Annotated in this window: 55 protein-coding genes, 1 tRNA gene and 2 pseudogenes (1 of these 58 running past the window's edge); 28 read left to right on the top strand and 30 right to left on the bottom strand. The window is 70.7% G+C overall.

Going from position 1 to position 55245, the window contains the following annotated elements; all coding sequences use genetic code 11:
- The 5 genes from ACFC1J_RS07620 to ACFC1J_RS07600 form a co-directional block, all read left to right on the top strand.
- Nucleotides 1-90, top strand: the 3' portion of a protein-coding gene (locus ACFC1J_RS07620; protein WP_375904006.1) for a MurR/RpiR family transcriptional regulator. It extends 843 nt beyond the left edge of the window; 90 of the gene's 933 nt are visible here — the last part of the coding sequence; its start codon lies off the left edge, out of view; it ends in the stop codon at nt 88-90.
- Nucleotides 87-839 (top strand): sugar isomerase domain-containing protein, encoded by a 753-nt coding sequence (locus ACFC1J_RS07615; protein ID WP_375904004.1) that lies wholly within the window; start codon nt 87-89, stop codon nt 837-839. The genes ACFC1J_RS07620 and ACFC1J_RS07615 overlap by 4 nt, the downstream gene beginning before the upstream one ends.
- 56 nt (nt 840-895) lie before the next feature.
- On the top strand, nt 896-2308 hold the full coding sequence (gene ngcE / locus ACFC1J_RS07610) for an N-acetylglucosamine/diacetylchitobiose ABC transporter substrate-binding protein (protein WP_375904002.1): 1413 nt from the start codon (nt 896-898) through the stop codon (nt 2306-2308).
- A gap of 98 nt (nt 2309-2406) precedes the next feature.
- Nucleotides 2407-3327, top strand: coding sequence for a carbohydrate ABC transporter permease (locus ACFC1J_RS07605; protein ID WP_375904000.1), 921 nt, complete (start codon nt 2407-2409; stop codon nt 3325-3327).
- Nucleotides 3324-4226: a carbohydrate ABC transporter permease gene (locus ACFC1J_RS07600; RefSeq protein WP_375903998.1), complete on the top strand. Its 903-nt coding sequence runs from the start codon at nt 3324-3326 to the stop codon at nt 4224-4226. The genes ACFC1J_RS07605 and ACFC1J_RS07600 overlap by 4 nt, the downstream gene beginning before the upstream one ends.
- Nucleotides 4227-4421: 195 nt before the next feature.
- On the opposite strand, the gene ACFC1J_RS07595 is transcribed toward ACFC1J_RS07600, so the two are convergent.
- A tRNA-Arg gene (locus ACFC1J_RS07595) sits at nt 4422-4494 on the bottom strand.
- A gap of 94 nt (nt 4495-4588) precedes the next feature.
- Here ACFC1J_RS07595 and ACFC1J_RS07590 point away from each other — a divergent pair.
- Entirely contained in the window at nt 4589-5182 is a 594-nt protein-coding gene (locus ACFC1J_RS07590) for a hypothetical protein (protein ID WP_375903996.1), read from the top strand.
- Nucleotides 5183-5203: 21 nt separating this feature from the next.
- On the opposite strand, the gene ACFC1J_RS07585 is transcribed toward ACFC1J_RS07590, so the two are convergent.
- Nucleotides 5204-5590: a DUF1304 domain-containing protein gene (locus ACFC1J_RS07585; protein WP_375903994.1), complete on the bottom strand. Its 387-nt coding sequence runs from the start codon at nt 5588-5590 to the stop codon at nt 5204-5206.
- Nucleotides 5591-5649: 59 nt separating this feature from the next.
- Nucleotides 5650-6102, bottom strand: coding sequence for an Lrp/AsnC family transcriptional regulator (locus ACFC1J_RS07580; RefSeq protein ID WP_375903992.1), 453 nt, complete (start codon nt 6100-6102; stop codon nt 5650-5652).
- A gap of 125 nt (nt 6103-6227) precedes the next feature.
- Here ACFC1J_RS07580 and ACFC1J_RS07575 point away from each other — a divergent pair, with 125 nt between their 5' ends.
- A complete protein-coding gene (locus ACFC1J_RS07575) occupies nt 6228-6773 on the top strand; it encodes an RBBP9/YdeN family alpha/beta hydrolase (protein WP_375903990.1) in 546 nt (181 codons plus the stop codon).
- A 108-nt stretch (nt 6774-6881) separates the two neighbouring features.
- Here the strand turns inward: ACFC1J_RS07575 and ACFC1J_RS07570 are convergent.
- The 3 genes and pseudogenes from ACFC1J_RS07570 to ACFC1J_RS07560 all read right to left on the bottom strand — a co-directional run.
- Nucleotides 6882-7017: pseudogene (locus ACFC1J_RS07570) on the bottom strand (IS481 family transposase); the annotation flags it as partial.
- Nucleotides 7018-7063: 46 nt separating this feature from the next.
- A pseudogene (locus ACFC1J_RS07565) lies at nt 7064-7180 on the bottom strand (cupin domain-containing protein); the annotation flags it as partial.
- A 149-nt stretch (nt 7181-7329) separates the two neighbouring features.
- Entirely contained in the window at nt 7330-8028 is a 699-nt protein-coding gene (locus ACFC1J_RS07560) for a helix-turn-helix transcriptional regulator (RefSeq protein ID WP_375903988.1), read from the bottom strand.
- A 73-nt stretch (nt 8029-8101) separates the two neighbouring features.
- Between ACFC1J_RS07560 and ACFC1J_RS07555 the strand changes: the two genes are divergently transcribed.
- Complete coding sequence (locus ACFC1J_RS07555; RefSeq protein ID WP_375903986.1) at nt 8102-8845, top strand: alpha/beta fold hydrolase; 744 nt, start codon at nt 8102-8104, stop codon at nt 8843-8845.
- Here ACFC1J_RS07555 and ACFC1J_RS07550 read toward each other — a convergent pair.
- The 3 genes from ACFC1J_RS07550 to ACFC1J_RS07540 all read right to left on the bottom strand — a co-directional run bounded on the left by ACFC1J_RS07550 (nt 8811) and on the right by ACFC1J_RS07540 (nt 11388).
- Entirely contained in the window at nt 8811-9704 is an 894-nt protein-coding gene (locus tag ACFC1J_RS07550) for a DUF4436 family protein (protein WP_375903984.1), read from the bottom strand. The genes ACFC1J_RS07555 and ACFC1J_RS07550 overlap by 35 nt on opposite strands.
- 38 nt (nt 9705-9742) lie before the next feature.
- Nucleotides 9743-10468, bottom strand: coding sequence for a tRNA (guanosine(46)-N7)-methyltransferase TrmB (gene trmB / locus ACFC1J_RS07545; protein WP_375903982.1), 726 nt, complete (start codon nt 10466-10468; stop codon nt 9743-9745).
- A 65-nt stretch (nt 10469-10533) separates the two neighbouring features.
- On the bottom strand, nt 10534-11388 hold the full coding sequence (locus ACFC1J_RS07540) for a DUF3097 domain-containing protein (protein WP_375903980.1): 855 nt from the start codon (nt 11386-11388) through the stop codon (nt 10534-10536).
- Between the two features lie 123 nt (nt 11389-11511).
- Between ACFC1J_RS07540 and ACFC1J_RS07535 the strand changes: the two genes are divergently transcribed.
- The 4 genes from ACFC1J_RS07535 to ACFC1J_RS07520 all read left to right on the top strand — a co-directional run bounded on the left by ACFC1J_RS07535 (nt 11512) and on the right by ACFC1J_RS07520 (nt 15631).
- Nucleotides 11512-13557, top strand: a complete 2046-nt coding sequence (locus ACFC1J_RS07535; protein WP_375903978.1) for a TPM domain-containing protein — start codon at nt 11512-11514, stop codon at nt 13555-13557.
- Nucleotides 13558-13624: 67 nt separating this feature from the next.
- The gene (locus tag ACFC1J_RS07530) at nt 13625-14365 is read left to right on the top strand and encodes a PspA/IM30 family protein (RefSeq protein ID WP_375903976.1); all 741 of its coding nucleotides are present in this window, start codon (nt 13625-13627) and stop codon (nt 14363-14365) included.
- A gap of 1 nt (nt 14366) precedes the next feature.
- Nucleotides 14367-15179 (top strand): arginase family protein, encoded by an 813-nt coding sequence (locus ACFC1J_RS07525; protein ID WP_375903974.1) that lies wholly within the window; start codon nt 14367-14369, stop codon nt 15177-15179.
- Between the two features lie 50 nt (nt 15180-15229).
- Nucleotides 15230-15631, top strand: a complete 402-nt coding sequence (locus ACFC1J_RS07520) for a Fe-S oxidoreductase (RefSeq protein WP_375904489.1) — start codon at nt 15230-15232, stop codon at nt 15629-15631.
- Between the two features lie 57 nt (nt 15632-15688).
- Here ACFC1J_RS07520 and ACFC1J_RS07515 read toward each other — a convergent pair whose 3' ends face one another.
- Together ACFC1J_RS07515 and ACFC1J_RS07510 are read right to left on the bottom strand one after the other, a co-directional pair.
- Nucleotides 15689-16153 (bottom strand): SIP domain-containing protein, encoded by a 465-nt coding sequence (locus ACFC1J_RS07515; protein WP_375903972.1) that lies wholly within the window; start codon nt 16151-16153, stop codon nt 15689-15691.
- A 72-nt stretch (nt 16154-16225) separates the two neighbouring features.
- Nucleotides 16226-16930 carry a tyrosine-protein phosphatase gene (locus ACFC1J_RS07510; protein WP_375903970.1) on the bottom strand — a complete coding sequence of 235 codons (705 nt, stop codon included), beginning with the start codon at nt 16928-16930 and terminating at the stop codon, nt 16226-16228.
- Between the two features lie 307 nt (nt 16931-17237).
- On the opposite strand from ACFC1J_RS07510, the gene ACFC1J_RS07505 reads away from it, so the two are divergent.
- From ACFC1J_RS07505 to ACFC1J_RS07475, 7 genes are all read left to right on the top strand, one after another.
- Complete coding sequence (locus ACFC1J_RS07505) at nt 17238-18428, top strand: acyl-CoA dehydrogenase family protein (RefSeq protein WP_375903968.1); 1191 nt, start codon at nt 17238-17240, stop codon at nt 18426-18428.
- Between the two features lie 163 nt (nt 18429-18591).
- Nucleotides 18592-19530 (top strand): alpha/beta fold hydrolase, encoded by a 939-nt coding sequence (locus tag ACFC1J_RS07500; RefSeq protein WP_375903966.1) that lies wholly within the window; start codon nt 18592-18594, stop codon nt 19528-19530.
- Nucleotides 19531-19677: 147 nt separating this feature from the next.
- Nucleotides 19678-21198, top strand: coding sequence for an ABC transporter substrate-binding protein (locus ACFC1J_RS07495; protein WP_375903964.1), 1521 nt, complete (start codon nt 19678-19680; stop codon nt 21196-21198).
- A 10-nt stretch (nt 21199-21208) separates the two neighbouring features.
- Nucleotides 21209-22162: an ABC transporter permease gene (locus ACFC1J_RS07490; protein ID WP_375903962.1), complete on the top strand. Its 954-nt coding sequence runs from the start codon at nt 21209-21211 to the stop codon at nt 22160-22162.
- Nucleotides 22159-23085 (top strand): ABC transporter permease, encoded by a 927-nt coding sequence (locus ACFC1J_RS07485; protein ID WP_375903960.1) that lies wholly within the window; start codon nt 22159-22161, stop codon nt 23083-23085. Before ACFC1J_RS07490 ends, ACFC1J_RS07485 begins: the two co-directional genes overlap by 4 nt.
- Nucleotides 23082-23870, top strand: coding sequence for an ABC transporter ATP-binding protein (locus ACFC1J_RS07480; RefSeq protein WP_375903958.1), 789 nt, complete (start codon nt 23082-23084; stop codon nt 23868-23870). The genes ACFC1J_RS07485 and ACFC1J_RS07480 overlap by 4 nt, the downstream gene beginning before the upstream one ends.
- The gene (locus ACFC1J_RS07475) at nt 23867-24661 is read left to right on the top strand and encodes an ABC transporter ATP-binding protein (protein WP_375903956.1); all 795 of its coding nucleotides are present in this window, start codon (nt 23867-23869) and stop codon (nt 24659-24661) included. Before ACFC1J_RS07480 ends, ACFC1J_RS07475 begins: the two co-directional genes overlap by 4 nt.
- 3 nt (nt 24662-24664) lie before the next feature.
- Here the strand turns inward: ACFC1J_RS07475 and ACFC1J_RS07470 are convergent, their stop codons facing one another.
- Genes ACFC1J_RS07470 through ACFC1J_RS07455 form a run of 4 tightly spaced genes read right to left on the bottom strand, consistent with a single transcriptional unit; the run spans nt 24665 to nt 27445 of the window.
- Nucleotides 24665-25225, bottom strand: a complete 561-nt coding sequence (locus ACFC1J_RS07470; RefSeq protein ID WP_375903954.1) for a GNAT family N-acetyltransferase — start codon at nt 25223-25225, stop codon at nt 24665-24667.
- Entirely contained in the window at nt 25222-25911 is a 690-nt protein-coding gene (locus ACFC1J_RS07465) for a uracil-DNA glycosylase (protein ID WP_375903952.1), read from the bottom strand. Before ACFC1J_RS07465 ends, ACFC1J_RS07470 begins: the two co-directional genes overlap by 4 nt.
- On the bottom strand, nt 25911-26630 hold the full coding sequence (locus tag ACFC1J_RS07460; RefSeq protein ID WP_375903950.1) for a Type 1 glutamine amidotransferase-like domain-containing protein: 720 nt from the start codon (nt 26628-26630) through the stop codon (nt 25911-25913). The genes ACFC1J_RS07465 and ACFC1J_RS07460 overlap by 1 nt, the downstream gene beginning before the upstream one ends.
- Nucleotides 26631-26632: 2 nt before the next feature.
- The gene (locus ACFC1J_RS07455) at nt 26633-27445 is read right to left on the bottom strand and encodes an SDR family oxidoreductase (protein ID WP_375903949.1); all 813 of its coding nucleotides are present in this window, start codon (nt 27443-27445) and stop codon (nt 26633-26635) included.
- 238 nt (nt 27446-27683) lie between these two features.
- On the opposite strand from ACFC1J_RS07455, the gene ACFC1J_RS07450 reads away from it, so the two are divergent.
- The 3 genes from ACFC1J_RS07450 (at nt 27684) to ACFC1J_RS07440 (ending at nt 31665) form a co-directional block, all read left to right on the top strand.
- On the top strand, nt 27684-29006 hold the full coding sequence (locus ACFC1J_RS07450) for a bifunctional o-acetylhomoserine/o-acetylserine sulfhydrylase (RefSeq protein ID WP_375903947.1): 1323 nt from the start codon (nt 27684-27686) through the stop codon (nt 29004-29006).
- Nucleotides 29007-29283: 277 nt separating this feature from the next.
- Nucleotides 29284-30267 (top strand): hypothetical protein, encoded by a 984-nt coding sequence (locus tag ACFC1J_RS07445; RefSeq protein ID WP_375903945.1) that lies wholly within the window; start codon nt 29284-29286, stop codon nt 30265-30267.
- A gap of 189 nt (nt 30268-30456) precedes the next feature.
- Nucleotides 30457-31665, top strand: coding sequence for a homoserine O-acetyltransferase (locus ACFC1J_RS07440; protein WP_375903943.1), 1209 nt, complete (start codon nt 30457-30459; stop codon nt 31663-31665).
- Between the two features lie 27 nt (nt 31666-31692).
- Here ACFC1J_RS07440 and ACFC1J_RS07435 read toward each other — a convergent pair whose 3' ends face one another.
- The 5 genes from ACFC1J_RS07435 to ACFC1J_RS07415 are packed head-to-tail and all read right to left on the bottom strand — an operon-like array spanning nt 31693 to nt 36300.
- Nucleotides 31693-32346, bottom strand: coding sequence for an NUDIX domain-containing protein (locus ACFC1J_RS07435; protein WP_375903941.1), 654 nt, complete (start codon nt 32344-32346; stop codon nt 31693-31695).
- A gap of 59 nt (nt 32347-32405) precedes the next feature.
- Nucleotides 32406-33647 (bottom strand): MFS transporter, encoded by a 1242-nt coding sequence (locus ACFC1J_RS07430; protein ID WP_375903939.1) that lies wholly within the window; start codon nt 33645-33647, stop codon nt 32406-32408.
- 9 nt (nt 33648-33656) lie between these two features.
- On the bottom strand, nt 33657-33989 hold the full coding sequence (locus ACFC1J_RS07425; protein ID WP_375903937.1) for an MTH1187 family thiamine-binding protein: 333 nt from the start codon (nt 33987-33989) through the stop codon (nt 33657-33659).
- On the bottom strand, nt 33989-35347 hold the full coding sequence (locus ACFC1J_RS07420) for a hypothetical protein (RefSeq protein ID WP_375903935.1): 1359 nt from the start codon (nt 35345-35347) through the stop codon (nt 33989-33991). The genes ACFC1J_RS07425 and ACFC1J_RS07420 overlap by 1 nt, the downstream gene beginning before the upstream one ends.
- The gene (locus ACFC1J_RS07415; RefSeq protein ID WP_375903933.1) at nt 35344-36300 is read right to left on the bottom strand and encodes an NAD(P)H-hydrate dehydratase; all 957 of its coding nucleotides are present in this window, start codon (nt 36298-36300) and stop codon (nt 35344-35346) included. Before ACFC1J_RS07415 ends, ACFC1J_RS07420 begins: the two co-directional genes overlap by 4 nt.
- Nucleotides 36301-36408: 108 nt before the next feature.
- Between ACFC1J_RS07415 and ACFC1J_RS07410 the strand changes: the two genes are divergently transcribed.
- On the top strand, nt 36409-37476 hold the full coding sequence (locus ACFC1J_RS07410) for an NADH:flavin oxidoreductase/NADH oxidase (RefSeq protein WP_375903931.1): 1068 nt from the start codon (nt 36409-36411) through the stop codon (nt 37474-37476).
- 121 nt (nt 37477-37597) lie between these two features.
- Here the strand turns inward: ACFC1J_RS07410 and ACFC1J_RS07405 are convergent, their stop codons facing one another.
- The 3 genes from ACFC1J_RS07405 to ACFC1J_RS07395 form a co-directional block, all read right to left on the bottom strand.
- Nucleotides 37598-38659: a hemolysin family protein gene (locus tag ACFC1J_RS07405; RefSeq protein WP_375903929.1), complete on the bottom strand. Its 1062-nt coding sequence runs from the start codon at nt 38657-38659 to the stop codon at nt 37598-37600.
- Complete coding sequence (locus tag ACFC1J_RS07400; RefSeq protein WP_375904487.1) at nt 38656-39969, bottom strand: hemolysin family protein; 1314 nt, start codon at nt 39967-39969, stop codon at nt 38656-38658. Before ACFC1J_RS07400 ends, ACFC1J_RS07405 begins: the two co-directional genes overlap by 4 nt.
- Before the next feature lie 136 nt (nt 39970-40105).
- Nucleotides 40106-41569 carry a GuaB1 family IMP dehydrogenase-related protein gene (locus ACFC1J_RS07395; protein WP_375903927.1) on the bottom strand — a complete coding sequence of 488 codons (1464 nt, stop codon included), beginning with the start codon at nt 41567-41569 and terminating at the stop codon, nt 40106-40108.
- Nucleotides 41570-41796: 227 nt separating this feature from the next.
- Here ACFC1J_RS07395 and ACFC1J_RS07390 point away from each other — a divergent pair, with 227 nt between their 5' ends.
- A complete protein-coding gene (locus ACFC1J_RS07390) occupies nt 41797-45498 on the top strand; it encodes a multifunctional oxoglutarate decarboxylase/oxoglutarate dehydrogenase thiamine pyrophosphate-binding subunit/dihydrolipoyllysine-residue succinyltransferase subunit (RefSeq protein WP_375903925.1) in 3702 nt (1233 codons plus the stop codon).
- A 9-nt stretch (nt 45499-45507) separates the two neighbouring features.
- Here the strand turns inward: ACFC1J_RS07390 and ACFC1J_RS07385 are convergent, their stop codons facing one another.
- The 4 genes from ACFC1J_RS07385 to ACFC1J_RS07370 are packed head-to-tail and all read right to left on the bottom strand — an operon-like array spanning nt 45508 to nt 49105.
- Nucleotides 45508-46848, bottom strand: coding sequence for an APC family permease (locus ACFC1J_RS07385; protein WP_375903923.1), 1341 nt, complete (start codon nt 46846-46848; stop codon nt 45508-45510).
- Nucleotides 46849-46878: 30 nt separating this feature from the next.
- On the bottom strand, nt 46879-48186 hold the full coding sequence (locus tag ACFC1J_RS07380; RefSeq protein ID WP_375903921.1) for a GNAT family N-acetyltransferase: 1308 nt from the start codon (nt 48184-48186) through the stop codon (nt 46879-46881).
- A 59-nt stretch (nt 48187-48245) separates the two neighbouring features.
- Nucleotides 48246-48491 carry a mycothiol system anti-sigma-R factor gene (gene rsrA / locus ACFC1J_RS07375; protein ID WP_045273924.1) on the bottom strand — a complete coding sequence of 82 codons (246 nt, stop codon included), beginning with the start codon at nt 48489-48491 and terminating at the stop codon, nt 48246-48248.
- Nucleotides 48488-49105, bottom strand: coding sequence for a sigma-70 family RNA polymerase sigma factor (locus ACFC1J_RS07370; RefSeq protein WP_375904485.1), 618 nt, complete (start codon nt 49103-49105; stop codon nt 48488-48490). Before ACFC1J_RS07370 ends, rsrA begins: the two co-directional genes overlap by 4 nt.
- A 118-nt stretch (nt 49106-49223) precedes the next feature.
- Here ACFC1J_RS07370 and aroA point away from each other — a divergent pair, with 118 nt between their 5' ends.
- Genes aroA through bcp form a run of 3 tightly spaced genes read left to right on the top strand, consistent with a single transcriptional unit; the run spans nt 49224 to nt 52163 of the window.
- On the top strand, nt 49224-50561 hold the full coding sequence (gene aroA, locus ACFC1J_RS07365; protein ID WP_375903919.1) for a 3-phosphoshikimate 1-carboxyvinyltransferase: 1338 nt from the start codon (nt 49224-49226) through the stop codon (nt 50559-50561).
- On the top strand, nt 50558-51649 hold the full coding sequence (locus ACFC1J_RS07360; protein ID WP_375903917.1) for a ribosome small subunit-dependent GTPase A: 1092 nt from the start codon (nt 50558-50560) through the stop codon (nt 51647-51649). The genes aroA and ACFC1J_RS07360 overlap by 4 nt, the downstream gene beginning before the upstream one ends.
- Before the next feature lie 37 nt (nt 51650-51686).
- The gene (gene bcp / locus ACFC1J_RS07355) at nt 51687-52163 is read left to right on the top strand and encodes a thioredoxin-dependent thiol peroxidase (RefSeq protein WP_375903915.1); all 477 of its coding nucleotides are present in this window, start codon (nt 51687-51689) and stop codon (nt 52161-52163) included.
- 6 nt (nt 52164-52169) lie between these two features.
- Here bcp and ACFC1J_RS07350 read toward each other — a convergent pair whose 3' ends face one another.
- Complete coding sequence (locus tag ACFC1J_RS07350; RefSeq protein ID WP_375903913.1) at nt 52170-52580, bottom strand: hypothetical protein; 411 nt, start codon at nt 52578-52580, stop codon at nt 52170-52172.
- 253 nt (nt 52581-52833) lie between these two features.
- Here ACFC1J_RS07350 and ACFC1J_RS07345 point away from each other — a divergent pair, with 253 nt between their 5' ends.
- Entirely contained in the window at nt 52834-53082 is a 249-nt protein-coding gene (locus ACFC1J_RS07345; protein WP_045249333.1) for a WhiB family transcriptional regulator, read from the top strand.
- A 127-nt stretch (nt 53083-53209) separates the two neighbouring features.
- Here the strand turns inward: ACFC1J_RS07345 and ACFC1J_RS07340 are convergent, their stop codons facing one another.
- Nucleotides 53210-54700 (bottom strand): sensor histidine kinase, encoded by a 1491-nt coding sequence (locus tag ACFC1J_RS07340; protein ID WP_375903911.1) that lies wholly within the window; start codon nt 54698-54700, stop codon nt 53210-53212.
- Between the two features lie 107 nt (nt 54701-54807).
- Nucleotides 54808-55191 carry an Rv3235 family protein gene (locus ACFC1J_RS07335; RefSeq protein ID WP_375904484.1) on the bottom strand — a complete coding sequence of 128 codons (384 nt, stop codon included), beginning with the start codon at nt 55189-55191 and terminating at the stop codon, nt 54808-54810.
- Between the last annotated feature and the right edge of the window lie 54 nt (nt 55192-55245).

Below are 55245 nucleotides of genomic sequence, written 5' to 3'. Positions count from 1 at the left end.
GCGAGCGCGATGGCCGTCTCGGCGCACCGCCGTTCGTCATCCCCCGTCGAAGAGCCCCGCCCCCACCGAAAGAAGGAGTCCCACCGATGAGCGCCTCCCCCCAGGATCTGCTCCGCGAAGCCGAGTCGCGCCTCGAGCGTCTCACCGCCGACGCGCAGGACGGCGCGCTGGATCCCGCGATCGACCTGCTCGTCACCGCACTGCGCGACGGCGGAGTCATCCAGGCCTTCGGCACGGGGCACTCCGAGGCGTTCGCGATGGAGATCGCGGGGCGCGCGGGCGGGCTCATCCCGACCAACCGCATCGCGCTGCGCGACATCGTGCTGCACGGCGAGCGTCAGGCCGACGTGCTGACCGGATCCCTCGAGCGTGAGCCCTGGGTGGTCGACGAGCTCATGGCCGTCTCCCCCGTGACCGAGAACGACGTGTTCGTGATCGCCTCGAACTCCGGCGTGAACGGCTCCATCGTCGGCGTCGCCCTGTGGGCGAAGGAGCACGGCCACAAGGTCATCGCGGTGACCAGCCTCGAGCACACCGCCCGCGTCGAGCCCAAGCACCCGAGCGGCAAGCGCCTCAGCGAGATCGCCGACGTCGTGATCGACAACCTCGCCCCCTACGGCGACTCCACCCTGCAGGTCACCGAGACCATCTCGGCCGGCGCGATCTCCTCGATCACCGCCGCGTTCATCGCCCAGCTGCTCACGCTCGGCGTCGCCCGTACTCTCGCCGACGCCGGCGAGGTGCCGCCGATGTACATCTCCGCGAACATCCCCGGCGGCGACGAGCACAACGCGGCTCTCGAAGCCCGCTACCTCGACAGGCTCCGCCGCGGCGCCTGAGCGCCCCCACAGACTCATCCTCTCCCTCACCCCTCACTAAGGAAGGCAACAATCACATGGAAACCAAAGACGCTTCCATCAGCCGCCGCTCGCTGCTGCGCGGTGCGGCGCTCGCGGCGGTCATGGTGCCCCTCGGCGTCAGCCTGGCGTCCTGCGCTGCTCCGGGCGGCGGTTCGACCGGCGGTGGCGCGACCGGCGCCAAGTCGGCCGACAACCCGTTCGGAGTGGCCGCCAACTCCAAGGTCGATGCAGTGATCTTCGACGGCGGCTACGGCGTGGACTACGTCGAGAACGCGGCGAAGATCATGGGCAAGGGCAAGACCGGTGCCACGGTCAAGGTCTCCGCCTCGACCAAGATCGCCCAGGAGCTGCAGCCGCGCTTCGTCGGCGGCAACCCGCCGGACCTCATCGACAACTCGGGCGCCAACCAGATCGGCTGGAACACGATCCTCGACCAGCTCGAGACGCTCGACGACGTGCTGGACGCGAACAACCTCGAGGGCACCAAGATCAGCGACACGCTCTACGGCGGCGTCAAGGGTCCCGGCACCTTCAACGGCAAGTTCGTCGCCCTGAACTACGTGATGACCGTCTACGGCATCTGGTACTCCGACAAGGTCTTCAAGGACAACGGCTTCACCGTCCCGAAGACCTGGCAGGACCTGAAGTCTCTCGGCGAGGCCGCGAAGGCCAAGGGCAAGTACCTCTTCGTCTGGGGCAAGGAGGCGGCGACGTACTACCAGACCCTCGTCGTCGACTCGGCCGTCATCCAGAGCGGTGACGACGTGCGCCTGCCGCTAGAGAACCTGAAGGAAGGCTGCTGGTCGCACCCGACCCTGCAGTCGATCCTGACGATCTTCTACGACCTCATCCAGGCCGGCTACATGAAGCCGGGCGGCGCGGGCACGCAGTTCACCCAGGCGCAGTCGCAGTGGAGCCTCGACGAGGCTGCTCTCCTCTACCCCTCGGGCTCGTGGATCGAGAACGAGATGAAGAAGCAGACCGCGGACGGCTTCACCATGAAGGGCATCGGCGAGATCCCCCTGGACGACAAGCAGACGACCCCGGCGGGCACCCTGCGCGCCGAGGCCGGCGAGCCGTTCATCGTCCCCACCAAGGCGAAGAACCCGGCCGGCGGCAAGGAACTGCTGCGCACGATGCTCTCCAAGGAGTCCGCCACCGCGTTCGCCAAGAGCAAGCTGGCGCCGACCATCGTCAAGGACATCGTCCCGGCCGACGGCTTCGGATCCACCGCTCTGGTCTCGCAGAAGGAGCTCCTGGACAAGGCGGGCGACAACGTCTTCACGATCAAGGCGTTCGGTCTTTACGGAATGAACTCCGACCAGCTGCCGATCTGGAACTCGTTCCTCGACGGCAAGATGACGGTCGCGGACATCACGAAGGCGCTGCAGGATCTGACCGACAAGATCCGCAACGACAGCTCCATCACCAAGATTGAGATCAAGTGAGCTATTCAACTCCCAGCGGGGGTCCGGGGCTGCAGACAGCCGCGGTCACTGCTGCTCGCGCGGGGGGCCGCAAGGCCCCCCGTCTGGGGCGGCGCCGGTTGACGTTCGACTACGTGTCGTTCCTCCTGGTGTTCCTCGTGCTGCCAGTGGCACTGTTCCTCGTGTTCGTGATCTCGCCGTTCATCCAGGCGGTCTACTACTCGATGACCAACTGGACCGGCTTCTCGCCGAACATGAGCTTCGTCGGAGTGAACAACTTCGTGAAGCTCTTCCAGGACTCGACGTTCCTGCAGGCCATGGCGAACAACGCCCTGCTCGCGATCGTCGTGCCCCTCATCACGATCGTCATCGCGCTCGTCTTCGCGAGCATGATCACGGTCGGCGGTCCGAGCCACGGACAGGTCAGGGGGCTCGTCGGATCGAGCTTCTACCGCGTGGTGTCGTTCTTCCCGTACGTGATCCCGGCGATCGTCATCGCGATCCTGTGGAGCATGATCTACGCCCCGAACGGTCTGCTGAACGGCGCGTTGGGCTTCCTCGGCATCAGCACGAACGACTTCGCCTGGCTCGGCGATCAGCGCACCGCGATGGGCGCCACGATCTTCGTGATCGTGTGGAGCATGGTCGGCTTCTACATGGTGCTGTTCATCGCCGCGATCAAGGGGATCCCCGCGGAGACCCTCGAGGCGGCCCGCATCGACGGAGCCGGGCGCTACCGCACGGTGGTCTCGATCCTGCTGCCGCAGATGCGCGACAACGTGCAGACCGCGTACATCTACCTGGGGATCATGGCCTTGGACGCCTTCGTCTACATGGCCGGCCTCAACGCGTCCGGCGGCCCGAACAACAGCACCCTGGTCATGAGCCAGTACCTGTTCCGCACGGCGTTCGAAAAGGGCCAGTTCGGTCTGGCCAGCGCGATGGGCGTGGTGCTCGCCGTTCTGACACTGGTCTTCGCCGGTCTCGTGATCGGCGTGTTCCGCATCGTCGGCGGCAAGGATGAAGGAGGACGCGCATGATCCTCGACACGCGCGCCGCAGTGACCGTCGACCCGAAGGCGGCCAAGAAGATCCGCGGCACGAAGTCGACCACGAGCGACAAGGTCGTCGGCGGCGTCTCGCACGTCGTCCTCGCCGTCTGGGCGCTCGTCGTGATCCTGCCGATGCTGTGGACGCTGCTCGGCTCGTTCAAGACGACCAAGGAGATCTTCAAGTCCCCGTTCGGTCTTCCCGCGAACTGGAACTTCGACAACTACGTCAACGCCTGGGTGAAGAACAACTTCGGCCCGATGTTCCTGAACACGATCATCGTCGTCGGCTGCGCCCTGATCCTGGTGATGCTGCTCGGCGCGATGTGCGCCTACGTGCTCGCGCGGTTCTCCATCCCGGGCAGCAGGGTGATCTACTACCTGATGCTGGCAGGCCTCACCTTCCCGGTCTTCCTCGCCATCGTCCCGCTGTTCTTCATCCTGCAGGGAATGGGCCTGCTGAACACGCTTCCGGGTCTGATCATCACGTACGTCGCGTTCGCGCTGCCGTTCACGGTGTTCTTCCTGTTCTCGTTCTTCAAGTCGCTGCCGTACGAGATCCAGGAGGCCGCGTACGTCGATGGCGCCAGCGAATGGCGGACGTTCTTCCAGGTGATGCTCCCGATGGCCAAACCAGGGCTCGCGGCCGTGGCGATCATGAACTTCCTCGGCCTGTGGAACCAGTTCCTGCTGCCGATCTCGTTGAACACGGATCAGAGCAAGTACGTGCTGTCGCAGGGCATGGCGAGCTTCGCCTCGTCGGCCGGCTACCAGGTGGACTTCGGCGCGATGTTCGCCGCCGTGATCATCACGATCGTCCCGGTGCTGCTCGTCTACATCCTGTTCCAGCGCCAGCTGCAGGGATCCGTCTCGCAGGGCACCTCGAAGTAGGCATTCTGCGACACCGAGAAGGGGCCGTCCTGTTCAGGGCGGCCCCTTCTCGGTGTCAGCCGACCGGTCAGCGCCTCGTCGAGCGCGAGTCGGCTGCCGCGCGGCGCACGACCCCGTGGGCGCCCCGGGCACTGATCACGCACGTGAGGGGACGACGAAGGGCCGCCCTGAATGGGCGGCCCTTCGTCGTCTTCGTGCCCCCGACAGGAATCGAACCTGCGACCTACGGTACCGGAAACCGGCGCTCTATCCGCTGAGCTACGGAGGCGTACCGAACGAGCCTAGCATCGGATCCGCCTTCCCTCCGACGGTGCCGGATCCCGGTAGTGTCGCGAGAAACCGACCGATCGATGAGGACCCCGATGAGCGCTTCCGTTCCCCCGTCGCCCTGGACGCACGCGGCCGTGGAAGAGCCTCGCGTCCCGCGCGGAACGCCGGTCTACACCGCCTGGGCATGGGTGACCGCCTGGACGACGGTTGCCGCGGTCGCCGCCACGGCCGTCATGATGTGGCTCATGACCGGCCCGATGCTCACCTATGCGCGACACGTCGCCGAGCTGAGCGGGATGGCCGCCACAGGAGTGAGGGTGCAGCCCGGCGCGGTGTTCGCGATCGTCTTCGACCTGATGCCGGGGATCATGACGGCGTCGCTGGTCGGCATGCTCCTGAGTGGGGCGCTCTATGCGCTCGCCATCGTCGCCGGGTACCGCGATCATGTGCAGCTCGGCCGTCTCGGCTACCCGAAGCGCTTCCACTGGGCGTGGAGCTTCCTCTCCCCGGTGTATCCGATCGGTCGCGCTGTCGTCGTGCGCCGGCAGACGGGAGCGGGCTCGGCCACGATGTGGATCGCCCTCGCAGCGATCGCTGCGAGCCTCCTGCTCAGCCTCGGCTGGTCGTTCTGGCTGATGACGGCGATGTTCGATGCCATGCGCGCTGGGCTGGGCACGATCGCCTGACCGAGCCCCGCCGCGAGTCGGTCAGAGGAGGGCCACGACCAGCAGCACGACCGCGATCAACGGGAACAGGCCCTGGACGGTCGCCGCACGCGCCTTGGACCGATCGGAGAGGATCAGCACGAGCGCCGCGGCCAGCATCGATCCGGTCCCGGCCAGCATGAGCGCGATCCCCACGCCTGCGGATCCGGCGAGGGCGATCGCGATCCCGATCACCGCCAGGATCGCGAGGAACAGGTTGTAGAAGCCCTGGTTGAACGCGAGCGGCCTCGTGACCTCCGCCGCCTCGGCGGTCGTGCCGAAGATGCGCCGCGTGGACGGGTGCGTCCAGCGCACGGACTCCAGCACGAAGATGTAGACGTGGATCAGGGCGGCGAGCCCGGCGAACACGGATCCCAGGATGAGGAGCATGGGCCGATTCTGCCGCGCGCCGCGCGTCGGCGCGAGAGGCGCGCTCTAGCTGTTGCTGGTCAGGAGGTTGTTGGCGCGGGGGTCAGGGGCTTCGTTGAGTAGTCGTGGAGCACCAGCGCAGTGGTGACGGGGCCGTATCGCGCCAGCGTGTCGACGATGACCTCCAGTCGGGTGGCGTCCGGGCAGTGTACGTCGAAGATCAGGCAGTCTTCTCCGGTGACTCTGAGCGTGGATGTGATGTCGGTCGTCTTGGCGGCGGTTTCCAGCGCGGGGGCCAGCTGCGCGTGGGTGGTTCGAAGCCGGACCACGGCGTGGATGTTCAGGCCCAGCGCGGCTGGATCGACTATGGCTCGATACCCGACGATGATCCCCAGTTTCTCTAGTCGCACGATTCGGGCGCTGGCTGCGGGTTGAGAGAGTCCGACGCGACGCCCGACCTCGGCACCGGTCAGCCGGCCGTCGGTCTGCAGTAGCTCGAGGATCTGACGGTCGACTCGATCCAATGGTTCCATCGCGTTTGGACCCTCTTCCCTTGAGATCACTTGTGCAGGCTCAGATCGGCGGATGATCCGATCATGCTATGTCTTACCGGCTTGGCTGGATCACCTGGCCAACGAGTAGAAGCGTGGGAGGCACCATGGTCGCGTATGTCATCGTTCCAGGGATCGGCGGGTCAGACGCCCAGCATTGGCAGAGCCTCTGGGAGCAGGAATGGGCTCTCTCCGCAGCACGGATCGCGCCGACCTCATGGACGCGTCCCACGGTCGCTGACTGGGTTCAGTCCCTTGAGCGCACTGTCGATCAAGCCGCGGCGCGCCACGGCGATGTGGTCCTGATCGCGCACAGTCTCGGATGCTGGGCCGCCGCAGCGTGGCTAGGCGAAACCGATCAGCAGGTGGAGAGCGCGTTCCTCGTCGCACCCCCGGATCGCGATGGCGAAATGTTCCCCGCATCTGCTGCTCCGAGCTTCCTGAACATTCCCGCCCAGACGTTGCCCTGCACCAGCATGGTTGTGGCCAGCACGAATGACCCATACGGCACAGTCCAGCACGCCGAAGAGCTGGCACGCACCTGGGGAAGTACGCTGAACGTCGTCGGACCGCTCGGACATATCAGCACTGCCAGCCGACTCGGCTCGTGGCATCAAGGACAACGCCTCCTGAGCGCATTGGCCAATTTGTGACCCACGCCCTGTGCGAACCGCCGATCGCGGACACTCGAGCCCTACACGCCCTCCTCCTCGCCGGAGAGTTCCTCTGCGCATTGACTCGATCCCTTGTCAGGCCTCGGGCCGCCATCGATCCATCCACTTCAATGCTCATGTTCGAGAGATACCCCTCTGGAACATGCATGATGGGGCGTGTCCTGCAGCGTTCGATCAAACGTCGACGACCCTCCACCGACAGCGGCGCCGTGAACCGTGTCACCGGCGCGAATGTCCCGCGGCTTCCCGCCTTGGGCTTGGACACGGCCGACGCCTTCGAGCACATGAAGGATCTGTCCGTACGGGTGGCGATGCCACGCCGACCTCGCCCCGGGAGCGAAATGAACGGAGAAGGCACGAAGCCGGGACGGGGCCTCGGCGATCACCAACTCATCGACATAGACCTGACCGGTGAACGGCGGGCAGCACCCGATCGCGCTGAGGCTTCACCGACGTAACAGATCTTCGTCACGTTCCGACCCTACGGTCGCTGACGTGAGCCGGCGCCTGTCGATAATCTCCTGACCCGAAACAGCTAGCCGCGATGACCGTGCACCGGTGAGGCGTTCACGGGAGGCTCCCCCACCTCGTGGACCGTATGTCCGGCGCACGGCGTCCTGGTCACGCCGGCCCGCTCGATGCGCGACACCGTGAACCATCGCATCGCATCGCGCAGGCGGCACCACCCGACGAAGTACCACTGGCCGTTCGTGGACGCGAACAGGACGGGTTCGACGTCACGCGTGGTCGTCGTCCCGTCACCTGCCGTGTACCGGATGCGGACGACACGCTGCTCGGCCATCGCCTCCTCCAGTGCCGACCTGATCGCGCGGGAGGGAACGGGAAGCGCGTCGACCCAGACGCGATCGGCCAACGCGTCCGCCCTGGCGCGGGTCCGGGGGTCGAGGACGTCCATGATCTTGCGGATCCCGGCTGCAGCGAGATCCGCATAGGGGGCATCGGAGGCCGCCGACACGGCCGCCATGAGCGCCACCGCCTGCGCGGGAGACAGGCTGACCGGCGGGAGGGACGCGCCCATCGCCATCCCGTAGCCGCCGCCGGGCCCCGGACGCGACCACAGGGGCGCGCCGCTGCTCTCGAGCGCGGCGAGATCCCTCTTGACGGTGCGCACGGACACGCCGAACTCTCGTGCCAGTCGCTCGGCGGAGCAGCCCCGGGATCCGCTGCGGCGCAGCATCTCGGACAGGGCGTGGAGTCGCTCCGCGCGCTTCACCGCATCGCATTCGAGAAATTCATGACATAAATAGTGACATACGGTTGCCCAGAGCATGGACGAAGCTGGTGACATGACGCACAAGACGGGCAGCCCCACCATCCTTCTCATCGCCGGCCACTGGCTGGGAGCCTGGGCATGGGACGACGTGCTCGGGCATCTGGAATCCGCCGGCCTTCACGCCGTCGCGATGACGCCGCCCGGTCTCGACCCCGACGATCCCGCGCGGGCCGCGAGGACTCTCGACGACCAGCTCGCGGCCATCCTGGACGTCCTCGCGCGAAACGGCGTCACCGCGAGCGAGCCCGCGATCGTCGTCGCTCACAGCGGGGCGAACTTCCCCGTCACCCTCCTCCTCGACCGGCGTCCCGAGCTCGTACGTCGCGTGGTGTGGGTCGATTCCGGGCCGGTCGCCCCCGGGAGCGCTTTCGCCGCTGACCTCCCCCAGGACGTGCAGGACCTTCCGCTTCCCCCGTTCGACGTCCTCGCGCAGCAGGCGAGCCTCGAGGGACTGAGCACCGGGGTCCTCGCACGGTTCCGCGCCCGGGCCGTCCCCGAGCCCGGCCCCGTGCTCCGCCAGCGCGTCGAACTCATGAACGACGCGCGCCGCCGGATCCCGACCACCCTGGTGTGCTGCTCGATCCCCAGCGCGCAGCTGCTGGACCTGGCACGAGAAGGCCACCCCATGTTCGCCGAGGTCGCGAACCTCGAGCACCTCGACGTCGTCGACCTCCCGACCGGCCACTGGCCGATGTGGAGTCGTCCTCGCGACCTCGCCGAAGTCATCCGCTCGGCGGATCGTCCTGCCCCGCGATGACAGGCTGCGGTTCTCCCCAGCGATACCAGGCGACCACACTGATGAGCAGCGCGAGGATGAGCCCGGCGATCACCCACAGCACCACCAGGTAGTCCACCCAGGATCCGATCGGCGGCTGACCCGGCAGGAAGTTGCGCAGCATCGGCGTCGCGAACAGCATTCCGGCGTTCCACGTGAAGAAGCCGACCTCCACACGACGACGTCCGCGGAGCGCCATGATCGCCACGATCAGTCCGAGCACCGGCATGATCACCATGAGAGCGAGGAGGACGACGGCGAACGCGATGGTCGCGGATGCGCGATGCGCCTCGATCGAGTACTGGTGGAACTCCACCCCGTCCGCGACCGACAGCCCCCGCGCGCCGTCGTCGGCGAGCGTGACCGCCCACCCGGGGATGTGGTGCTCGGCCAGTCCGAGATCGACCGCGACCGACGACGGCTCCGCGCCCGAAGGATCCGCGACCGCCACGAGCAGGCTGCGGGCGGCATGCCGATCGAACGGCCAGGACTCGATCGCCCCGGACGTGCGCATCCACACGCTGACAGGCGCGAGGGCCTGTCCCTTCTCGAACACCAGGGCCCGGGTCTCCGCGCCGGAGAGTTCGAGCCGGAACGGAGTGACGACGGTGGCCCCGTCGCTGCTGATCAGCGTGGTGTCCCCCGCGTCGATCGTCAGGTCGAGGCGGATCCTGCCTCCGGCCGCGTCGATCTCGCGTGGCGTCAGCATGACGTGAAGACCAGGCTTCCGGTTGTCTATGCCCGTTCCGGCATCGGACTTCCCGCCCTGCGCGTACAGCAGGACGACCGCGGCGTACAGGGCGGCGAAGACCACCGCGCACACCACCACGAATACGGGCACGCGCCCGGCATGCCTCGGCAGCGGCAGACGGCGCACGGTCAGATCCGCGGCACCCGGCGATAGGTGAGATCGCGGATGTCGCGCCCCTTCGCGATGCCCTTGCGCTCGAACGCCGTCATCACCCGGCCCTCGAAGCGTTCCGCCCACTCCCCCTCGAAGGCGCGCTCGAACTCGGGCGCCTCATCGAGCACCTCGCGCATCTGCAGCGCGTAGTCCTCCCAGTCCGTGGCGAGACGCAGAAGACCTCCGTCGCGCAGGGCCGCACCGGCCGTGGCACCGAACCCAGGACGCACCAGGCGGCGCTTGGTGTGACGCTTCTTGTGCCAGGGATCGGGGAAGAAGATCCACACCTCGTCCGCGGAGCCCGCGGGAAGGTACGTGGCGAGCACCTCCGGCGCGTTCGCCTCGACGAGCCGCAGGTTGCGCACGCCTTCCCGTTCGGCGTCGAGCATCGTGCGGGCGAGGCCCGCGCGGAAGACCTCGACCGCGAGGAAGTCCCGCTCGGGATGCTCCCCGGCGGCGGACACGATCGCATGCCCCTGCCCGGATCCGATCTCGACGGTCAGCGGCGCCTCGCGCCCATAGGCCGCAGCCGCATCGAGCCGCGCCTCGGGATGCACCGAGGTCCAGGCGACGTCGCGCGGGACGTCGAGCACGTAGAACGCGGCCAGCTCGGCGAAGGCCCGCTCCTGCGCCTCGGACATGCGGCCGCTGCGGCGGACGAACGAGACCGGCTCGTCACGGAAGGTGCGGGGTTCGGGCATCCCTCCAGGGTATCCGCCGCCCGGCGTCCCGCCGGCCCGGCCTGCCCCGCGGGCGGAGCGCCCGCTCATCGCGCGCCCCCGTCGATCGGCTCCGTCACGAAGTCGATGAGCTCCTCGACCCGGCCGAGCAGTGTCGGCTCCAGATCCCGGTAACTGCTCACCCGCGAGAGGATGCGCTTCCATGCGTGCGCGATGTCGGCCTGCGACTCGGCGGGCCATCCGAAGGCGCGGCAGATCCCGGTCTTCCAGTCCGTCCCGCGCGGGATCTGCGGCCAGGCCCGGATGCCGAGCGCCGCGGGCGTCACGCACTGCCACACGTCGATGTAGGGGTGCCCGACGATGCGCAGGTGCGCCCCGTGCGGGCCGCGCATGATCTGCTCCACGATGCGGGTCTCCTTGGAGCCCGGCACGAGGTGATCGACGAGCACGCCGTAGCGGCGGTCGCGCCGAGGCGGAGCCTCCGCGAGCAGCTCCTCCAGCAGGTCGACGCCCTGGAGGTACTCGACCACCACGCCCTCGACGCGCAGGTCGTCGCCCCAGACCTTCTCCACGAGCTCCGCATCGTGCCGTCCCTCGACGAGGATCCGGCTCGGCAGCGCGGTGCGCGCGCGGGAGTCGCCGACGGCGAAGGATCCGGATGCGGTGCGTTTCGTCGCGCCCTGCGCCGAACGCGCGGGATGCACCAGGCGCACCGGCTCGCCGTCGATCATGAAGCCGGCTCCCATCGGGAACAGCCGGCGGCGTCCCCGGTAGTCCTCCAGCTCGACCTGTCCGCCCTCGATCCGGGTCACCGCCCCGCAGAAGCCGTCCACCGCGACCTCGACGACGAGGTCCTTCTCGGCGGCGACGTCCACGGCGACCTTCGCGCCGCGTTCGCGCCAGCCCTTGGCGAGCACATCGGATCCGTACCTGTCTTCCATCGCGACCAGCCTACCGAGGCCGCGCCCGCCCACCGCAGCCGAGGTCTCGCCGGACAGGAGAAACACAAGGACGCACGCCCTAGACTCGCTCCAGGGGCCTTCCGGGCCCCGGGAGGAGCGAAGATGCGCGCGCGCTGGACTGTCGTCGTCAGTGTGGTCCTGGGCATGCTCGGCATGTCCCTCTTCTCCGCTCCGGCGCTCGCCGATGCCGGCTCCTCCGCGATCGAACCCCGTTCCTCCTCCGCGGCGCCGCACCCCACCACGGCTCCGGTGACGCTCGGATCCGATTTCGTCACAGACCTCGTCGGCGCACTGGGCTCCGCAGAGACGAACGAGCTCAACGACAGGCTCGAGACGCTCAGCCGCGACAAGAACATCCAGCTGTTCGTCGTGTTCGTCGACGCGTTCTCGAATCCCGACAACAGCCAGGAGTGGACGAACCAGGTCGCCGTGGACAACGGTCTCGGCCAGCAGCAGTACCTCCTTGCGATCGCCACCGAGTCGCGGCAGTACTACCTGTCCGCGGACAAGGCGGGCCCCGTCCCGCTGACCCGCGTCGACCAGATCTCCCGGTCGCTCGTGAACGATCTGCGCGACGAGCACTGGGCCGCTGCCGTGGACACCGCGGCGGACGGCTTCGGCGGATCCGGAGCCACCGGGGCCGATCTCGGCGGGATACTGCTGATCGTCCTCTGCGTCCTGGCGATCATCGCCGCGATCATCGTGCTCGTGGTGATGCGCCGGCGGGCCGCCGCCCGGGTGAAGCCGGCCGCGACCCAGCCGGTCGGGGATCCCCTCGATGCGATCAGCGACGAGGAGCTGGCCAAGCGCGCCGGCCTCGCCCTCGTGCACACCGACGATGCGATCACCTCCTCCACCGAGGACCTCGGCTTCGCCACCGCGCAGTTCGGCGACGCCGCGACGAGCTCGTTCACCGACGTGGTCGCCAAGGCCAAGGGCAAGCTCGACGAGGCGTTCGCCCTCAAGCAGAAGCTCGACGACGAGGTTCCCGACACCGATCAGCAGCGCCGCGACTGGCACCTGCAGATCATCCGGCTGTGCGAGTCGGCCGACAACGCGCTGGATGCGAACGTCGCCGCGTTCGACGAGCTCCGCAAGCTGGAGCAGAACGCGGAGCAGGCCCTCGCCCAGCTGAAGGCGCATCGCGAGACGGCCGCGGCCGCCGTGACCGCGGCTCCTGCCGCGCTCCAGGCACTGGCCGCCGACTACGACGCCTCCGCTCTGCAGACGGTCACGGGCAACCCTGCGGAGGCCGCGAGCCGGCTGGAACTCGCGGACGCCAGCATCGCGCAGGCGGGAGATCTCGTCGCGCAGGGGAAGCGCGGCGAGGCCGCGTTCGCGATCCGCACCGGAGAAGAGGGCGTGCTGCAGGCGACGCAGCTCGCCGCCGCGATCACGACGCTGCAGGCCGACCTCGCCTCGACCGAGACGCAGTCTCAGGCGCTCATCGCGAATCTCGAGCAGGACCTCGCGGGAGCCGCAGCGCTTCCCGCATCCCCCGCCCTGAACGCGGCGGTCGCGGCGACCCGCACCGCCCTGGACCAGGCCCGCACCGACGCCACCGGCACCGGACGCCGCCCGCAGGCCGTGCTGGAGTCGCTGACGGCGGCCAACACCCGCATCGACAGCACGGTGGACGCGATCCGCAACGCCCAGCAGCAGGCCGAGCGCGCCCAGCAGGTGCTGGAGCAGACCCTCACGCAGGCCCGCGCGGAGATCTCCACGGCCAACAGCTACATCACGACGCACCGCGGTGCGATCGGACCCGACGCGCGCACCAGGGCGGCGCAGGCGTCCGCGGAGTACGACCAGGCCGAGGCCGCGCGCGTCGCGGATCCGAACACGGCGCTGCAGCACGCACAGCGGGCGATCGCCCTCGCTCGCGAGGCCACGCAGCTCGCCGCGGGCTCCATCGACTCGTGGGGCAGCGGCGGAGGCTGGGGCGGAGGCGGCGGCGGAAGCCGCAGCGGCATGGGCGACGCGATCCTCGGCGGCATCATCGGCGGCATCCTGTCCGGTGGCGGCGGGCGCTCCAGCGGCGGCTGGGGCGGAGGCGGCGGCGGTTGGCGCTCCAGCGGCGGAGGCGGCGGATTCAGCCCCTCGAGCTTCGGCGGCGGAGGCCGCGGCGGATCGGGCGGCCGCTTCTGACACCCGGACTCTCGACTTCTCTTCACGTGCACGACCCCATCGACCGGAAATCTGGAAAGGACCACCCATGACCAAGCAGTCCATCTTCGGCCGCATCTCCACCCTGGTGAAGGCCAACGTCAACGCGCTCATCGATTCCGCGGAGGACCCGCAGAAGATGATCGATCAGCTGGTCCGCGACTACACCAACAACGTCGCGGATGCCGAGTCTGCCATCGCCGAGACCATCGGCAATCTGCGCCTTCTCGAGCGCGATCACCAGGAGGACGTCCAGTCCGCCGCGGAGTGGGGCAACAAGGCCCTCGCCGCCAGCCGCAAGGCCGACGACCTGCGCGGTGCGGGCAACACCGCCGACGCCGACAAGTTCGACAACCTCGCGAAGGTCGCCCTGCAGCGCCAGATCAGCTCCGAGCAGGAGGCCCGGACGGCCGAACCGCAGATCGCGGCCCAGACCGAGATCGTCGACAAGCTCAAGACCGGGCTGAACGGCATGAAGGACAAGCTCGTCGAGCTGAAGAACAAGCGCAGCGAGCTGCTCGCCCGCGCCAAGGTCGCCGAGGCGCAGACCAAGGTGCAGGACGCGGTCTCGTCGATCAACGTGCTCGACCCCACCAGCGAGCTGGGCCGGTTCGAGGACAAGGTCCGTCGCCAGGAGGCGCTGGCCCAGGGCAAGGCGGAGCTCGCCGCGTCCAGCCTGGACGCGCAGTTCGAGAGCCTCGAGGACATCGGCCAGCTGACCGAGGTCGAGGCCCGTCTCGCAGAGCTCAAGGCCGGATCGACCAAGCCGCAGGAAGCGCTCGAGGGCTGAGATGACCCGCTTCCTCGTCGTCCCGCAATGGCAGGGCTCCCCTGCCCCGCGGGCGATGCTGCTCACCGAGGGGGCGTCGGCCATCGCCGGCGACCTCCCCAGCGCACGTACGACGGTGCTGGAGGTCCCGCTCGAGGCCGGCGACGCCGAGGGCACCGGCGTGCACAGGCTCAGCAGCCTGCGCCGCACGAGGGAGCTCATCGAGGAAGCGATCACGGCGCATGCCGAGCCCACGCTCGTGGTGGGCGGTGACTGCGGCGTCAGCGTCGCCGCGGTCGCCGCCCTCCCCGGCGCACTGCACGACGTCGCGATCGTCTGGTTCGACGCGCACCCCGATCTGCACACCCCGGAGTCCTCGGCCTCCGGTGCCTACGCGGGCATGGCCCTGCGCGCCCTGCTCGGCCACGACTCGTTCCCGATCGACGGCCCCTCGGGGCTCGCCCCCCAGCGCACGGTGCTCGTGGGCGCGCGGTCCGAGGACGATGCCGAGAGCGCCTATCTCGCGACGTCCGGGATCGTCCGGCTCGACGACCTCGACGATGTGCAGGCCCTCGCGGCGGCCGTCGCCGCGACCGGGGCGTCCCGCGTGTATGTGCACATCGATGTCGACGTGCTGGATCCGTCCGAACTCGCCGGAGTCTCCTCCGCGGTGCCGTTCGGCCTGCGCACGGCCGACGTCGTCGGCGCCGTGCGGGCGCTGCGCGAGAAGTTGCCGCTCGCGGGAGCGACCATCGCCGGTTTCGCTCCGCGCTCCCCCGGAGATGCGGTGCAGGACCTGGGCGCGATCCTGCGCCTGATCGGCGCCCTCGCGTGACGGCGGGCGACACCGCCCGCATCGCCGCGATCAAGGCCGAGGCCGCCGAGATCCTCGTGCAAGGGCGACGACGCGACCTCCGCCTCCCGTCCGTCCTGCTGCGCTCCCCGATCAGCCGCCTCGGCTACGCCTGGGGCATGGCCGTGGGCTGGATCTGGGGCGGGCTGTGGAGCACCGGCGAGGTCGAGCGCCGCGAAGGGCTGTGGATCTTCCGCGGCATGCCGGAGTGGACCTTCGCCCGCGGCGGCGTCTGCGTCGCGGGCTGCTATCTCACCGGCGACGCGGTGCCCGACGACCGCGTCCTCCGGCACGAGGCCGTTCACAAGCAGCAGTGGCTGCGCTACGGCCTTCTGATGCCGTTCCTGTACCTGCTGGCCGGACGGGATCCGCTGCGCAACCGCTTCGAGATCGAGGCCGGCCTCGAAGACGGGCACTACCTCCCGCGACGCTGAGCCGGCGCCTGAGCCGTCTGCGGTCCCCGAGCCTGTCGAAGGGGCCGGATGCAGGGCTCAGAGCAGTCGGAAGCGCTCCGGCGCGGTGATCCGCGAGGGATCCATGCCGAGCCGCTCCGTGAGGTGCTCCGCGATGTCCGCGGTGCCCAGGAAGCCGCCGAGCAGCGTCACCGTGGTGTGCTCCTCCGCGCCATCGCACAACATCTCGTCGGCCCAGGCGATCGCGGCGCGCGCTGCGGCGACGCCCTGGGCGCACCGACGGGCGGTGCCGGGGGCGCCGGAGCGGCTGGCGCGCGGCAGCCAGGTCACGATCATCCGCGGCGGGACCGTGACCGCGGAGATCGACTCCGCGTCCGGGACCTCGATGAACACCCGACCCGTCGCGCACAGCGGCAGCGTTGAAAGCTCCGCCTCCAGCTCGGCCAGCGATCGCTCATCGGCGACGATCAGATGCTGGGCCTTCGCGGAGCGACGCAGGGCACGGCGCTCGGCGCGTGCGGTGGTGCGGATCGCAGTGGTCATGATGCCTCTACGATATCACCAGATGAAGGGTTGCCTAACCTACCTCCGCTCCGCACAGGCGCGGGCGCTCGGCTAACCGACCAGAGCCGCCCCCAGCGCTTCCAGCTCCGCGCGGGTCAATCCGGACGCGAGCAGATAGTCCGCCGCCGATCCGTGCTGCTCGTCGATGCCCTTCAGCAGGTCGCGCATGACCGGCGCCGGCGACTGGGTGGCGACCGCGATCGCGTCGTGCGCGATCGGCAGGCGCTCCTCGAGCCACTTCGCGATCGCCCTGTTGCGGGATTCCGGAAGCTGCGACGCGGTCAGCGCGTAGTCCTCCACGATCGCCTCGCGATCCGCGCCGACGGCGGCGAGCGCGAGCGCGACGCTCACGCCCGTGCGGTCCTTGCCGAGCGTGCAGTGCACGAGGGTGGGCTCCCCCGCCGACAGGATCCGGACGACCCGCACGATGCGGTCCGCGCCGTCCTCGACGATGTGCCGGTACAAGCCCGCGAGGCTGACATCTCCCATCAGGAAGGAGGCGACGGATCCGGCGAAGAGCGGGATGCGGTCGATGCGCAGCCCCGGCAGCGCGCAGGGCTCGGCGCTCGCCTCGGTGTCGTCGCGGAGGTCGACCACGCGGGCGACCCGCTCGGTCAGGAACGAGTGCGCATCAGGTCCGACGTGCGCGAGGTTGCCGGAGCGGAACAGCATGCCCTCGCGGATCCGGGAGGCGCCGGCAGGGATGCCGCCGACATCGCGCAGGTTCGTGATGCCTGGCACGTCGAGCAGGATCATGTGCGCCTCCTCACCGTTCGCCACTGCATTCCGGTTCCAGCCTAGGGCGTGTCCGGGGCGCCGAGCCGCACGGCGGCCGAGCTGCGCGCACCGGGCTCAACCGCGGAGACGGGCCGTCCCTAGGATGAGAGCGAGCGGGAGCGACGGCGAAACCATGTCCCAGTTCTGGCTGCCCCGGCACCGGTTTCTGAGCCGGAAGTGGGACACGGTGGGGCCAGAAGTGGGACACGGTGCGGGACGGACGGCGAAGGGGCCGACGTCCTGAACGACTCCGCGCCCGCCGCCTGGCGCACCGAAAGGACCTGAGATGACCACCGCTCCCCGCATCGACGCCGTGTTCGACCTCGACGCCCTGCTCACGCCGGAGGAGCGCGACTGGCAGCAGCGCGCGCGGACCTTCGCGCAGGAGCGCATACTGCCGGTCATCGAGGAGGACTTCGAGAACGCGCACTTCCGCCGCGAGCTCATCGCAGAGCTCGGCGCGGCCGGCTTCCTCGGCATGCACCTGAGCGGCTACGGCTGCGCGGGCGCGGGCGCCGTCTCGTACGGCCTCGCCTGCCTGGAGCTGGAGGCCGCAGACAGCGGCTGGCGCACGTTCGTCTCGGTGCAGGGGTCGCTCGCGATGAGCGCGATCGCGAAGTACGGCTCCGAGGAGCAGAGGCAGACCTGGCTGCCGCGCATGGCGACGGGGGACGCGGTCGGCTGCTTCGCTCTCACCGAGCCGCAGGGCGGCAGCGACCCCGCCGGCATGACGACCATGGCGCGCCGGGACGGCGACGGCTGGGTGATCGACGGCGCCAAGCGCTGGATCGGGCTCGCCTCCCTCGCCGATGTCGCCGTCGTCTGGGCGCGCGTGGACGATCCCGCCCTCGGCGGGGGCGGACGGGCCGTGCGCGGCTTCCTCGTCCCGACGACGACCCCCGGTTTCACGGCGACCCCGATCACCGGCAAGCTGTCGATGCGCGCCTCGGTGCAGTGCGACATCGCGCTCGACGGCGTCCGGCTCCCTGCGGACGCGATCCTCCCCGGAGCCGAGGGCATGTCCGGGCCATTCGGATGCCTGAACGAGGCACGGTATGGCATCATCTGGGGCGCGATGGGTGCGGCGCGCAGCTGCCTCGAGGCCGCGCTGGAGCGCGCGACGAGCCGCGAGGTCTTCGGCAAGCCGATCGGCGCCAACCAGCTCACGCAGGCGAAGCTCGCGGACATGATGGTCGAGGTGGAGAAGGGGATCCTGCTCGCGTTGCATCTCGGGCGCCTCAAGGAACGCGGTACGCTCACTCCCGCGCAGATCTCGGTCGGCAAGCTCAACAGCGTGCGCGAGGCCCTCGAGATCGCGCATCAGGCGCGCTCGATCCTGGCGGGCGACGGCATCACGAACGCCTATCCGGTGATGCGCCACGCGGCCAATCTCGAGTCCGTTCGCACCTACGAGGGCACCGACGAGATCCACCAGCTCGTCATCGGCCGGGCACTCACGGGGCTGAGCGCTTTCTGACCCCGATCGGGACCGTGTGATCAGGTACATTACACGACCCGCGGATCATTTTGCACTACAGAACTCCGCAATAGGTCGAAAATCACCCCGTCAGATCGTCATTTGACCGTGCACACTGATCTCCCGTTTCGCACCGGAGGCTGCGCAGGAGCACAATGAGGGCGTGTCCCACGTCGCACCAGAAGAGATCACCGAGTTCTCCTTCCTCGCCGGTCAGGCCCGCGCGCTCGGAGCCGAGGTTCCGTCCGTCCGGCGTCTGACCCTCCCCCTGCCCGACGGTCGCACGCTGAGCGCGCTGCGCTTCGGGGATGAGCCCATCGAGGTCGCCCTGCTGCACGGAGCGGGCCTCAACGCGCACACCTGGGACACCACGGTGCTCGCCCTCGGCCGCCCCGCACTCGCGATCGACCTCGCCGGCCACGGCGACTCCTCCTGGCGCGAGGACGCCGACTACACCGGCCGCACCCTCGCCGCCGACGTGGTCGAGGCGCTCCGCGCATGGACGGATCGCCCGCAGGTGCTGGTCGGACAGTCCCTCGGCGGGCTCACCGCCGCGGCCATCGCGGCCCGCGCCCCCGAACTCGTGCGCGAGCTCATCGTCGTCGACATCACCCCCGGGGTCGACCAGAGCGTCGGCCCCGCGGCCCTGCGCGAGTTCTACCGCGTGGTCGACGCCGCCGACCTCGACGAACTCGTCGATCGCGCACAGCAGTTCGGCTTCGGCGGGTCCCGCGAGGACACGGCCCGCGGCGTGTTCCTCAATACACGCGTGAGGGCGGACGGCCGCGTGGAGTGGAAGCATCACTTCGCGCACATCGCCGCACGACTGCTGGACGCCCCGCCCGCCGGGTCCGACTCCTCCGCGCCGGCTCCGACCATCCTCGGCGAGCACGGCTGGGCGGACCTCGATGCCGTCGCCGCGCCGCTCACGCTGGTCCGCGCCGCGCACGGATTCGTCTCGGACGACGCGGAGCGGGAGTTCCGCACGCGCCTCCCCCGCGCACGCGTGCTGCACCTCGAGGGCAGCCACAACCTGCAGGAGACCGCGCCCACGGCACTCGCCGAGATCATCCGCTCCGAGGCGGACAGCACCGGCTCCTGAACCCGCCGAAGGGCCCCCAGGAATGTGACGCCGCGTCTCACCGGCCGCACCTCGCGAGGTGACGCCGCCCTAGGCTCAACCGCACAGCAGCACCCGCACCGCATCCACAGCACCGCATCCACAGCACCGCCCGAGAGGATCCCCCGCATGCACCGCACCCGCGCCCCGCGCCGCGCCGCCGTCGCCCTGCTCACTGGACTAACGGCCGCCGCCCTGATGCTGTCCGCCTGCACCGGCTCCCCCGCCCCCTCCGGAAGCAGCGCCGCGGGCGCCGCCGACCCGAACGCGGCGCTCACCGTGGGACTCGTGCTCGAACCGTCCAGCCTCGACATCCGGCACACCAGCGGTGCCGCCCTCGAGCAGGTGCTCGTCGACAACATCTACGAGGGCCTGGTCAGCCGCACCCAGGACAACAAGATCATCGACCGGCTCGCGAAGAGCCACGAGATCTCGTCCGACGGGCTCACCTACACGTTCGTGCTCAACGACGGCATCACGTTCCACAGCGGAGCGAAGCTCACCTCGGCCGACGTCGTCGCCTCCCTGCAGACCGCCAAGGACGACAAGACCGTGCAGGGGCACGCCGACCTCGCCGACGTCGCGTCGATCACGGCGAAGGACGACAAGACCGTCGTGATCGCGCTCACGCAGCCGAGCCAGAACTTCCTGTTCAGCCTCACCGGCACGGCGGGGCTCGTGTTCCAGAAGGGCGACACGACAGATCTGCAGGCCGCCGAGAACGGCACCGGCCCGTTCACCCTCACGCAGTGGAAGAAGGGCGACTCGCTCTCCTTCGCCCGCAACGACGACTACTGGGGGAAGAAGGCGGGTGTGAAGAGCATCGTGTTCGACTACATCCCCGACTTCACCGCCGGGGTGAACGCCGCGCAGAGCGGCACGCTCGACGTGCTCACCGCGGTCGACGCGAACCTCGCCCCCCAGCTCGATGGGACCTTCGCCCTCACGAAGGGTCGCACCACCGACAAGGGCACGCTCGCGTTCAACAACGCCAAGGCGCCCCTGAACGACCAGCGCGTCCGCGAGGCGCTGCGCCTGGCGATCGACCACAAGGCGATCATCGAGGCCCGTGGCGTCGGCACCACGCTGTACGGCCCCATCCCCCAGCTCGACCCCGGCTACAAGGACCTGTCGAGCACGGCGCCGTACGACCCGGAGAAGGCCAAGGCGCTGCTCAAGGAGGCCGGCCAGGAGAACCTGGCGCTCACGCTCACGATCCCCTCGTTCTACGGCACCACGGTCCCCCAGCTGCTCACGAGCGACTTCAAGAAGGTGGGCGTGACCCTGAAGGTGAACTCGGTCGAGTTCCCCGCCTGGCTGGACAGCGTGTACACCAAGCACGACTACGACCTCAGCTTCGTGCTGCACGTCGAGCCGCGCGACTTCGGGAACTTCGCCAACCCCGACTACTACTTCGGCTACAACAACCCCGAGGTGCAGAAGCTCTACTCCCAGTCGCAGACCGAACTGGACGCGAAGAAGTCGGCCGACCTGCTCTCCCAGGCCGCCGAGATCGTGGCGAAGGACGCCGCCGCGGACTGGCTGTACGAGGACCAGACGCTGACCGCGGTGCGCCCCGGTGTGGACGGCTTCCCGAAGGACTCGATCAACTCGCGGCTCGACCTGCGCGGCGTGACCGTCTCGAAGTAGCCTCGGCTCTGTGCTCCGTTATGCGCTCACTCGAGGAGCCCTGCTCATCGCGGGGCTCCTCGTCGCGAGCGTGCTGATCTTCCTCGCGCTGCGGGTCTTCCCCGGCGACGTGGCGCAGCTGCTCGCGGGCGACAAGGCGACGCCGGCGCAGGTCGACGCGATCCGCAAGGCCCTGGGACTGGATCAGCCGCTCGTGCTGCAGTACCTGGCCTGGATCGGCGGCGTGCTGCGCGGCGATCTCGGCACGTCGCAGCTGAACGGCGCCTCGGTCGCCGCCGAGCTCGCGCAGAAGGCCCAGGTGACGCTGCCGCTCGCGACGCTGTCACTGCTCATCGCCCTGGTGATCGCCGTGCCCCTGGGCATCGGATCCGCCATGCTGCGGGGGCGGGCGGCAGGAACGGCGCTGAACACCGCGGCGCAGGCGATCGCGGCCGTCCCCGTCGTGTGGGCGGGCATGATGCTCGTCGTCGTGTTCGCCGTGTGGCTGGGCTGGCTGCCGGCGCAGGGCTTCCCCCGCGGAGGCTGGGCGGATCCGGGAGCGGCGCTGCAGTCCCTGATCCTCCCCGCGCTCACGATCGGCGCGATCGAGGGGGCGCTGCTGCTGCGCTTCGTGCGCAGCGCGACCCTCCAGGCCGCGTCGCAGGACTTCGTGCGCACCGCCGCCGCGAAGGGCCTCACCCGCAATCGCGCCCTGATCCAGCACGGGCTCCCCGCCGTCGGCCTCTCGATCATCACGGTGCTCGGCATCCAGGTCGCCGGGATCATCGTAGGATCCGTCGTCGTCGAGCAACTGTTCACGCTGCCCGGAATCGGGCGCATGCTCGTCGCCGACGTCGGCACGCGCGACCTCGTGAAGGTGCAGGGCGAACTGCTCGTGCTCACGGGCATGGTGCTCATCATCGGCTTCATCGTCGACCTCGTGCACCGCGCTCTCGACCCCCGGCAGCGGGAGGCGGACGAATGAGCCGGAATCAGGCCTCCCCGAACTCCGGGGGCCGGCCGAGCGTGCTGCGGCGCCTCCGCTCCTCCGCCGCCGGGCTGTTCGGGCTCGTCGTCGTGGCGGCGATCCTCGCCACCGCGCTGGTGTCGCTGTTCTGGACGCCGTTCGACCCCCGCGCCACCGATGTCGCGTCGCGCTGGCTGCCGCCGGGGTGGCCGCACCTGCTCGGCACCGACCTCACCGGCCGGGACATCCTGAGCCTGATCATGGCCGGATCGCGCACGACCGTGCTCGTGGCGGTCGGCGCCGGCGTGATCGCGACGCTGGTCGGGCTCGCGCTCGGCGCGCTCGGAGCCCTCACCGCGCGCTGGGTGCGCGAGACGGTGGCCGTGCTGGTCGACGTCCTCATCGCATTCCCCGTGCTCATCATCGCCATGCTGATCTCCACGGTGCACGGCGGATCCCTCTGGGTCGTGGTGTGGGCCGTCGGCATCGGCTTCGGCGTCAACGTCGCCAGGGTCACCCGCCCCGAGCTGCGCCGCGTGCAGCACAGCGACTTCGTCATCGCGGGGAAGGCTTCAGGGCTGAGCCCCCTGCAGAACCTCGTGCAGCATCTGCTGCCCAACATCGCCCCCGTGTTCATCGTGCAGCTGAGCTGGGCCATGGCGACGGCCGTCCTCGCCGAGGCCGGCCTGTCGTACCTCGGCTTCGGCGCGTCGGTCGTCGACCCGTCCTGGGGCATCCTGCTCGCCGACCTGCAGCGCTACATCCAGATCCACCCGCTCACCGTGGTGTGGCCCGGTTTCGCGATCACGATCACGGTGCTCGCGTTCAACCTGCTCGGCGACGCGCTGCGCGACGCGACCGATCCCACGCTGCGCACCGGACGGCGTCCGTCGAGCCGGGCGCGCGCCGGCGTGCCCCGTCTGCCGGAGGTCACCGCATGACGCTCGAGGTGACCGACCTCGTGATCGAGATCGATGGCGGCAGGGTCGTGGACGGCGTCTCGTTCGCTGTGCCCGACGGCGCGAGGGTCGGTCTCATCGGCGAGTCGGGATCCGGCAAGTCGCTCACGGCGCTCGCACTCATGGGGCTGCTGCCCGACGGCGCGTCCGCGTCGGGAAGCGTGCGCTGGAACGGCCGCGAGATCCTCGACCTGCCCGACCGCGAGCTCGCCGGGATCCGCGGCGACGAGATCGGGATGGTCTTCCAGGAGCCGCGGACGGCGCTCAACCCGATCCGCACGATCGGCCGTCAGATCGCGGAGACCATCCGGATCCACGAGCGCATCGATCGCCGAGCAGCCCTGGTGCGCGCGGTCGCCGAGGCGGCCCGCGTGGCGCTGCCGGATCCGGAGCGCATCGTGGACCGCTACCCGCATCAGCTGAGCGGAGGCCAGCGCCAGCGCGCCGCGATCGCGATCGCGCTCGCGGCGAGGCCGCGCCTGCTCATCGCGGACGAACCGACGACCGCGCTGGACGTGACGATCCAGGCCGGGGTGCTGCGGCTGCTGCTGTCGCTCGTGGAGTCGGACGGGATGTCGCTCGTGTTCATCACGCACGACCTCGCCGTGCTCGCGCAGGTCGCCACGCACGCGGTGGTCCTCGCCGACGGCCGCGTGGTCGAGTCCGGGCCCCTCGACACGCTGCTGACCGCGCCGGCGTCGCCGATCACGCAGGGCCTGCTGCGCGACGCGACCGCGACCCTGTGGCGCGGGGAGGACGAGGGATGATCGAGAACCCGCTGATCCGCGCCCGCGGGCTGCGCCGGGAGTACCTCGCCGCCAGGAAGGAGCCGTTCGGCCGCCGCGCCCGCACGGTCGCGCTGGACGATGTCGACCTCGACGTCCCCGCGGGCCGGGCACTCGGCATCATCGGCGAATCCGGATCCGGGAAGTCCACCCTGATCCGGCTGCTGCTGGGGCTCGACCGCCCGACCTCGGGGACCATCCACGTCGACGGACGCCCGGTGGACGCCTCCGCCTCGGCACGGGCGCTGCACTGGCTGCGCCGCGAGACGGGGCTCGTCTTCCAGGATCCGTACGCCTCGCTGGATCCTCGGCAGTCGGTGGGACGGATCGTGTCCGAACCGCTGCGTGCGCTCGACATCGACGACGACCACAGTGTCAGGGTCGCCGAGGTGCTGGCCCAGGTCGGCCTCGCCCCAGACGCGGCATCGCGCTATCCGCACGAGTTCTCCGGAGGTCAGCGTCAGCGCGTGGCGCTGGCCAGGGCGATCGCGCACCACCCCAGGATCCTCATCGGCGACGAGCCGCTGTCGGCTCTGGACGTCACCGTGCGCGCGCAGATCCTCGACCTGCTGCGCGGACTCAGCCGCGACGGCATGACGCTCGTGCTCGTCTCGCACGACATCGGCGTGGTGCAGAACCTCTGCGACGACGTCGCCGTGATGAAGGACGGCCGGATCGTCGAGCACGGTCCCACCGCGCGCGTGCTGCGCCACCCGGAGCAGGACTACACGAAGCGGCTGCTCGCGGCGATCCCGGTCATCCCGGGGCGCTGAGCCCTACAGCGACTTCTGCAGGAACAGCACGTCCAGGGTGCGGCCGAACTTCACGCCGACGCCCTTCAGATGCCCGGCGTCCACGAAGCCGTACCGGCGGTGCATCGCAATCGAGGCCGCAGCCGCCGTCGGCTCGATCACCGCGATGAGCTCGTGCAACCCCGCCCTCGCCGACGCGTCCAGGAGCGCCTCCAGCAGCGTCTTCCCGAGTCCGCGCCCTGCGGCCTCGGGGCTCAGGTAGATCGTGTTCTCGGCGCTGAACCGATAGGCCGACTTCGCACGCCAGTGCTGCGCATACGCGAAGCCGAGCACGGCGCCGTCGGCATCCTCCGCGACGAGGAACGGCAGCCCCGTCGAGGCGAGCAGCTCGTGCTTGTGCTCCCAGACCGAGAGCTCTGTCTCCTCCTCGTCGAAGGTGACGGTGCTCGTGCGCACGTAGTGGTTGTAGATGTCGCGGACCGCGGCGAGGTCCTCCGTCCGCGCCGCACGGATCTGCGCGGCGGGTGCGGGCTGCGTCGTCTCCGCCGCGGCGCCGGTCTGCGGAACGGTCGGGGTGTCGCTCATGCGATCCTCCAGTCGACGGGGGCGGCACCCTGCTCCTCGAGCAGCGCGTTGACGCGGGAGAACGGCCGGGATCCGAAGAATCCGCGGCTCGCCGAGAGCGGCGACGGGTGCGCGGAGGACACGATCGGGGTCTCGCCGAGCATGGGCCGCAGCCCCTCGGCGTCACGGCCCCACAGCACCGCGACGAGCGGGACGTCCCGCTCCACGAGGGCGCGGATCGCGAGCTCGGTGACCTTCTCCCAGCCCCACCCGCGGTGCGAGGCGGGCGTGCCGGGCCGCACCGTGAGCACCCTGTTCAGCAGCATGACGCCCTGGTCGCTCCATGCCGAGAGGTCGCCGTGCGGCGCGGGTGCGATGCCGAGGTCCGTCTCGAGCTCCCGGTAGATGTTGCCGAGGCTGCGCGGCAGCGGGCGCACGGCCCGGTCCACCGCGAAGGACAGTCCGATCGGATGCCCGGGGGTGGGATAGGGATCCTGCCCGACGATGAGCACCTTGACGTCCGCGAGCGGGCGGGAGAAGGCGCGCAGCACGTTCTCGCCGGCGGGCAGATAGCCCCGTCCGGCCGCGTTCTCCGCGCGCAGCCGGTCGCCGAGCTCCGCGACGAGCGGGGCGACGGGCGCCAGCGCCTCGGCCCAGCCCTCGTCGAGCAGGCCGTCCGCGGCGAGCTCGGTCAGCGACTTCGGCATCAGAGCACCGCCCGGTCGCTCGAGACCGTCACGCCCTCGGATCCGGCGAACACGCGCCAGACGCTGCCCTCTCCGGCGATCCGCAATCCCTCGGCGTCCGCGATGAGCACCGTGCTCTCGTCGATCCCCAGTCCGCCGTCGATCGCGCCCGCCTCGGTCGCGGCGATCAGGCGACTGAGCGTGCCCCACTGCGCGACATGCACGTCGATCGCCACGTCGACGAGGCCGATCCCGGAGACGACGGTGATCTCGTCGAGGTCCTCCGCGGTCTCCTCCGGCGCGATCGCGACTTCGCCGATCCGCCAGCCGCCGAGGATCGCGCGCTCGGCCGCGATCATGGCGCCCGCCGAGAACCCGAGATACGGGGTGCCGGCCTGGACCGCGGTGCGGATGACGTCGTATCCGGCCTCGAGAGCGGAGTGGTAGGCGGGAGTCAGGCCCCCGCCGATGACGATCGCGTCGACGCCGTCGAACACACCGGGATCCACGACGTCGTCGAGCCCCACGGCCACGACCGTGGGGTCGATGGGCGCCGCCCCGTCGGCGGTGAGCGCGTCCAGGAGGTCGCCCGCATGCGTCGTCGAGGCGTCCTCGCGCACGGTCACCACCACGACGGACGGCCGCTCGCGTCCCGCCGCCGCGGCGAGCGCCGTCGCCTCCGCTGTGAACGGCGCGAACGCGGCGCGGCCGAAACCGCCGCCGACCAGGTGCACGCCCACGGTCAGTCCTCTCCTCGCGGGCGCAGCGGCCCTCGTGCGAGCAGGTGCGCGGCGGCCTGTGCCACCGGGCGGATGACGACGAGGTCGAGGTTCACGTGCGCCGGCGCGTTGAGGGCGTAGGCGATCACGTCGGCGACGTCCTCCGCGACCAGCGGCGCCTCCACGCCCGAGTAGACCGCCTCGGCGGCGACCTCGTCCCCGCCCAGCCGGCGCAGGGTGAACTCCTCGGTGTGCACGAGGCCGGGTGCGATCTCGGTCACCCGGATCGGCTCGCCGTTCAGCTCCTGGCGCAGCACCTGCGGGATCATCGACTCCGCGGCCTTCGCCGCGTTGTAGCCGGATCCGCCCGGGTAGGACTGACGCGCCGCGGTCGAGGTGAGGAACAGCAGGTCGGCGTGACCGCCGTCCCGCGCCGCGGCGCGCAGCTGCGGCAGCAGCGCCGCCGTGAGCTGCTGCACCGCGAGCACGTTCGCCTCGAACATCCACCGCCACTTCTCCGCGGATCCGTCCTCGACCCGCTCCGTGCCGCGTGCTCCGCCGGCGACGTGCACGACCGCGTGCAGCGGACCGGTCTGCGCGAGGTGCTCGGCGAGACCCGCGATCTGGTCGGCATCCGTGAGGTCGGCCGCGTACGCGGTGGATCCGGTCTCCGCAGCGAGCGCCTGCAGACGGTCCTCGCGACGTGCGACGCCCACGACGTCCCACCCGCTCGCCCGCAGCGCCCGTACCGCCGCCTCGCCGATTCCGGTGCTCGCACCGGTCACGACCGCGCGTCTGCTGTTCTGGGGACCGTCGTTCGTCACGCTGTTCACCATGCGATAACGCTACGGGATCCGCGAGCGCGCTTCGACGACCGATCGCGCCGGATCACTCCCGTGGATCCCCGGGATTCCGCGGCAGGGGCGTGTTACGTCACATTTCTCACGCCTTGTTGACAGCGCCCGCCTGTTCGTACTCTCGATGCAACGCCACCGTTCCCCGCACCCGTCGAGGAACAACGGCGCACTGCCCTGCGACGCGGTTCCGGTGTCGCGCATCCATGAAGGAGACATCATGACCGCTGCGGAGAACTGGCGCTTCGAGACCAAGCAGATCCACTCCGGCGCTGCGCCCGACCCCGTCACCAAGGCTCGGGCGACGCCGATCTACCAGACCACGTCGTATGTGTTCGACAACGCGGACCACGCGGCGAACCTCTTCGCGCTGGCCGAGTTCGGCAACATCTACACCCGGATCCAGAACCCGACGCAGGACGTGCTCGAGCAGCGCCTCGCCGCGCTCGAGGGCGGCACCGGCGCCCTGGTGCTCTCCTCCGGGCAGGCCGCATCGACGTTCGCGATCCTCAACATCGCCCAGGCCGGGGACCACTTCGTCTCCAGCTCCTCGATCTACGGCGGCACCTACAACCTCTTCAAGTACACGCTCGCCAAGCTCGGCATCGACGTCACGTTCGTCGAGAACCAGGACGACATCGAGGAGTGGCGCCGCGCGGTCCGCCCGAACACCAAGCTGTTCTTCGCGGAGACCATCGGCAACCCGCAGATCAACGTCCTCGACATCAAGGGCGTCGCCGACGCCGCGCACGAGGCCGGCGTGCCGCTCATCGTGGACAACACGATCGCGACCCCGTACCTGATCCGCCCGTTCGAGCACGGCGCGGACATCGTCGTGCACTCCGTCACCAAGTTCCTCGGCGGCCACGGCACCACGATCGGCGGCGCGATCATCGACGGCGGATCCTTCGCCTGGTCGCAGAACGTGGACAAGTTCCCGGGTCTCACCGAGCCGGACCCGTCGTACCACGGCGCCAGCTACACCGCCGCGGTCGGCGACGGCCTCGCCTACGTCATCAAGGCCCGCGTGCAGCTGCTCCGCGACCTCGGATCCGCGATCGCGCCGCAGAGCGCCTGGAACCTCATCCAGGGCATCGAGACGCTGTCGCTGCGCATCGAGCGTCACGTGCAGAACGCCCAGGAGATCGCCGAGTGGCTGGACGGCCGCGACGACGTCGCCAGCGTGAACTACTCCGGCCTGCCCACCTCGCCCTGGTACGCGGCCGCGAACACCTACGCCCCCAAGGGCGTCGGCGCCGTGCTGTCCTTCGAGCTGAAGGGCGGCGTCGACGCCGGCCGCGAGTTCGTGAACAGCCTGTCCCTGTTCAGCCACCTCGCCAACATCGGCGACGTGCGTTCGCTGGTCATCCACCCGGCCTCCACCACGCATGCCCAGCTCACCCCCGAACAGCAGCTCACCGCGGGTGTCACCCCGGGCCTCGTGCGCCTCTCGGTGGGCCTCGAGAACATCGAGGACCTGAAGGCCGACCTCGACCAGGCCCTCATCGCGGCGCGCAAGGTCTCCGAGGCCGCCCGCGCCTGACCGATCCCTGAGCGGGGGCGTCCTGGGTCTTCGGATCCGGGACGCCCCCTCTTGTGTGCGCGCACTCTCGCTGCCCTGCGCGCCGACGCCCCCTCTGAGGATCCACGCCCCCTCTGAGATGCGTACCTGCGAGGGGGCGTGGATCTTGTGAGGGGGCGTCGGCGCAAGGCGGGTCGTGCGGGAGCGGTCGGTCCGCACAGGTCGGGGACGACGCGGACTTCGCAGCGATCACGGGGGCGGCGCGCCGTCCGCATGCGCCGGCCGTCAGGCTGCGCGGATGAAGACGACCATAGGCCTCACCCAGGCACGCGATCTGCTGCAGACGCGTGAGGAACTCCTGGACTCCGGATACACCCCGCGGGAGATCCACTCGCTGGTCGCCGACCGCCGGCTGATCCGGGTGCGGCGCGACCGCTACGTCGAGGCGGCGGCGCACGACGCACTCTGGAGCGAGGGTCGTCACCTCCTCGTCGTGATGGCGGCCCATCTCAATGCGGATCCCCCCGGTCCCGTCTTCTGGGGACCATCCGCCGCCGTGCTCCTCGGCCTCCCGCTGTACCGTCTCGCCCCCGACAGGGTGCACACGGTCATCCTCGGTGCGCGGCACGGCCGCACGCGCGCGGGCATCGCGCAGCACGGCGTCGGGATCGACGACGCGGACCTCGTGGACGTCGACGGGCTCCGCTGCACCTCACTCGACCGCACGGTGCTCGACCTCGCCTGCACCACCTCGCCCGGAGCAGCTCTGCCTGCCGCAGACGCCGCGCTGAGGCGCGTCGCCGTCGAGCGGCATCGACAGGATCCCGACCGCGCGGCGGACTGGCACCGGCGGCTGTCCCTGCGCGCCGCCGCCGTCCGGTCCCGGGGAGTCCGTCGGGCGCGCTGGATCCTCGACTTCGCGGACGGCCGCGCCCAGCTGCCGGGAGAGAGCGTCAGCCGGCTGCAGCTGCACCGCCTCGGATTCACCGGCCTCGAACTCCAGCCGCACGTGATCGGATCCGGGGGCGACGAGTACTGGATCGACTTCGGGTTCCCGCGCAACCGGGTCTTCGGCGAGTTCGACGGTCAGGGCAAGTACGTGGATCCCGAGGTCCGCAGCACGCGTAGCGCCGAGGACGCGGTGCTCGCGGAGAAGCGTCGCGAGGACGACATCCGGGGTGTCACCGGCTGGCGCTTCGCCCGCTGGGAGGATCGCCACGTCCGCACTCCCGACGCGCTCGCGGCTCGCCTCCAGGCCTTCGGCGTCCGCCCGCCCGCCTGACGCGACAGCTCGACGCCCCCTCTGAGCGTCCACGCCCCCTCAGGGGAACGCATCTGTGAGGGGGCGCCGATCCTGCGAGGGGGCGCCGACGCAACCGGCCCGCACCGCACCAGCCCGCACCCACCGCACCGACACCCGCGGGACCGTAACCTTCCGCGCACACCGTCCCTCACCCGGGAGAATGGATCCATGGACTGGCAGACGACCTCGGAGGACACGGTGCCCTCGGCACGCGTGTCGGAGGCGGACGCCCGCCTGCTGCGCGCCCGCCCGCCGTCCACCGGCGCCTGGCGCGACGGGGATCCCGCCGGCGACCGCCGGTTCGAGGCCTTCGGACCGTTCCGCACCGAGGGCGGAGCCGAGCTTCCGCTGATCCGGCTCGCCTACGAGTCCTGGGGCGAGCTGAACGAGGCGCGCGACAACGCGATCCTGATCCTGCACGCCCTCACCGGCGACAGCCACGTCGTCGGCGAGGCCGGCCGTGGGCACGCGACGAGCGGATGGTGGGGCGAGATCGTCGGCCCCGGCTGCGCGATCGACACCGACGAGTGGTTCGTGATCGCCCCGAACATGCTGGGCGGATGCCAGGGATCCACGGGCCCCGCCAGCATCGCGCCCGACGGCTACGAGTGGGCCTCGCGCTTCCCGTACCTCACGATCCGCGACCAGGTCGCCGCACAGGTGCTGCTCGCGGACGCGCTCGGCATCGCGCGCTGGGGCGCGGTGATCGGCGGATCCATGGGCGGCATGCACGCCCTGGAGTGGGCCGTCGGCCATCCGGAGCGCGTCGAGCGGCTGGCGATCCTGTCCTCACCCCCGATCACGACCGCCGACCAGCTCGCCCTGAACTTCGTGCAGCTCGAGACCGTGCGGATGGATCCGCGCTTCGCCGGGGGCGAGTACTACGACGCGCCCGTCGGCGAAGGGCCGCACCGCGGCCTCGCCCTGGCGCGGCGCATGGCACTGCTGAACTACCGCAGCCCGATCGAGCTCAACCAGCGGTTCCAGCGCTCCTGGCAGTCCGACGTGTCGCCGCTCGGCCAGGGCGGACGCTATGCGGTCGAGAGCTACCTCGACTTCCACGGCAACAAGTTCACCCGGCGGTTCGACGCGAACAGCTACCTGACGCTCGTGGAGGCGATGAACTCGCACGACATCGGACGCGACCGCGGCGGCGTCGAGGACGCGCTCAAGCGAGTGACGGCGACGACTCTCGTGCTCGGGATCGACACCGACCGGCTGTTCCCGGTGGACGGCCAGCACCGCATCGCCCGGGGCATCCCGCACACGCTGGACGGGAACGAGGCGGTCGTGCTGGCGAGCGACTTCGGCCACGACGGGTTCCTCATCGAGACCGACGACGTCGGCAGGCACCTGGGACGCCTGCTCGCATCCTGAACAAGGGCGCTGCCACGCCGCACGGACTCAGCCCCGCTCGTACCGCCAGAGCGGCTTTTCGGCGACGAGCCGATCGCGCGCGCCGGATGCTCCCCCGGCGAGCTCGTCATCGTCCCAGTAGAAGATCGTGCCGGTCTCGGTACGCTCCATCCGTGTCCGGAAGACGGCGGGATCCGGCACGCGCGCGAGGGCGAACGCGTCCTGCACGGTGGACGCGTCGCGCAGCCCGTGCAGCGTGCGCCACGTCGGCGGCATGAGCGAGATCTCCCCCGCGTCGTTCGCGGCCAGGGCCGCCTCCGGCGCGAACCAGCGCACGTCCACCGCCTCGTCCTCCGCCGCGATCGCCCCTGTGGCGGGATCTTCCGCGAGGAAGAACCAGGTCCGCACGCGCTTCGGGATCCCCGCCGGCGGAACCCAGCAGGAGAGCAGCACGAGCCGTTCCAGGGCGAGACCCACCTCCTCGGCGGTCTCGCGCAACGCCGCCCGCCCGGCGTCCTCGCTCTCCTCCGCCCCCTCGACGCAGTCGCCGGGCTCGAGCATGCCGCCGGGGAACACCCAGGCGCCCGCGAATGAGCCGCGGTCCGGACGGCGCATCAGGAGCGCCTCGACCCCGCGCGTCCCGTCGCGCAGGATCACCGCGGTGCCCGCGACGGGCAGGTCCTCGTCTTCGGCGGCGCTCATCCGCCCATGCTAGGCCGCCAGGATGCGCCGCTCGCAACGGCCTCGCGGTCGGGACCGGCTCAGACCAGGTCGCGCACCCGCACGGATCCGGTCTCGGTGTGGAAGCGGCGCTGCACGGCATAGGAGGCGATCGCGACACCGAGGCCGACCACGGCGAGTCCCGCCCCCACCCAGGACGGCGCGGCGAAGCCCCAGCCCCACGCGATCACGAGTCCGCCGAGGAAGGCGCCGAGGCTGTTGCCGATGTTCAGCGCCGAGTGGTTCAGCGCCGCCGCGATCGACTGGTTGTCGCCCGCGACCTCCATCAGCCGGGTCTGGATCGCCGGGCTCAGGATCGAGGAGAGCAGCGCCATGACGAACGAGAGCGGCACGAGCAGCCAGATCGAGAACGACAGGATCGCGAGCAGCACGAGCACCACGGACATCGCGCCGAGGCCGACGAGCAGCGTGAGACGCAGATTGCGGTCGCCGAAGTAGCCGCCGAGCAGGTTGCCCACCGTCATGCCCAGGCCGAACACGACGAGCGTGACCGGCACCATCCACTCGGGCGCTCCGGCCCGCTCCGTGACGACCGGCGCGATGTAGCTGTACACGGCGAAGAAGCCGCCGAAGCCGATCGCTCCTGTCGCGAGCGCGAACCACACCTGGGGACGACGGAACACCCGCAGCTCTGCGCGGAAGGTGCGGCCGGGATCCCCCTCGTGCTCCGGCACGAAGAAGGCGATGCACACCGTGGCGAGCGCGAACACGATCGTCACGACCAGGAAGGCGCTGCGCCAGCCGACGTGCTGCCCGAGGTAGGTGCCCGCCGGCACGCCGACGACGTTCGCGATCGTGAGACCGGTCAGGATGAAGGCCACACCCTTGGCCCGCTTGCCGGGGCCGAGCACATCGGAGGCGACGAGCGCGCCGATCCCGAAGTAGGCGCCGTGCGGCAGCCCCGCGATGAAGCGCGCGAGTCCGACCGTCTCGAACGTGGGCAGCACCACCGCGAGACCGTTGCCGAGGGTGAGCGCGATCGCGAGGCCGATCATCACCCTGTGGCGCGGGAAGCGCGCGACGAGGCCCGCGATCGTGGGTGCGCCGAGCACCACGCCCAGCGCGTAGAGGGACACCAGGATCCCGGCGCGGCCGATGGCCTCGTCGGGGTTCTGCGCCCAGAGCTCCGGCAGCAGGTCCTGCGCGATGTTCGGCAGCAGGCCCATCGCGACGAACTCGGTCATGCCGATGCCGAAGCTGCCGATGGCGAGGGAGAGGAGCGCCCGCTTCGCCGCACCCCTCGAGAGGCTCGAGGGTTTCATCCGTCCAGCTTAGAGGCTGCCGGAGTCCTCGATCGCGCGCTCGAGGCGCTCGATCTTGCCGTCGATCTCTCCGGTGTAGCCGGGGCGGATGTCGGCCTTGAGCACGAGGGACACGCGGGACCCGAACGGCATCACGGCCTCGGTGGCGCGCTTGACGACATCCATGACCGTGTCCCAGTCGGGACCCTCGATCTCGGTGAACATGCTCGTGGTGCGGTGCGCGAGGCCGGAGGCGCGGACCACCGCCACGGCGGCGGCCACCGCGTCGTGCACCGAGGCGTCGGCGCTCTCCGCGCGCTCGGGGGCGGATCCGCTGGGGGCGACGGAGAAGGCGACGAGCATCAGGACCTCCGGGTTTCGGGGAGTTCGAGGGCGAGGGACGAGGCGCGGCGGACCGGGGTACGCACGATCGCGCGGATCGCGATCACGCAGATGACCACGACCAGGATGTTGCGGGCGCTCAGCAGGGCGATCGGCAGCGCCTCGGCCGCCAGCAGGTGGTCGTACACGACAGGGTAGACCGCCTGGGTAAGCGCGTAGTCGACGAGCACGAGGATCGCGGGGATCCGCACGCGCGGCCCGTCGAACAGGCACCACAGCATGAGCGGGGCGAGCATCCACACCTGGAACTGCGGCGAGCCCACCTTGTTGCATGCGATCAGGATCGCGACGAGGGCGAGCATGGTCGCCGGCAGCAGGCGCCACGCCGAGGCGCCGGCGCGCAGCTTCCACAGCGCGAGCGCCGCCACGGCGACCACGCCCACGACCATGAGCGGGGTGAGCAGCGCGGCGACGAGGTCGACGCCGGGGCCCGCGAGCTGGAAGGTGAGGATCTGGCGGTCGTACTGGATGCGTGTCACACCGACCTGGGTGAGCCAGAGCAGCGGCGTCGCGCCGACCGCCTCGATCTGCAGCCCCCGACCACTCATCTGGCTGAGGAAGCCGAGCAGGTTCTTGGATCCGCCCAGCAGCACGAGCCCCAGCACGACGACGAACGTGACGATCGCGGCCGAGACGATCATGCGGATCCTGCCGCGCAGCAGCGCGAGGGCCGCGACGAACAGGGCGCCGGGCCAGATCTTGATCCAGGCGCCGATCGTGAACAGCGCGCTCGCGACCGCGGGGCGGGAGAACAGCCACAGCCCGCCGATGACCGCGAGCGGCACGGTGATCGCGTCGATCCGGAACATCGCGATGGGGCCGAGCAGCACGAGCGCCACCATCCAGAGCAGCGCCGCGCCGCGGCGGATCCGGCTGCGTCGCGCCGCGGTGCCGCGCAGCAGGAACGCGAATCCGACCGCGTCGAGCGCCGTCACCAGGATCGACCAGGCGACGACGTAGCTCGCGGATCCGACGGCGTACGACCCGGGGAAAAGCGGATGGATGAGCTGCGACAGTCCCTGCGCGATGAGCATCGGCACGAGGGCGAGCTGCGGGTAGACCCAGCTCTCCGTGACCCCGACGATCGCGCCCCCGCCCAGGGCGTTCCGCGCCCACGGCTCGTAGACGAACACCGTGTCGCCCATCGGCAGCGCGGGCATGACCCAGCCGATGGTCGCGACGTAGAGATGCGCGACGACGAAGGCCAGCCACAGCACGGTGAGCGGCAGACCGGCCCTGCGCAGGGTCGTGGATGCGCGCCGCACGGCGCCTCTGGTCGGCTCGGCACGGGTCGCGCCCGTCGGCTCGGCACCGCTCACGCGCGGCCCTCCTCTGTCTCTTCGTGGTGTTCGATGTCGTCGGCCCCGGCGTCGTCGGCGGCGAGTGCGAACGCGAACGCGGCCGGCAGCGCCTCGGCGACGTCCAGCGCGACGATGGGGTGGCCCGGGCGGCGGGCGCCGACCTCCGCGGCGATGCGGCCGGCGGTTCCGTGCAGCCAGGTGCCGGTCGCGGCGACCTCGGCGAGGGGCGTCACCGGATTCAGGGCGCGGCCCGCCAGGAGCGCGCCGATCACGCCCGCGAGCACGTCTCCGGTGCCGGCGGTGGCCAGCCACCCCGTGCCCGCGTCCACCGCGATCGCCTGCGCGACGCCGGGGTCCGCGATGAGCGTGGTCGCGCCCTTCAGCAGCACGGTGCCGCCAAGCGCGTCGGCGGTCTCGCGCACGGCATCCGCGCGCCGCGCCGGATCCTGCAGCGTCTCGGCGTCGACCGGATCCAGCCCGAGCGCCGCCCGAAGCCCGCGGAACTCCCCCGCATGGGGCGTCGCGATCACCGGCGCCGTCGCGGGCAGCAGCGCCAGCGCACCGGCGTCCACCACGACGGGGACGGTCCCGGCGAGCAGTTCTCTCAGCGCCGCCGTCTCGCTCTCCGCCTGTCCCGCATGATCGGTGCCGGAGCCGATCACCCAGGCGTCGGCACGGACCGTACCGGAGCCGGGATCCGTCACGATCGTCTCGGGACGCCGCGCGAGCACGAGGTCCGCGGCACGCCGGGGTCCGACGTAGCGCACATAGCCGCTGCCCGCGCGCCACGCGCCTTCGACGCCGAGCACCGCCGCCCCCGGATACGCGTCGGATCCGGTGCGCAGCGCCACGACACCGCGGCTGCGCTTGTCGTCGCGTTCGCCCGGCACGCGCAACAGGCGGCGGACGTCGCGGCTCGTCCACGCGATGCGGTTCTGCGCATCGGGAGCGCCGGCGGACGGAGAAGGCATGGGGTCAACGGTACTGGGCCGACGCTGTGCGCGCCGCCGCAGGATGCCGCCGGGGCGGATCCGGCCCGCGCGCGCCCGCACCCCCTCCGCGACGGGTAGCGTCGTCCCGTGAGCCTTCTGTTCTCCCCGCTGACCATCCGCTCCCTCTCCCTGCGCAACCGCCTGTGGGTCTCCCCCATGTGCATGTACAGCGCCGTCGACGGCGTGCCGCAGGAGTGGCACCACACGCACCTCGCGCAGTTCGCCTCAGGCGGTGCGGGACTCATCGTGGCTGAAGCCACCGCCGTCGTGGCGGAGGGCAGGATCAGCCCGCGCGACGCGGGCCTGTGGAACGATGCCCAGCGCGACGCCTGGGCGCCGATCGTCGACGCCGTGCACGCGCGCGGCGCGCGGATCGGGGTGCAGCTCGCGCACGCCGGGCGCAAGGCCTCGACGTGGTGGCCGTGGGCGCAGGAGCACGGATCCGTCCCCGCCGCCGAGGGCGGCTGGACGACGCTGGCCCCCTCGGCGATCGCGTTCGAGGGGTTCGCGACGCCGGACGCCCTGGACGAGGCAGGGATCGCCGACATCGTCACCGCCTTCGCAGCCGCCGCGCGCCGCGCTCTGGACGCCGGCTTCGACGTGCTGGAGATCCACGGCGCGCACGGCTACCTGCTGCACCAGTTCCTCTCGCCGCTCAGCAACCGTCGCGAGGACGCATACGGCGGATCGCTGGAGAACAGGGCCCGCCTGCTGCTCGAGGTCACCGAGGCCGTGCGCCGGACCGCGGGCGAGGACGTCCCCGTGTTCGTGCGGATCTCGGCCACGGATCACGCCCCCGGCGGCTTCACCCCGGACGAGGCCGCCACGGTCGCGGACTGGGCGGTCGCGCGCGGCGCGGACCTCATCGACGTCTCGAGCGGCGGACTCGTCGCCCACCAGCGCATCGAGGTGCACCCGGGGTATCAGGTGCCGCTCGCCGCGGCCGTGCGCCGGGGCGGCCGCATCCCCTCCTCCGCCGTGGGGCTGCTGACCAGCGGCGCGCAGGCGGAGGCCGTGCTCTCCGAGGGCGCCGCCGACGCGATCTTCGCCGGGCGGGAGTGGCTGCGCGATCCGCACTTCGGCCTGCGTGCCGCCCACGAGCTCGGCGACGAGATCGCCTGGCCCGACCAGTACCTGCGCGCCCGCTGGCGCTGAGCGCCCTTCGTCTCGCCTTCGGCTCGCTCAGGGACCGATCACAGGACGGTTCCTGAGCGAGCGCAGCGCCGTTCGTCTCGCCTTCGGCTCGCTCAGGGATCGATCACCGGACGGTTCCTGATCAGCGCCCGAAGCCGCGACGGGTGATGTCGCGCACCTCGCCGACGAGTTCCTCGATGATGTCCTCCAGGAACAGGATCGCCGTGGTCCGACCGGCCGCGTCGCGCACCTGCGCGAGGTGGCGGCCCGCGCGCCGCATGATCGCGAGCGCGTCCTCGAGGTCGGTGTCCTCCTGCATCGGCACCATCTGGTGGATCCGCTTCGCGGGGATCGGCGCGGCCGCCCTCGCCGCCGCATCCGGACCCTCCGCCGAGCGGATCACATCCTTGAGGTGCACGTATCCCACGGGTACGCCCTCGGGGTCGACCATGACGTAGCGCGAGAAGCCGTGCTTGGCGACGGCCCGCTCGACATCGTCGGGGGTCGCGCCGAGCGGCAACGTCACGAGGCCGGCGAGCGGCACCGCGACGTCCCGCGCGTCCTTGTCGGTGAACTCCACCACCGCGCTGACCGTTCCGGCGGAGTCGGCGAGCATGCCCTCGCGCCGGGAGTGGTCGACGATCGTGGCGACCTCATCGAGCGTGAACGTCGAGGCGGCCTCGTCCTTCGGCTCGACGCGGAAGAGCCGCACGACGCCGTTGGCCGTGGCGTTCAGCGTGCGGATCACGGGGTAGAAGACCTTCGAGATCCACACCAGCGGTGTCGCGAGGATCAGCACGGCCCGGTCCGGCACCGAGAAGGCGAGGTTCTTCGGCACCATCTCGCCGAAGACCACGTGCAGGAACGACACGATGACCAGCGTGATGATGAACGCGATCGCATCGACCACCCCCTCCGCCAGCCCGAGCGCGCCCAGGGGCGCGGCGAGCAGGTGGTGCATCGCGGGCTCCGAGACGTTCAGGATCAGCAGCGAGCACACGGTGATGCCCAGCTGCGAGGTCGCCAGCATGAGCGTGGCGTGCTCCATTGCGTACAGGGCGGTGCGCGCGGATCGGGATCCGCGCTCGGCGAGCGGCTCGATCTGCGAGCGGCGTGCGGAGATCACCGCGAACTCCGCCGCGACGAAGAACGCGTTGAAGGCGAGCAGCACGAACAGCCATGCGATTCCGGCCCAGTCGCTCATCGCTCGCCCCCTTCCTCGGAGGCTGCCTCGGGCGTGAAGCGGACCCGGTCCACCCTGCGCCCCTGCATGCGCACGACGTGCAGGATGCCGCCGGGCACCGGCACCTCGTCGCCGGCCTTGGGCAGGCGCTCCAGCACGCTCATCACGTAGCCGCCGATCGTGTCGTACACGTCGCCCTCCGGCACCTCGATGCCGGTGCTCGCGCGCAGCTCGTCGGGACGCAGCTCCGCGGGGAAGGTGATCCCGTCGCGGCCCTTCACGACGCCGGCCCTGCTGCGATCGTGCTCGTCGGACACCTCGCCGACGATCTCCTCCACGAGATCCTCGAGGGTCACGATCCCGGCGGTGCCGCCGTACTCGTCCACGACGATCGCGAGCTGGTAGCCGCCGCCGCGCAGCTCCGCCACGAGCGCGTCCAGGTGCACGGTCTCCGGCACCCGCAGCGGTTCGGAGGCGAGCGCGCCCACCGGAACGTCGGTGCGGCGGTCGCGCGGCACCGAGACGGCCGCCTTCAGGTGCACGACGCCGGTGATGTCGTCGAGGTCCTCGTCGAACACCGGGAAGCGGCTGTGGCCGGTGCGTCGGGCGAGGCCGATCACGTCGTCGGCGGAATCCGCCGCCGCGATCGCGTGCATGCTGGGCCGCGGGGTCATCACGTCGGCCGCGGTCAGCCGTGCGAAGCCGAGGCTGCGGTCCAGCAGCGTCGCGGTGTCCTCCTCGAGCAGGCCGGCGCTCGCGGAACGGCGCACGAGCGAGCTCAGCTCCTCCGCCGAGCGGGCCCCGCTGAGTTCCTCCTTGGGCTCGATGCCCATCGCCCGCAGCACGCCGTTGGCGCTGCCGTTCAGCAGCGAGACGATGGGGCGGAACACCATCGTGAACGCGGTCTGGAAGGGGATGACGACCCTGGCCGTTGCCACCGGCAGGGCCAGGGCGAAGTTCTTCGGCACGAGCTCGCCGAGGATCATCGACAGCATCGTGGCGATCGTCATGGCGACGATCACGGCGATCGTGACGGTGACGGGCTCGGGGATCCCCCACGAGCCGAGCACCGGACGGAGCAGGTTCGACAGCGCCGGTTCCATCGTGAAACCGGTCAGCAGCGTGGTGAGCGTGATGCCGAGCTGCGCCGACGACAGATGCGTCGACGTGATCTTGAGCGCGGCGATGGTCATGCCGAGGCGGCTCTCGCCGCGATCCCGTCGCGCCTCCAGATCGGCACGGTCGAGATTGACCAGTGCGAACTCGCTGGCGACGAACAGGCCCGTCCCCACGATGAGCAGAAGCCCCACGCCCAACCAGATGTAATCCATCACGGTGTCACCTCCGACGAAGCGGAGAGCGGGCAGTGGGGCGATGTACTACACGAGGGAGGGTCGTCCATGGTGCAAACGATTCTACTGTGCGGCGGAGGAGGCGAAGCTGAACGGATACCCGATCCCGGATGCGTTACCAGCTGACCGGGAGCGCCTTGCCCTCTTCGTAGCCCGCCGCGGACTGCAGGCCGACCAGGGCGCGCTCGTGGAACTCTGGCACGGACGAGGCGCCGGCGTAGGTGAACGAGGAGCGCACGCCCGAGGTGATCATGTCGAGCAGGTCCTCAACGCCGGGACGAAGCGGATCCAGATAGATCTTCGAGGACGAGATGCCCTCGGCGAACAGCTCCTTGCGGGCGCGCTCGTAGGCGTCGAGACGGCCGAAGCGCGCCTGCACGGCCTTGGTCGAGGCCATGCCCCAGGACTCCTTGTAGAGGCGCCCCTCGGCGTCGAGCTGCAGCTCGCCCGGCGCCTCGATCGTGCCGGCGAACCAGGACCCGACCATGACCGACGCGGCCCCCGCGGCGAGCGCGAGCGCGACGTCGCGCGGGTAGCGCACTCCCCCGTCCGCCCACACGTGCGCGCCGAGCTCGGCGGCCGCCTGCGCGGTCTCCCGCACGGCGGAGAACTGAGGGCGGCCGACGGCGGTCATCATGCGGGTGGTGCACATCGCGCCGGGTCCGACGCCGACCTTCAGGATCGACGCGCCGGCCTCGACGAGATCGCGCACACCGTCGGCCGTGACGATGTTGCCCGCCACGATCGGGATGCCGAGCTCGAGCGCGGACACCGTGCGCAGCGCCCGGAGCATGCCCTCCTGGTGACCGTGCGCGGTGTCGACCACGAGCACGTCCACCCCGGCCGCGGCGAGGGCCTTGGCCTTGGCGGCGACGTCGCCGTTGATGCCGACGGCCGCGGCCACGGCGAGGCGCCCCGCGGCATCGACCGCGGGGCGGTACAGCGTGGAGCGCAGCGCGCCGCGCGAGGTCTGCGTGCCGACCAGGTGCCCGTGCTGGAGCACGCACACCATCTCGGCCTCCACGGCCGTGATCGCGTCGAACGCCGCACGAGGGTCTGCGACGTCCTCCGCGTCGAGCGACGGGGAGTCCGCACGGACCAGGTCGCCCAGCTGCGCGTCCCGCAGTGCGGTTGCGAGGCGGACCGCGGGGAGGATCCCGTGGATCGCATCGACGTGCAGGCCGTCCGGGCCGCCCGGAGCGTCGGCGACCACGATGCCGTGACCGTCGGTGGCGGGCAGGAGCCGGAGCGCGTCCTCCACGGTGGCCAGCGGGGAGAGCACCAGCGGGGTGTCCCAGGACACCGGCTGGCGCTTGACCCAGCGGATCGCCTCGTCCAGTTCCTGCAGCGGCATGTCCTGCGGCAGCACGCCGATGCCGCCGCGGCGCGCGAGGGTCGCGGCGAGTCGAGGACCGGTCACCGAGTTCATGTTCGAGGACACCAGCGGGATGGTCGCGGGGGTGCCGTCCTGCGGCGCGAGATCGACCTGGAGGCGGCTCGTCACATCCGAGTGTCGCGGCACCAGGAACACGTCGGAGTAGGTGAGGTCGACCATGGGTTGTTCGCCGGAGAACTGCATGCTCTCAGGGTAGCCGCCCCCGCCCGGATCGCCACGGGATCGCGTCCGGCGGACCGCCCGGGACGGCCTCCGTGCGAGGCGGCGGCGAAAGGTCCTGCCATACGCCGCGATCCACGCCCGCACCGCACCGCCGACACGTTAGGCTTGACTCCCGGATGAGTGGCCATACCCGGAGACCACCGGGGACGGATCCCACCAGATTCAGCGATGAAAGAGGGCGATCGAGCGTGTCGAGCCAGGTGACCGGCGTCGGGACTTCTGGAGATGGAGAGTTCGGGGCCAATTCCTGGCTCGTCGACGAGCTGTACGAGCAGTTCAAAGTCGATCGCAACTCCGTCGACAAGGAGTGGTGGCCGGTCCTCGAGAACTACCATCCCTCCCAGCCCTCGGCGGCTCCCTCCGCCCCCGCAACCCCCGCCGCGCCGTCGGCGGCACCGGCCGCCGCGGCCGATGCGCATCCGGTGACCGCGCCGATCCCGGTGATCGGCCAGCAGCCGGTCGCGCGCACCACCACGAAGCCCGCGCGCCAGGCTCCGATCCCCGCCCAGGCGCAGGACCGCGCCGCCGCGGAGCCCGGGACCGAGCAGCACGAGGACGTCGTCACACCGCTGCGCGGCATGCCGAAGACGCTCGCCGCCAACATGGACGAGTCGCTCACGGTCCCGACCGCGACGAGCGTACGCACGGTCCCCGCGAAGCTGATGATCGACAACCGCATCGTCATCAACAACCACATGTCCCGCACCCGCGGCGGCAAGGTCTCCTTCACCCACCTCATCGGCTGGGCGCTGATCCAGGCGCTCAAGGAGTTCCCGAGCCAGAACGTCTACTACGCCGAGGTCGACGGCAAGCCCAGCGTCGTGGCCCCCGCGCACGTGAACCTCGGCATCGCGATCGACATCCCGAAGCCCGACGGCACCCGCGCCCTGCTCGTTCCGAGCATCAAGCGCGCCGAGTCCCTCACGTTCAGCGAGTACCTGTCGGCCTACGAGGACCTGATCTCGCGCGCCCGCGGCAACAAGCTGACGGCCGCCGACTTCCAGGGCACCACGCTGTCCCTCACGAACCCCGGCGGCATCGGCACCGTGCACTCCGTGCCGCGCCTGATGAAGGGTCAGGGCTGCATCATCGGCGCCGGCGCCCTCGAGTACCCGGCCGAGTTCCAGGGTTCGAGCCAGAAGACGATCGACGTGCTCGGCATCGGCAAGACCATCACGCTCACCTCGACCTACGATCACCGCGTCATCCAGGGTGCGGGCTCCGGCGAGTTCCTGAAGAAGGTGCACGAGCTGCTGATCGGCGAGCGCAGCTTCTACGAGAGCATCTTCCGCGCCCTCCGGATCCCCTACGCGCCGATCCGCTGGAACAAGGACATCGCGGTCGACCTCGCCGAGCGCATCGACAAGACCGCCCGCGTGCAGGAGCTCATCAACTCCTACCGCGTGCGCGGCCACCTGATGGCCGACATCGACCCTCTCGAGTACGTGCAGCGCACGCACCCCGACCTCGAGATCGAGACCCACGGGCTCACCTTCTGGGATCTGGACCGCGAGTTCGTCACGAACGGCTTCGGCGGCCAGCGTCAGCTGAAGCTGCGCGACATCCTCGGTGTGCTCCGCGACTCCTACTGCCGCACGCTCGGCATCGAGTACATGCACATCCAGGACCCGGATCAGCGCCGCTGGTTCCAGGACAAGGTCGAGGTCAAGTACGTCAAGCCCGGCCACGACGAGCAGCTGCGCGTGCTCAGCAAGCTCAACGAAGCCGAGGCCTTCGAGACGTTCCTGCAGACCAAGTACGTGGGCCAGAAGCGCTTCTCGCTGGAGGGCGCGGAGTCGCTCGTCCCGCTGCTGGACGAGATCCTGCAGGGTGCGGCCGGCGCGGGCCTCGACGGCGCCGCGATCGGCATGGCGCACCGCGGCCGCCTGAACGTGCTCGCGAACATCGCGGGCAAGACGTACGGCCAGGTGTTCCGCGAGTTCGAGGGATCCATGCAGCCGGGCAACCAGCGCGGATCCGGTGACGTGAAGTACCACCTCGGCAAGGAGGGCACCTTCGTCGCCGACGACGGCGCCGAACTGCCGATCCTCCTCGCCGCGAACCCCTCGCACCTGGAGACCGTCGACGGTGTGCTCGAGGGCATCGCCCGCGCCAAGCAGGACCGCAAGCCGATCGGCACCTTCACCTGGCTGCCGATCCTCGTCCACGGAGATGCGGCCTTCGCCGGCCAGGGCGTCGTCGTGGAGACCCTGCAGATGTCGCAGCTGCGCGGCTACCGCACCGGCGGCACGATCCACGTGGTCGTGAACAACCAGGTCGGCTTCACCACGCTGCCCAACGACTCGCGCACCTCCGTGTACGCGACCGACGTCGCCAAGACCATCCAGGCGCCGATCCTGCACGTGAACGGCGACGACCCGGAGGCCGTGGTGCACGTGGCCCAGCTCGCGTTCGAGTACCGCGAGCGGTTCCACCGCGACATCGTGATCGACCTCGTCTGCTACCGCCGCCGCGGTCACAACGAGGGCGACGACCCGTCGATGACGCAGCCCCTGATGACCGACCTGATCCAGGCGAAGCGGTCGGTGCGCAGCCTCTACACCGAGTCCCTCGTCGGCCGCGGCGACATCACCCAGGAGGAGTACGACCAGGCCAAGGCCGACTTCCAGAACCGCCTGGAGATCGCCTTCGCGGAGACGCACGCGGCGGAGACCGGCGCCACGCCGATCGCCCCCGATCTCCCTCCGGTCGACGAGCAGATCGGCACCCCCGATGTCACCGGCGTGCCCCTCGAGGTCGTGCATCTGATCGGGGACGCGCACGCGAACAAGCCCGAGGGCTTCACCGTGCACCCGAAGCTGCAGCAGGCGATGGACAAGCGCGTCGACATGAGCCGCAACGGCTCGATCGACTGGGGCTTCGGCGAGCTGCTCGCCTTCGGCTCGCTGCTCGTCGAGGGCACCCCGGTGCGCCTCGCCGGTCAGGACTCCCGCCGCGGCACGTTCGTGCAGCGCCACGCGGTCCTGCACGACCGCGCGAACGGCCAGGAGTGGCTGCCGCTGGCGAACCTCTCCGACAACCAGGCCCGCTTCTTCGTCTACGACTCGCTGCTCAGCGAGTACGCCGCGCTCGGCTTCGAGTACGGCTACTCGGTGGAGCGCCCCGAGGCGCTGGTGCTCTGGGAGGCGCAGTTCGGCGACTTCGTGAACGGCGCGCAGTCGGTCATCGACGAGTACATCTCGGCGGCCGAGCAGAAGTGGGGCCAGCAGTCGAGCGTCGTGCTGCTGCTGCCGCACGGCTATGAGGGCCAGGGGCCTGACCACTCGTCGGCCCGCATGGAGCGCTTCCTGCAGCTGTGCGCGCAGGACAACATGACCGTGGCGCGCCCCTCCACGCCCGCGAGCTACTTCCACCTGCTGCGCCGCCAGGCCTACGCGAAGCCCCGCCGACCGCTCATCGTGTTCACGCCGAAGGCGATGCTGCGTCTGCGCGGTGCGACCAGCCCGGTGGAGGACTTCACGCAGGGCCGCTTCGAGACGGTCATCGACGACACCCGCGAGCTGGATCGCAACGCCGTCAAGCGCGTGATCTTCCACTCCGGCAAGGTGCACTGGGATCTGGTCTCGGAGCTCGAGAAGAACCCGAACCCCGAGGTCGCGCTGGTGCGCGTCGAGCAGCTCTACCCCGTGCCGCTGCGCGCGCTGAAGACCGTCGCCGACACGTACCCGAACGCGGAGATCGTCTGGGTGCAGGAGGAGCCGGAGAACCAGGGCGCCTGGCCGTTCCTCGCGCTGCACTTCCAGACGGTGCCGGGCCCGCGCGTCGTGCGTCCGATCACGCGTCCCGCATCGGCCGCGCCGTCGACCGGATCCTCGAAGGTGCACGCCGCGGAGCAGGCCGACCTGCTCTCGCGGGCGCTGACGCTCTGAGCCGTCCACTCAGCCGATCGACGCGGTGTCCCGGTTCTCCGGGGCACCGCGTCGTCGTTCCCGCGCCCGGCGCACTGCGGTCACGGCGAGCGCGATGACGGCGACGGCGGCGGGGACCACGAGCGCGACCCCGGCGAGCAGCAGCAGTCCGACGGTGCAGACCGAGGCGATCACCGCCATCCACCACCCCGGCGTGCACCGCGGCAGGATCCGGATCGCGGCGATCATGCCGACCACGTAGACCGCGACCATGCTCGCGGTGTGGATGAGGATGAACGGCTGCAGGTCGAAGCCGGTCGCCCAGGACACCCCGAAGTAGGCCAGCACGAGTGCCATCGAGAGCAGCAGGGCGCGCCGCGGCACCGCGCCGGGCTCGGCGCCCTTCGCGAACCAGCGCGGCAGATCGCCGTTGGACGCGAGGGACGCGCCGAGCTTGCCGAACGCGGCGAGGTACACGTTGAGCACCCCGAGCGCGACCACCGCCGACACCACGCCGATCAGGGTCGGCGCCGCGCGCACCCCTCCGGCCTCGGCGAGATCGAGCAGGACGACGTCGCCGTGCCCCGCTCTCTCCCCCAGGGCGCCCACCGTCACGACCTGCAGTGCGAGATAGGATCCGCCGGCGAGCACCAGGGTGATGGCCGTCGCGAGCGGGATGGTGCGTCGCGGCCGCGCGAACTCCCCGGAGATGTGCGTCCCGACCTCCCAGCCGGCGAACGCCCACACGAACATCACGATCGCGGTGCCCACCCCGCCCCACCCGTGCGGCAGGAACGGCGTGAAGCTCTCCGGTCGCACCGCGGGCGCCGCCACCGCGACCACCACGACGACGATCGCGAGCAGCAGACCCGTGAGCACCAGCTGCAGCCAGCCGGTGAGCCGCACGCCGAACAGGTTCGCGACGAACGGCACGACGAGGAACCCGAGGGCGAGCCACGGGATGCCCGCGCTGTCGATCCCCACGACGGTCGCGATGTAGCGCGCGCCGAGCACCGACACGACGGGGCCCCCGGCCGCGACGCCGAAGAGGAACCAGTATCCGGTGGCCCTGGCCGCAGTCGGCCCGAGGGCGCGACGCGCGTAGCTCGCGACGCCGCCCGGATCCGGATGGCGGGCCGCGAGGGCGGCGAACGCCCCGGCGAGCGGCACCGCCAGGAGCGTGATCACCCCCACCGCGATGAGGCTGGCCGGGCCGGCGGTCTTCGCCGCGAGCCCGGGCAGCACGAGCAGTCCCGTGCCGAGGACCGAGGCGAGGTACAGCGCGATCCCCTGCGCCAGGCCGAGGCCCGATGGCGCGTGCGTGCCGAGATCGGCGCCGTCGGATCCCTCGGCGGGGCGGAGTGCGGTCATGCCCTCACGGTAGCGAGGGCATCGGACATCTCAGTACCAGATCGTGAGGGCGGGCGCCGTGGCGGTGCCGAAGGCGTTCTGGATCGCCGCCGCCGTCTCCGCAGACGCCGAGATCCGGCCCGCCGCGCGCAGCGTCGGTGCGCTCACGCCGCCGAGGTAGAGCGAGGAGAGCGCATCGACGCCGAGCTCGACGTCGGGCGCATCCGTCGTGACCTCGACGACGCCCGTGCCGTCCTGGCCGACCCGCAGACGCCAGGATCCCTCGGCGAGGCCGAGCGGGTCCGACACCCGCAGCACGAGATCGAGCGGGGCGCGATACGAGCGCGCGGCGAGCACGACGGGCACGTCCAGGATCCGCAACCAGCCGTGGTCGTGCACCGTGCTCTGCACGGCGCGCTGGTTGGCGACGAGCCACGGCAGAGGATCGTCGATCGGACGGAGGTCCGCGTGCACGGTGCGGATGAGGTCGTGGTTGACGGCGAACGCCCAGAGCGCGCGCAGCGCCTCCGGCGTCTCGGCGTCGAGGTGGCGGACCGCGAGGTCGGCGCCGAACTCGTCCGGGAGTTCGTCGAGCGTGTACGCCAGCACGCCGCGGGTGTCGCCCTCGGCGTCGACCGCCCTGACGCCGCGGACGGCGCGGGACCTCTCGTCCCCGGGCGCGAGCCCCGCCATCCGGCGCCAGCGCAGCGGCCAGCCCGGGATGTCGCCGACCCGGTCGAGGCGTGCTCGCTCATGCACCTCGCCGAGCGCCGCCAGCAGCGCATCCGGCTCGAGGTACTCGACCGTCGGGACCCCGTCCGCCGCCGGCAGCGTGATGCCGCCAGAGCGCCGTGCGTCCACGCGCACGCGCGACACCGGGATCGCAGGGCCGAAGCCGTAGCGCCCGTAGATCGTCGCCTCGGTGGCGGTGAGCCCCGCGAGCGGAACGCCGGCCGAGGCCGCCGCGCGGAGCTCCCCCTCGAGGAGGTTGCGCGCGATCCCGCGCCGGCGATGCGTCGCGGCGACGGTGACGATGCTGATCGCCCACATGTCCACATGCGCCCCGGACTCGCCCGGCACGGTCATCGGCGTCACCCAGGAGTCCACGGTCGCGACCGGAAGGCCTGCACCGGGTGCGTAGACGCCGATGTTGCGTCGCCCCGACATCATCTCGCCCATGACGCGGATCGTCTCGTCGTCGGGCTCCTTGTCCAGGAAGCCGCGTGCGTCGGCGCGCGCGAACCCGCGCAGCTGCACCGGATCCGAGAGGTCGACGACGCGGTACTCGAGACCGGAGGCGCTCAGGCGCTCCTGCGAGGTCGGGTCGACGGGGACGTCACGGGCGTCGAGGTCTGCCATGCCCCCAGCCTAACCACGGCCGCCGACGATGCGGCGCCCACGGGACGCGGACCGACTCGTCAGTGGACGGCGGCCTGCACGGCGCGCAGCCGTGCCATGACCTGGTCGCGCAGCTCCTCGGGAGCCGTCTCCTTGCACGCCCGCGACACGACCTCGGTCAGCGTGGTCGCGACCAGGGCCTCCTCCGCGCAGGACGGGCAGTTGTCGAGATGCTCGCGGATGTCCGAGTGCTCCGTCTTGCACATCTCGTTGCGGAGGTATTCCTCCAGGTCCTGCCGCGCCTTGGCGCATCCGCAGTCCGTCATTTCGTGCTCCTCGTGCCGGCCGTGGCGATTCCTCGCTCCGCGGCGTAGTCCGCCAGCAGCTCCCGCAGCATGCGGCGCCCGCGGTGCAGGCGGCTCATGACGGTGCCGATGGGGGTCTTCATGATGTCGGCGATCTCCTGATAGGCGAAGCCCTCGACGTCGGCGAGGTACACCGCCAGTCGGAAGTCCTCCGGGACCGCCTGCAGCGCCTCCTTGACGACCGACGCGGGCATCCGGTCGATCGCCTCCGCCTCGGCCGAGCGGCTGTGCGAGGCCGTGGTCGATTCGGCGCCGCCGAGCTGCCAGTCCTCCAGTTCGTCGATCGTGCCCTGATAGGGCTCGCGCTGGCGCTTGCGATAGATGTTGATGTAGGTGTTCGTCAGGATCCGGTACAGCCACGCCTTGAGGTTCGTGCCCTGCGTGAAGCTCGACCACGAGGCGAACGCCTTCACGAACGTCTCCTGGACGAGGTCCGCGGCATCGGACGGGTTGCGTGTCATGCGCATAGCGGCGGCATACAGCTGATCCATGAAGGGGATCGCCTGCTCCTCGAATTCCCGGCGCGCGGAGGAATCCGTGTCCGGCTGCGCGTCCAACGGTGCGTGATCGTTCATCGCCAGCCAGTTTAGGCCGATCTCGTCGACCATCACCGGTTCGAGAGTCGCGAGCATGCGCACTGCCTTCCGTCTTCCCGCCCTCCGTTGCCGGAGGCCTTCAGTAGGGTAGGAACCGATGAGCGCCTCCATGTATTCCCCCGCACCGCGCGGACGCTGGTCCGCGCCTCTCGCCGCAGGCACCCTGAGTGCGCGCCTGCGCGTGCCGGGATCCAAGTCGCTCACCAACCGCGAGCTCGTGCTGGCGGCGATCGCGGACGCGCCGGGACTCGTCTCCGCCCCTCTGCACTCGGACGACTCCGCCCGGATGATCGACGCCCTGCGCGCCCTCGGCGTCGGCGTCGAGGAGCAGCCCGGCACCGGCGGATTCGGACCCGACCTCCGCATCGTCCCCGCGCGGCTCACGGGCGGAACCACCGTCGACTGCGGTCAGGCGGGAACCGTCATGCGCTTCGTCGCGCCGCTCGCCGGACTCGCCCGCGGCGACGTGCTGCTGACCGCGCACGAGACGGCGCTGCACCGCCCGATGGGCGCCATGATTCACGCACTGCGCGACCTCGGCGTCGACGTCGAGGACAACGGCAGCTGGTCCCTCCCCTTCACGATCCGCGGGCGCGGGCACATCCGCGGCGGGCGCGTGGAGATCGACGCCTCCGCGTCCAGCCAGTTCGTCTCCGGCCTGCTGCTGGCCGCGCCGCGCTTCGACGTGGGTCTGCACCTCGTGCACACCGGGGAGCGGCTGCCGAGCATGCCGCACATCGACATGACCGTCGAGGCCCTGACCCGGCGCGGGATCAAGGTGTCCCGTCCGGCGCCCGGGGAATGGATGGTCGAGAGCGGCGTGCCGCGATCCAGGGAGATCGCGATCGAGCCCGACCTGTCCAACGCCGCGCCCTTCCTCGCGGCCGCCCTCGTCGCCGGCGGCGAGGTCTCGGTCGAGGGCTGGCCGGCGCGTTCCACGCAGCCGGGCGCCCTGCTGCCCGAGCTGCTCGCGCACCTCGGCGCCGAGGTGCGCCGCGCGGACGGCGTGCTCACGGTGCGCGGCACCGGTCGCATCCGCGGCGGCGAGTTCGACCTGTCCGCGGCCGGCGAGCTCGCGCCGACCTTCGTGGGCCTCGCCGCCCTGGCCGACGCACCCACCACGATCACCGGCATCGGCCACATCCGCCTCCACGAGACCGACCGGATCGCCGCTCTCGCCGGCAACCTCCGTGCGCTCGGCGGCGAGGCCGAGGAGCTCGAGGACGGCATCCGCGTCGTTCCCGCCGCGCTGGAGGCAGGCACCTGGCCCGCGCATCACGACCACCGCATGGCGACCACGGGCGCGCTCATCGGCCTGCGCGTGCCGGGCGTCGAGATCGACGAGATCGGCACCACGGCGAAGACGCTGCCCGAGTTCACCCAGCTGTGGGAGCGTCTGCTCGCGGTCGACGGCACGGGGAGCGCCCGCGCGTGAGCTGGCTGGACGACGACGGCGACGACGAGCTCGACGACTTCGACGAGTCCCAGATCCGGATGCGCCCGAATCCGAAGGCCAATCGCCCGCGCACCAAGCGCCGCCCCGCGCACAGCGACGCCGAGATCGGGCGTGTGCTGGGGGTCGACCGCGGACGCTACGCGGTCCTGCTCGGCGAGGGCGGCGACGACGAGCGCACGATCACCGCGGCGCGCGCCAGGGAGCTGCGCCGCACCCCGATCGTCACGGGGGACGCGGCGCGGGTGGTCGGCGACGTCTCGGGCGAGGACGGCAGCCTCGGCCGGATCGTCGGCATCCTCGAGCGCTCCTCGCTGCTGCGCCGCAGCGCCGACGACACCGATCAGGTGGAACGGGTCATCGTCGCGAACGCCGACCAGATGCTCATCGTGGTCGCCGCAGCGGATCCGGAACCCCGTGAGCGTCTGGTGGACCGCTACCTGGTCGCGGCGCTCGACGCGGGGATCCGCCCGCTGCTCGTGGTCACGAAGACGGATCTGGCGGATCCGTCCGAGTTCCTGAAGCACTTCGAGGGTCTGGACCTCCAGGTCTTCACCAGCGCGCAGGCCGAGATGCCGGTCGATGAGATCGGCACGGCGCTCATCGGGCACTCGACCGTATTCGTCGGGCACTCCGGCGTGGGCAAGTCCACGCTCGTGAACGCACTCGTGCCGGGGGCCGGACGCGCCACCGGGCACGTGAACGAGGTGACCGGGCGCGGCAGGCACACCTCCTCGTCGACCGTGTCGCTGCGTTATGTCACCCCTCCCCCGGTCCCCGGTTCCGACGGGGCGGTGCCATCCGGCCGCTCCGCTGGCGGCGGCTGGGTGATCGACACCCCCGGAGTCCGCTCCTTCGGACTCGGACACGTGGAGCCGCAGAACATCCTCGCCGCCTTCACCGAGCTCGCCGCGATCGCCGAGAACTGTCCGCGCGGCTGCACCCACAGGGCGGACGCCGAGGACTGCGCGCTCAACGAGGCCGCGGCGGACGGAGCGCTCGGCGAGGCGGGCCTGGCACGGCTGGAATCCCTGCAGCGGCTGCTCGCGACCTTCGCGGACAAGCTCTGAGCGGATCCGCCCTCGGGCATGCGGGTAGCCTGGAGGCGTGACTGCGCAGCGCCTCGAACCCGGATCCACCGCCCCCGACTTCACCCTGCAGGACCAGGACGGCGCGTCCGTCTCGCTGCACGACCTGCGCGGCAGGAACGTCATCCTGTACTTCTACCCGGCGGCGATGACCCCGGGTTGCACGACCGAGGCCTGCGACTTCCGCGACAGTCTCGCCTCGCTGCAAGGCGCCGGATACACGGTGCTGGGCGTCTCCCGCGACGACGTGGCGAAGCTCAAGCAGTTCGCCGAGCGCGACGCGCTCTCCTTCCCCCTGCTGAGCGACGCCGACCTCGCCGTCCACCGCGCGTACGGCGTGTGGGGCGAGAAGAAGAACTACGGCAAGGTGATCCAGGGCGTGATCCGCTCCACCTTCGTCATCGACGCGGACGGCGTGATCGCGCATGCGCTCTACAACGTCAAGGCCACCGGGCACGTCGCCCGCATCCGCAAGCTCGTGGGACTCGCGGCGTAGCGCACGTCAGTCGTCCTGCCGTTCGGCGTCGGCGCTCCGGCGGGCTTCGGCCCCCGCGCGCCGCGTCAGCAGGAAGAGCAGCACCGCGCCGATCGCGCCAGGGATCAGCAGCGCGAGCACGAACGCGACCGGGAACGGCCGCACCGTCAGAGCGCTCAGCGCGACCGCGATCGCGAGGATCTGCACCACCATGCCGCCGCTGCGGCCGAACGAGCGTCCGCGCAACACGGCGAAGGCCAGTGCGGCGAGCCCGACGGCTCCCACCGCGCTGAGCCCGATCAGTCCGAGGGCGGAGGGCAGCGACGTCGCGGCGCCCGAGCTCAGGCCGAACACCTCCATGAGCGTGACCACGAGCAGCGCCACCGCTTCCAGAGCGAGCACGGCCGCTGCCGCGATGGTCAGTCTCGACGGGCGCATGCGGGCTCCTGAGGGGGTTGTCGGGCCGATGGCGTTCGCTCGCGGTTCGCCTCGCGTTCGCACGGAGTGCAGAAAATCCTTGATCGTTCGCCTTTCATGTAAGAGAATAGATCACAGCCATGTGCTCCCACAGCGGCGTGGGGCGAGCATCCGCTCGCATCACCGATGGGCGTCGACCCCCCGAACGCCGCCTTCTGAATTCCGGGCACGCGAGACTCGCGCGCCCATGACATTTCCACACTGAGGAGCCCCCATGGATTGGCGCGACAAGGCCGCCTGCCTCACCGTCGACCCCGAACTGTTCTTCCCCGTCGGGAACACCGGTCCGGCCGTCGATCAGATCGAGAAGGCGAAGGCCGTGTGCGCCCGGTGCACCGTCACCGAGGTCTGCCTGCAGTACGCCCTCGAGTCCAGCCAGGATTCGGGCGTGTGGGGGGGACTCAGCGAGGATGAGCGCCGCGCCCTCAAGCGCCGCGCGGCCCGCGCCCGTCGCGCCGGCTGATCCCCGCCCGGGTCGGGTCACGACGGGCGAGCGGCCCGCGGACTTCGGCTCGGGCCGCTGCGCGGTTCCCGCGCAGCCGTGAGTCGGCACGTCACTGGTCCGCTGCGCGGACGCGAGTGGTGTCGACTCAGCCGTTCACCCAGCGCATGGGGAGGTCGATCGTGACCTTCGTCCCTACGCCGTCCGTGCCCTCCCACACGATCGTCCCGCCGAGCTCGCCCTGGATGAGCGTGCGGATGATCTGCGTGCCCAGTCCCTGACCGATCCGCCCCTCGGGCAGACCGTGTCCGGTGTCGCTGACGATCACGCGCAGGTTCTCATCGGTGCGCTGCGCCTCGATGGTGACCAGGCCCTCCTGCCCCGCGAGCCCGTGCTCGACGGCGTTGGTGACGACCTCGGTGAGGGCGAGCGCCAGCGGCGTCGCATACTCGCTCGGCAGCACGCCGAACCGTCCCGTCGACTGGGTGCGCGCCCGCGTGTTGGGCGCAGACGCCACCTCCGCCACGAGCTTGAGCACGCGTGCGAAGACCTCGTCGAAGTCGACCTTCTGCGCGAGCCCGCCCGCGAGGGTGTCGTGCACGACGGCGATCGACTCGACGCGGCGCATGGCCTGGGTCAGCGCGTCGCGCGCCTCCTCGGAGTGCGTGCGGCGGGCCTGGATCCGCAGCAGCGACGCGACGGTCTGCAGGTTGTTCTTCACTCGGTGGTGGATCTCGCGGATCGTCGCGTCCTTGGTGATGAGCTCCTGCTCCTGGTGGCGCAGCTCCGACACGTCGCGGCACAGCACGATCGCACCGATCCGGGTGCCGTGATCCTTGAGCGGGATGGCGCGCAACGAGACGGTGACCCCTCGCGCCTCCACGTCGGTGCGCCAGGGAGCGCGTCCCGTGACCACGACGGGCAGCGACTCGTCGACCTGCCGCGAGGGCGGCACGATGCGCGTCGTGACCTCGACCAGGGACTCCCCCTCGAGCTCCTCGTCGAAGCCCATCCGGTTGAAGGCGCTCAACGCGTTCGGGCTGGCGAACGTGACGACGCCGTCGACGTCGATCCGGATCAGGCCGTCGGATGCGCGCGGGGCGCCGCGGCGCGGCGAGGTCGGCGCGGACAGGTCGGGGAACTCGCCGCCGGAGATCATGCGGAACAGGTCGTCCGCGCCCTCGTTGAACGTGATCTGCTGCCGGGAGGGCGTGCGCGCCTCGCCGAGGTTCGTGTGCCGGGTGAGCACGCCGACCGGTTGCGGGCGCGCGCCGTCGGTACTGCTCTTGCGCGTGCGGACGATCGGCACGGCCCTCACCCTGGTCGGCGTCTCCTCGAACCAGTCGGGATTCGCCGAATCCACGATCCCTGCCGTGTCGAAGGCGCCCTGCACCTGGGTGCGCCACTGCGGCCGCACCCGCTCCCCCACGATGTCGCGGTAGAACAGGGTCGCCGCGCCACTCGGGCGGGTGTGCGCGACCGCGATGAAGGATCCGTCGGCCGTCGCGATCCAGATCACGATGTCCGCGGAGGCGAGATCCGCCAGCAGCTGCCCGTCGCTCGCGAGTCGGTGCAGCCATTCGACGTCTTCGTCTTCGAGGCAGCCCTGGGCCTGGGCGAGATCACTGAGTGTCGACACCCTACACAGCCTAAGGCGTATCCTCCGCCCCGAACGCGCGGGCAGAGGGCGACGAGACCGGGCTCGGATCATCCCCGGAAGGGGCTCGGCGCATCGCCAGGTCGGCCTCAGAGCATCGCCAGCGACGTGGCCCGCCAGCGGCGGTCCAGGCCCTCCAGCCGCACCGCAACGGCCCTCGTGCGCCCGGGGGTCTGCACGATCAGGGTGGCCTCGACGACGCCGTCCGCGGGCGAGGACACGTGCGTGGACAGGATGCGGAACACGGGCCGCGCCGGCGGCACCCCGCGCGCGCTCCGCGCCCGTGCCGACAGGTTCGCGCGCGTCATCAGCGTGACGAACGCGTCCTCGGTGAACCAGCGGGCGAGCTGATCCGCCTCGCGCACTCCGGCCAGCACCTCGAGGACGCCGCGCGTCAGGCTCTGCAGGAGCGGAGTCGGATCCGGCAGCTCCGCGCTCGGCGTGGGCTGAGGCGCGAAATCCTCGAGCGTCATCATCGGCGATCTCCCTCTCAAGACTCGGATGGCATGACTCGCATTCGAGCACAC

It is taken from the genome of Microbacterium sp. NPDC056052, assembly GCF_042266785.1.
Classification (GTDB): domain Bacteria; phylum Actinomycetota; class Actinomycetes; order Actinomycetales; family Microbacteriaceae; genus Microbacterium.
Note: the sequence above shows the minus strand (reverse complement) of the source record. Positions and strands in the feature narration are given on the sequence as shown.

Excerpts from the sequence above, each read along its gene's own strand:
- ACFC1J_RS07495 (WP_375903964.1), top strand. The coding sequence starts at position 19,678 with ATGCACCGCACCCGCGCCCCGCGCCGCGCCGCCGTCGCCCTGCTCACT.
- ACFC1J_RS07585 (WP_375903994.1), bottom strand. The coding sequence starts at position 5,590 with ATGCTCCTCATCCTGGGATCCGTGTTCGCCGGGCTCGCCGCCCTGATC.
- ACFC1J_RS07425 (WP_375903937.1), bottom strand. The coding sequence starts at position 33,989 with ATGCTCGTCGCCTTCTCCGTCGCCCCCAGCGGATCCGCCCCCGAGCGC.
- ACFC1J_RS07580 (WP_375903992.1), bottom strand. The coding sequence starts at position 6,102 with ATGGAACCATTGGATCGAGTCGACCGTCAGATCCTCGAGCTACTGCAG.
- ACFC1J_RS07435 (WP_375903941.1), bottom strand. The coding sequence starts at position 32,346 with ATGAGCGCCGCCGAAGACGAGGACCTGCCCGTCGCGGGCACCGCGGTG.
- ACFC1J_RS07395 (WP_375903927.1), bottom strand. The coding sequence starts at position 41,569 with ATGCAGTTCTCCGGCGAACAACCCATGGTCGACCTCACCTACTCCGAC.
- ACFC1J_RS07555 (WP_375903986.1), top strand. The coding sequence starts at position 8,102 with ATGACGCACAAGACGGGCAGCCCCACCATCCTTCTCATCGCCGGCCAC.
- ACFC1J_RS07575 (WP_375903990.1), top strand. The coding sequence starts at position 6,228 with ATGGTCGCGTATGTCATCGTTCCAGGGATCGGCGGGTCAGACGCCCAG.
- ACFC1J_RS07455 (WP_375903949.1), bottom strand. The coding sequence starts at position 27,445 with ATGGTGAACAGCGTGACGAACGACGGTCCCCAGAACAGCAGACGCGCG.
- ACFC1J_RS07385 (WP_375903923.1), bottom strand. The coding sequence starts at position 46,848 with ATGACCGCACTCCGCCCCGCCGAGGGATCCGACGGCGCCGATCTCGGC.
- ACFC1J_RS07475 (WP_375903956.1), top strand. The coding sequence starts at position 23,867 with ATGATCGAGAACCCGCTGATCCGCGCCCGCGGGCTGCGCCGGGAGTAC.
- ACFC1J_RS07445 (WP_375903945.1), top strand. The coding sequence starts at position 29,284 with ATGAAGACGACCATAGGCCTCACCCAGGCACGCGATCTGCTGCAGACG.
- ngcE (WP_375904002.1), top strand. The coding sequence starts at position 896 with ATGGAAACCAAAGACGCTTCCATCAGCCGCCGCTCGCTGCTGCGCGGT.
- ACFC1J_RS07440 (WP_375903943.1), top strand. The coding sequence starts at position 30,457 with ATGGACTGGCAGACGACCTCGGAGGACACGGTGCCCTCGGCACGCGTG.
- ACFC1J_RS07405 (WP_375903929.1), bottom strand. The coding sequence starts at position 38,659 with ATGAGCGACTGGGCCGGAATCGCATGGCTGTTCGTGCTGCTCGCCTTC.
- ACFC1J_RS07535 (WP_375903978.1), top strand. The coding sequence starts at position 11,512 with ATGCGCGCGCGCTGGACTGTCGTCGTCAGTGTGGTCCTGGGCATGCTC.
- ACFC1J_RS07530 (WP_375903976.1), top strand. The coding sequence starts at position 13,625 with ATGACCAAGCAGTCCATCTTCGGCCGCATCTCCACCCTGGTGAAGGCC.
- ACFC1J_RS07590 (WP_375903996.1), top strand. The coding sequence starts at position 4,589 with ATGAGCGCTTCCGTTCCCCCGTCGCCCTGGACGCACGCGGCCGTGGAA.
- ACFC1J_RS07380 (WP_375903921.1), bottom strand. The coding sequence starts at position 48,186 with ATGGCAGACCTCGACGCCCGTGACGTCCCCGTCGACCCGACCTCGCAG.
- ACFC1J_RS07450 (WP_375903947.1), top strand. The coding sequence starts at position 27,684 with ATGACCGCTGCGGAGAACTGGCGCTTCGAGACCAAGCAGATCCACTCC.
- ACFC1J_RS07350 (WP_375903913.1), bottom strand. The coding sequence starts at position 52,580 with ATGCGCCCGTCGAGACTGACCATCGCGGCAGCGGCCGTGCTCGCTCTG.
- ACFC1J_RS07465 (WP_375903952.1), bottom strand. The coding sequence starts at position 25,911 with ATGCCGAAGTCGCTGACCGAGCTCGCCGCGGACGGCCTGCTCGACGAG.
- ACFC1J_RS07345 (WP_045249333.1), top strand. The coding sequence starts at position 52,834 with ATGGATTGGCGCGACAAGGCCGCCTGCCTCACCGTCGACCCCGAACTG.
- ACFC1J_RS07515 (WP_375903972.1), bottom strand. The coding sequence starts at position 16,153 with ATGACCACTGCGATCCGCACCACCGCACGCGCCGAGCGCCGTGCCCTG.
- ACFC1J_RS07400 (WP_375904487.1), bottom strand. The coding sequence starts at position 39,969 with ATGGATTACATCTGGTTGGGCGTGGGGCTTCTGCTCATCGTGGGGACG.
- ACFC1J_RS07510 (WP_375903970.1), bottom strand. The coding sequence starts at position 16,930 with ATGATCCTGCTCGACGTGCCAGGCATCACGAACCTGCGCGATGTCGGC.
- ACFC1J_RS07415 (WP_375903933.1), bottom strand. The coding sequence starts at position 36,300 with ATGCCTTCTCCGTCCGCCGGCGCTCCCGATGCGCAGAACCGCATCGCG.
- ACFC1J_RS07430 (WP_375903939.1), bottom strand. The coding sequence starts at position 33,647 with ATGAAACCCTCGAGCCTCTCGAGGGGTGCGGCGAAGCGGGCGCTCCTC.
- ACFC1J_RS07615 (WP_375904004.1), top strand. The coding sequence starts at position 87 with ATGAGCGCCTCCCCCCAGGATCTGCTCCGCGAAGCCGAGTCGCGCCTC.
- ACFC1J_RS07335 (WP_375904484.1), bottom strand. The coding sequence starts at position 55,191 with ATGACGCTCGAGGATTTCGCGCCTCAGCCCACGCCGAGCGCGGAGCTG.
- ACFC1J_RS07470 (WP_375903954.1), bottom strand. The coding sequence starts at position 25,225 with ATGAGCGACACCCCGACCGTTCCGCAGACCGGCGCCGCGGCGGAGACG.
- ACFC1J_RS07525 (WP_375903974.1), top strand. The coding sequence starts at position 14,367 with ATGACCCGCTTCCTCGTCGTCCCGCAATGGCAGGGCTCCCCTGCCCCG.
- rsrA (WP_045273924.1), bottom strand. The coding sequence starts at position 48,491 with ATGACGGACTGCGGATGCGCCAAGGCGCGGCAGGACCTGGAGGAATAC.
- ACFC1J_RS07370 (WP_375904485.1), bottom strand. The coding sequence starts at position 49,105 with ATGAACGATCACGCACCGTTGGACGCGCAGCCGGACACGGATTCCTCC.
- ACFC1J_RS07540 (WP_375903980.1), bottom strand. The coding sequence starts at position 11,388 with ATGGAAGACAGGTACGGATCCGATGTGCTCGCCAAGGGCTGGCGCGAA.
- aroA (WP_375903919.1), top strand. The coding sequence starts at position 49,224 with ATGAGCGCCTCCATGTATTCCCCCGCACCGCGCGGACGCTGGTCCGCG.
- ACFC1J_RS07480 (WP_375903958.1), top strand. The coding sequence starts at position 23,082 with ATGACGCTCGAGGTGACCGACCTCGTGATCGAGATCGATGGCGGCAGG.
- ACFC1J_RS07600 (WP_375903998.1), top strand. The coding sequence starts at position 3,324 with ATGATCCTCGACACGCGCGCCGCAGTGACCGTCGACCCGAAGGCGGCC.
- ACFC1J_RS07485 (WP_375903960.1), top strand. The coding sequence starts at position 22,159 with ATGAGCCGGAATCAGGCCTCCCCGAACTCCGGGGGCCGGCCGAGCGTG.
- trmB (WP_375903982.1), bottom strand. The coding sequence starts at position 10,468 with ATGCCCGAACCCCGCACCTTCCGTGACGAGCCGGTCTCGTTCGTCCGC.
- ACFC1J_RS07505 (WP_375903968.1), top strand. The coding sequence starts at position 17,238 with ATGACCACCGCTCCCCGCATCGACGCCGTGTTCGACCTCGACGCCCTG.